The sequence below is a fragment of the Sinomicrobium oceani genome (assembly GCF_900119185.1).
GTDB classification, from domain to species: domain Bacteria; phylum Bacteroidota; class Bacteroidia; order Flavobacteriales; family Flavobacteriaceae; genus Sinomicrobium; species Sinomicrobium oceani.
The window spans coordinates 230,687-288,357 of the sequence record NZ_FPJE01000003.1; the positions used below are offsets into that span (position 1 = coordinate 230,687).

The 57,671-nt window shown below is 44.7% G+C and carries 49 protein-coding genes (2 of these 49 running past the window's edge); 26 read left to right on the plus strand and 23 right to left on the minus strand.

Annotation, left to right across the window (positions count from 1 at the left end; translation table 11 throughout):
* Positions 1–195, plus strand: partial view of a sugar porter family MFS transporter gene (locus BT112_RS04015; RefSeq protein WP_072316071.1) — the 3' portion only. Its footprint begins 1,134 nt before the window's first position; the window shows 195 of its 1,329 coding nt (coding positions 1,135–1,329); its start codon lies beyond the left edge, outside the window; it ends in the stop codon at positions 193–195.
* Between the two features lie 207 nt (positions 196–402).
* Here the strand turns inward: BT112_RS04015 and BT112_RS04020 are convergent, their stop codons facing one another.
* From BT112_RS04020 to BT112_RS04035, 4 genes are all read right to left on the minus strand, one after another.
* Complete coding sequence (locus BT112_RS04020) at positions 403–1,125, minus strand: head GIN domain-containing protein (protein ID WP_072316072.1); 723 nt, start codon at positions 1,123–1,125, stop codon at positions 403–405.
* A 69-nt stretch (positions 1,126–1,194) separates the two neighbouring features.
* Positions 1,195–2,292: a DUF4097 family beta strand repeat-containing protein gene (locus BT112_RS04025; protein WP_072316073.1), complete on the minus strand. Its 1,098-nt coding sequence runs from the start codon at positions 2,290–2,292 to the stop codon at positions 1,195–1,197.
* The gene (locus tag BT112_RS04030) at positions 2,273–2,854 is read right to left on the minus strand and encodes a hypothetical protein (protein WP_072316074.1); all 582 of its coding nucleotides are present in this window, start codon (positions 2,852–2,854) and stop codon (positions 2,273–2,275) included. Before BT112_RS04030 ends, BT112_RS04025 begins: the two co-directional genes overlap by 20 nt.
* A gap of 36 nt (positions 2,855–2,890) precedes the next feature.
* Positions 2,891–3,451 (minus strand): RNA polymerase sigma factor, encoded by a 561-nt coding sequence (locus BT112_RS04035; RefSeq protein ID WP_072316075.1) that lies wholly within the window; start codon positions 3,449–3,451, stop codon positions 2,891–2,893.
* A 248-nt stretch (positions 3,452–3,699) separates the two neighbouring features.
* Between BT112_RS04035 and BT112_RS04040 the strand changes: the two genes are divergently transcribed.
* The 4 genes from BT112_RS04040 (at position 3,700) to BT112_RS04055 (ending at position 6,826) form a co-directional block, all read left to right on the plus strand.
* Positions 3,700–4,026: a hypothetical protein gene (locus BT112_RS04040; RefSeq protein WP_072316076.1), complete on the plus strand. Its 327-nt coding sequence runs from the start codon at positions 3,700–3,702 to the stop codon at positions 4,024–4,026.
* A gap of 4 nt (positions 4,027–4,030) precedes the next feature.
* A complete protein-coding gene (locus tag BT112_RS04045) occupies positions 4,031–4,327 on the plus strand; it encodes a hypothetical protein (protein ID WP_072316077.1) in 297 nt (98 codons plus the stop codon).
* A gap of 23 nt (positions 4,328–4,350) precedes the next feature.
* Positions 4,351–5,976 carry a PepSY-associated TM helix domain-containing protein gene (locus BT112_RS04050; RefSeq protein WP_072316078.1) on the plus strand — a complete coding sequence of 542 codons (1,626 nt, stop codon included), beginning with the start codon at positions 4,351–4,353 and terminating at the stop codon, positions 5,974–5,976.
* Positions 5,977–6,106: 130 nt separating this feature from the next.
* On the plus strand, positions 6,107–6,826 hold the full coding sequence (locus BT112_RS04055) for a DUF4198 domain-containing protein (RefSeq protein ID WP_072316079.1): 720 nt from the start codon (positions 6,107–6,109) through the stop codon (positions 6,824–6,826).
* Between the two features lie 81 nt (positions 6,827–6,907).
* Here BT112_RS04055 and BT112_RS04060 read toward each other — a convergent pair whose 3' ends face one another.
* From BT112_RS04060 to BT112_RS04090, 7 genes are all read right to left on the minus strand, one after another.
* Positions 6,908–7,363: a hypothetical protein gene (locus BT112_RS04060; RefSeq protein WP_072316161.1), complete on the minus strand. Its 456-nt coding sequence runs from the start codon at positions 7,361–7,363 to the stop codon at positions 6,908–6,910.
* A 38-nt stretch (positions 7,364–7,401) separates the two neighbouring features.
* Positions 7,402–7,935 carry a hypothetical protein gene (locus BT112_RS04065; protein WP_072316080.1) on the minus strand — a complete coding sequence of 178 codons (534 nt, stop codon included), beginning with the start codon at positions 7,933–7,935 and terminating at the stop codon, positions 7,402–7,404.
* Positions 7,936–7,965: 30 nt separating this feature from the next.
* The gene (locus BT112_RS04070) at positions 7,966–8,508 is read right to left on the minus strand and encodes an RNA polymerase sigma factor (protein WP_072316162.1); all 543 of its coding nucleotides are present in this window, start codon (positions 8,506–8,508) and stop codon (positions 7,966–7,968) included.
* Between the two features lie 294 nt (positions 8,509–8,802).
* Positions 8,803–10,629 carry an ABC transporter ATP-binding protein gene (locus tag BT112_RS04075; RefSeq protein WP_072316081.1) on the minus strand — a complete coding sequence of 609 codons (1,827 nt, stop codon included), beginning with the start codon at positions 10,627–10,629 and terminating at the stop codon, positions 8,803–8,805.
* Positions 10,630–10,707: 78 nt separating this feature from the next.
* Positions 10,708–12,432, minus strand: a complete 1,725-nt coding sequence (locus BT112_RS04080; protein WP_072316082.1) for a phospho-sugar mutase — start codon at positions 12,430–12,432, stop codon at positions 10,708–10,710.
* 38 nt (positions 12,433–12,470) lie between these two features.
* On the minus strand, positions 12,471–13,487 hold the full coding sequence (locus BT112_RS04085; protein WP_083564786.1) for a glycosyltransferase family 2 protein: 1,017 nt from the start codon (positions 13,485–13,487) through the stop codon (positions 12,471–12,473).
* A gap of 91 nt (positions 13,488–13,578) precedes the next feature.
* Complete coding sequence (locus BT112_RS04090) at positions 13,579–14,103, minus strand: DUF4199 domain-containing protein (protein ID WP_072316083.1); 525 nt, start codon at positions 14,101–14,103, stop codon at positions 13,579–13,581.
* A 177-nt stretch (positions 14,104–14,280) separates the two neighbouring features.
* On the opposite strand from BT112_RS04090, the gene BT112_RS04095 reads away from it, so the two are divergent.
* Positions 14,281–14,532 carry a type B 50S ribosomal protein L31 gene (locus tag BT112_RS04095; protein ID WP_072316084.1) on the plus strand — a complete coding sequence of 84 codons (252 nt, stop codon included), beginning with the start codon at positions 14,281–14,283 and terminating at the stop codon, positions 14,530–14,532.
* Positions 14,533–14,617: 85 nt separating this feature from the next.
* Positions 14,618–15,793: a GlmU family protein gene (locus tag BT112_RS04100; protein WP_072316163.1), complete on the plus strand. Its 1,176-nt coding sequence runs from the start codon at positions 14,618–14,620 to the stop codon at positions 15,791–15,793.
* Between the two features lie 100 nt (positions 15,794–15,893).
* Here BT112_RS04100 and BT112_RS04105 read toward each other — a convergent pair whose 3' ends face one another.
* Positions 15,894–18,257: a S9 family peptidase gene (locus BT112_RS04105; protein WP_072316085.1), complete on the minus strand. Its 2,364-nt coding sequence runs from the start codon at positions 18,255–18,257 to the stop codon at positions 15,894–15,896.
* A gap of 153 nt (positions 18,258–18,410) precedes the next feature.
* Between BT112_RS04105 and mtaB the strand changes: the two genes are divergently transcribed.
* Together mtaB and bla are read left to right on the plus strand one after the other, a co-directional pair.
* Positions 18,411–19,748 (plus strand): tRNA (N(6)-L-threonylcarbamoyladenosine(37)-C(2))-methylthiotransferase MtaB, encoded by a 1,338-nt coding sequence (gene mtaB, locus BT112_RS04110; RefSeq protein WP_072316086.1) that lies wholly within the window; start codon positions 18,411–18,413, stop codon positions 19,746–19,748.
* 10 nt (positions 19,749–19,758) lie between these two features.
* On the plus strand, positions 19,759–20,511 hold the full coding sequence (gene bla, locus BT112_RS04115; RefSeq protein ID WP_072316164.1) for a subclass B1 metallo-beta-lactamase: 753 nt from the start codon (positions 19,759–19,761) through the stop codon (positions 20,509–20,511).
* 75 nt (positions 20,512–20,586) lie between these two features.
* On the opposite strand, the gene BT112_RS04120 is transcribed toward bla, so the two are convergent.
* Positions 20,587–20,877 (minus strand): GNAT family N-acetyltransferase, encoded by a 291-nt coding sequence (locus BT112_RS04120; protein WP_072316087.1) that lies wholly within the window; start codon positions 20,875–20,877, stop codon positions 20,587–20,589.
* Positions 20,878–21,247: 370 nt separating this feature from the next.
* Here BT112_RS04120 and BT112_RS04125 point away from each other — a divergent pair, with 370 nt between their 5' ends.
* Together BT112_RS04125 and BT112_RS04130 are read left to right on the plus strand one after the other, a co-directional pair.
* Positions 21,248–21,880 (plus strand): alpha/beta hydrolase, encoded by a 633-nt coding sequence (locus BT112_RS04125; protein WP_072316088.1) that lies wholly within the window; start codon positions 21,248–21,250, stop codon positions 21,878–21,880.
* 130 nt (positions 21,881–22,010) lie between these two features.
* Positions 22,011–22,973 carry a lytic transglycosylase domain-containing protein gene (locus BT112_RS04130; protein ID WP_072316165.1) on the plus strand — a complete coding sequence of 321 codons (963 nt, stop codon included), beginning with the start codon at positions 22,011–22,013 and terminating at the stop codon, positions 22,971–22,973.
* Positions 22,974–23,072: 99 nt separating this feature from the next.
* Here BT112_RS04130 and BT112_RS04135 read toward each other — a convergent pair whose 3' ends face one another.
* Positions 23,073–23,588 (minus strand): hypothetical protein, encoded by a 516-nt coding sequence (locus BT112_RS04135; RefSeq protein WP_072316089.1) that lies wholly within the window; start codon positions 23,586–23,588, stop codon positions 23,073–23,075.
* 325 nt (positions 23,589–23,913) lie between these two features.
* Between BT112_RS04135 and rpmH the strand changes: the two genes are divergently transcribed.
* Entirely contained in the window at positions 23,914–24,072 is a 159-nt protein-coding gene (gene rpmH, locus BT112_RS04145; RefSeq protein WP_072316091.1) for a 50S ribosomal protein L34, read from the plus strand.
* A gap of 104 nt (positions 24,073–24,176) precedes the next feature.
* A complete protein-coding gene (carB, locus tag BT112_RS04150; protein WP_072316092.1) occupies positions 24,177–27,029 on the plus strand; it encodes a carbamoyl-phosphate synthase large subunit in 2,853 nt (950 codons plus the stop codon).
* 91 nt (positions 27,030–27,120) lie between these two features.
* Here the strand turns inward: carB and BT112_RS04155 are convergent, their stop codons facing one another.
* Positions 27,121–27,885, minus strand: coding sequence for an MBL fold metallo-hydrolase (locus BT112_RS04155; protein WP_083564787.1), 765 nt, complete (start codon positions 27,883–27,885; stop codon positions 27,121–27,123).
* Between the two features lie 126 nt (positions 27,886–28,011).
* The gene (locus BT112_RS04160; protein WP_072316093.1) at positions 28,012–29,037 is read right to left on the minus strand and encodes a formimidoylglutamase; all 1,026 of its coding nucleotides are present in this window, start codon (positions 29,035–29,037) and stop codon (positions 28,012–28,014) included.
* A gap of 128 nt (positions 29,038–29,165) precedes the next feature.
* Here BT112_RS04160 and BT112_RS04165 point away from each other — a divergent pair, with 128 nt between their 5' ends.
* The gene (locus tag BT112_RS04165) at positions 29,166–30,173 is read left to right on the plus strand and encodes a hypothetical protein (protein WP_072316094.1); all 1,008 of its coding nucleotides are present in this window, start codon (positions 29,166–29,168) and stop codon (positions 30,171–30,173) included.
* A gap of 203 nt (positions 30,174–30,376) precedes the next feature.
* Here BT112_RS04165 and hutI read toward each other — a convergent pair whose 3' ends face one another.
* Together hutI and fumC are read right to left on the minus strand one after the other, a co-directional pair.
* Positions 30,377–31,618, minus strand: a complete 1,242-nt coding sequence (gene hutI / locus BT112_RS04170; protein WP_072316095.1) for an imidazolonepropionase — start codon at positions 31,616–31,618, stop codon at positions 30,377–30,379.
* A gap of 95 nt (positions 31,619–31,713) precedes the next feature.
* Positions 31,714–33,111, minus strand: coding sequence for a class II fumarate hydratase (gene fumC, locus BT112_RS04175; RefSeq protein WP_072316096.1), 1,398 nt, complete (start codon positions 33,109–33,111; stop codon positions 31,714–31,716).
* Between the two features lie 168 nt (positions 33,112–33,279).
* Between fumC and BT112_RS21760 the strand changes: the two genes are divergently transcribed.
* Positions 33,280–33,456: a hypothetical protein gene (locus BT112_RS21760; protein WP_175545744.1), complete on the plus strand. Its 177-nt coding sequence runs from the start codon at positions 33,280–33,282 to the stop codon at positions 33,454–33,456.
* Between the two features lie 354 nt (positions 33,457–33,810).
* Here the strand turns inward: BT112_RS21760 and BT112_RS04185 are convergent, their stop codons facing one another.
* Positions 33,811–36,291 carry a M14 family metallopeptidase gene (locus BT112_RS04185; protein ID WP_072316098.1) on the minus strand — a complete coding sequence of 827 codons (2,481 nt, stop codon included), beginning with the start codon at positions 36,289–36,291 and terminating at the stop codon, positions 33,811–33,813.
* Between the two features lie 454 nt (positions 36,292–36,745).
* Between BT112_RS04185 and BT112_RS04190 the strand changes: the two genes are divergently transcribed.
* Positions 36,746–37,957, plus strand: a complete 1,212-nt coding sequence (locus BT112_RS04190; RefSeq protein ID WP_072316099.1) for a multidrug effflux MFS transporter — start codon at positions 36,746–36,748, stop codon at positions 37,955–37,957.
* Between the two features lie 403 nt (positions 37,958–38,360).
* Here BT112_RS04190 and uvrA read toward each other — a convergent pair whose 3' ends face one another.
* A complete protein-coding gene (uvrA, locus tag BT112_RS04195; RefSeq protein ID WP_072316167.1) occupies positions 38,361–41,141 on the minus strand; it encodes an excinuclease ABC subunit UvrA in 2,781 nt (926 codons plus the stop codon).
* A gap of 318 nt (positions 41,142–41,459) precedes the next feature.
* Here uvrA and BT112_RS04200 point away from each other — a divergent pair, with 318 nt between their 5' ends.
* Together BT112_RS04200 and BT112_RS21765 are read left to right on the plus strand one after the other, a co-directional pair.
* The gene (locus BT112_RS04200) at positions 41,460–42,044 is read left to right on the plus strand and encodes an RNA polymerase sigma factor (protein ID WP_072316100.1); all 585 of its coding nucleotides are present in this window, start codon (positions 41,460–41,462) and stop codon (positions 42,042–42,044) included.
* A gap of 62 nt (positions 42,045–42,106) precedes the next feature.
* Positions 42,107–42,250, plus strand: a complete 144-nt coding sequence (locus BT112_RS21765; RefSeq protein WP_175545745.1) for a hypothetical protein — start codon at positions 42,107–42,109, stop codon at positions 42,248–42,250.
* Between the two features lie 97 nt (positions 42,251–42,347).
* Here BT112_RS21765 and BT112_RS04205 read toward each other — a convergent pair whose 3' ends face one another.
* Entirely contained in the window at positions 42,348–43,019 is a 672-nt protein-coding gene (locus BT112_RS04205; RefSeq protein ID WP_072316101.1) for an endonuclease III domain-containing protein, read from the minus strand.
* A gap of 351 nt (positions 43,020–43,370) precedes the next feature.
* Between BT112_RS04205 and bcp the strand changes: the two genes are divergently transcribed.
* The 6 genes from bcp to BT112_RS04230 all read left to right on the plus strand — a co-directional run bounded on the left by bcp (position 43,371) and on the right by BT112_RS04230 (position 48,319).
* Positions 43,371–43,826, plus strand: coding sequence for a thioredoxin-dependent thiol peroxidase (gene bcp / locus BT112_RS04210; protein ID WP_072316102.1), 456 nt, complete (start codon positions 43,371–43,373; stop codon positions 43,824–43,826).
* 84 nt (positions 43,827–43,910) lie between these two features.
* Positions 43,911–45,785: an ABC-F family ATP-binding cassette domain-containing protein gene (locus tag BT112_RS04215; RefSeq protein ID WP_072316103.1), complete on the plus strand. Its 1,875-nt coding sequence runs from the start codon at positions 43,911–43,913 to the stop codon at positions 45,783–45,785.
* 8 nt (positions 45,786–45,793) lie between these two features.
* Positions 45,794–46,288, plus strand: a complete 495-nt coding sequence (locus BT112_RS04220) for a hypothetical protein (RefSeq protein ID WP_072316104.1) — start codon at positions 45,794–45,796, stop codon at positions 46,286–46,288.
* A 29-nt stretch (positions 46,289–46,317) separates the two neighbouring features.
* A complete protein-coding gene (locus BT112_RS21770) occupies positions 46,318–46,467 on the plus strand; it encodes a hypothetical protein (RefSeq protein WP_175545746.1) in 150 nt (49 codons plus the stop codon).
* Positions 46,468–46,510: 43 nt separating this feature from the next.
* Positions 46,511–46,975 (plus strand): protease complex subunit PrcB family protein, encoded by a 465-nt coding sequence (locus BT112_RS04225; protein ID WP_072316105.1) that lies wholly within the window; start codon positions 46,511–46,513, stop codon positions 46,973–46,975.
* A 225-nt stretch (positions 46,976–47,200) separates the two neighbouring features.
* A complete protein-coding gene (locus tag BT112_RS04230) occupies positions 47,201–48,319 on the plus strand; it encodes a Gfo/Idh/MocA family protein (protein ID WP_072316106.1) in 1,119 nt (372 codons plus the stop codon).
* A gap of 555 nt (positions 48,320–48,874) precedes the next feature.
* Here the strand turns inward: BT112_RS04230 and BT112_RS04235 are convergent.
* Positions 48,875–50,281, minus strand: a complete 1,407-nt coding sequence (locus BT112_RS04235) for a carbohydrate-binding protein (protein ID WP_072316107.1) — start codon at positions 50,279–50,281, stop codon at positions 48,875–48,877.
* A 185-nt stretch (positions 50,282–50,466) separates the two neighbouring features.
* Positions 50,467–50,601, minus strand: coding sequence for a hypothetical protein (locus tag BT112_RS22115; protein ID WP_262507632.1), 135 nt, complete (start codon positions 50,599–50,601; stop codon positions 50,467–50,469).
* 243 nt (positions 50,602–50,844) lie between these two features.
* Here BT112_RS22115 and BT112_RS04240 point away from each other — a divergent pair, with 243 nt between their 5' ends.
* Positions 50,845–54,993 carry a hybrid sensor histidine kinase/response regulator gene (locus BT112_RS04240; protein WP_072316108.1) on the plus strand — a complete coding sequence of 1,383 codons (4,149 nt, stop codon included), beginning with the start codon at positions 50,845–50,847 and terminating at the stop codon, positions 54,991–54,993.
* Positions 54,994–55,197: 204 nt separating this feature from the next.
* On the plus strand, positions 55,198–57,671 hold the 5' portion of the coding sequence (locus tag BT112_RS04245) for a SusC/RagA family TonB-linked outer membrane protein (RefSeq protein WP_072316109.1). 538 nt of this gene lie beyond the right edge of the window; the window shows 2,474 of its 3,012 coding nt (coding positions 1–2,474); its start codon is at positions 55,198–55,200; its stop codon lies off the right edge, out of view.

Sequence of the window (57,671 nt, forward strand, 5' to 3'; positions counted from 1 at the left end):
CATTGGGTATTCGCGGCCTTGATAACGTTGCTGGCCCCGGTATTTATAGATATGTTCCGGGATAACCCATGGCCTATTTTTGCCTTTTTCGCCTTTATGATGGTGTTGCAATTGCTGTTTACACTCTTCCTGATGCCGGAAACCAAAGGAGTTTCCCTGGAAGAACTGGAAAAGCGTATGGTAAAAGATAAATAGCCCGAAAAGATAAGACCGGGTCTGTGGCATGGCATAGCCGGTGGGATTTTAGTTTGTTGGTTGATGGGTTTGGAGTATGCTGATCGAATTTAAATTCTGCATACTGTTCCAGGTTTAAAACAGACAAACACAAGGCGATATGAAAAAACAAAGGCTGTCTGCGAAAGACGGCCTTTGTTTCATGATATGACGGATGTATTCTGGTGGTTAACTCGTTTTTCGTATTTTTCCGGAACCCGAAACTTTAGAGTCTTCTCTCGCATTACCTTTATAAGATATATTTCCGGAGCCCGATACTCTGGCTTTCAGCATATCGTTACAGTGCACCTGGATATCTCCCGACCCCGAAACGGCTGTATGTACTTGTTCTGCAATAAGGTCATAGGCATGGATATCTCCGGAACCGGAAACATTAGCTTCGTAAACCTTTGTTTTGCCTTTGAGTCTGATATCCCCGGAACCTGCGATATTGCTTTCTACCTTACCGGCTTCAACAGCCAGGTCTATATCGCCGGAACCTGCCAGGCTTGTTTTGAAATCATTGGCCTTGATGAGGTCCTGGCCTGTGATGCTGCCCGAACCGGCAAGAGATACTGCCGATATATCCCGGAAAGGAACGGTAATACGTATTTTTTTCCGGGGTCTCAGGTTGATCCCACGGGTGGTTTTGATATTTAAGGTATTGCTTTTGACTTCCGTTTCTATGTATTCCATCAGATTTTCTTCGGCCTCTATGGTAATATTTCCTTCCGTACCACTGACCAGGACTACATCATACATTCCCGCTACGCCGATATGGTCATAGTCCCCGGTTTTTCTATCGGTTTTTACAACGTGACCGTTTCCGGTCACTTTTTTGTTGCCGAACCATTGTGCATGGATAGTCGATGCGAACAGCAGTCCGATGCATAGTGCAATGATCTTTTTCATGAGTTATAAGATTTTAAATTATTGATTAATGGATTCCGGGGTGTCCGATGTTCCCGGAGTACGTTCGTATTAGTTTTTATAGAGGGTAACTCCCCCGTATTCTGATGAAATATATACTTTTCTGGAAGGTGAATTACCATAAGTACCCTTGTAGTATTTGGAGGATCCCTCTTGCCGTTTGATGTCGTAATCGAAATCATCCTCCCCCTTAAATCCGGCATATTCGAGTTTGGCCTCGAAACTAAAGTGATAATCGGGATGGAAACCTATTTTCAGGCCGGTGTATTCCGTCCGGATATTTACATTCCCGGCATCGGCAGCGAGTTGTTCTATTTTTACCGAGCCGTAATCTGCGGTAATATCGAGATTTCCATGTATGGTTCCCAGTTTGGTGGAGAGATAATCTCCGTTTCCACGGATATCACCTGCATTACCTACGTTGATACTTCCGTAGTCACAGGTGTATTCCAGATGCGATACATTATTGATCTCGGAAGATGTATAGTCGGCATTGAGATTTAGATTTCCGGCTTTTTCCAGTACAAAACCGGAATAATCTGCATTGATGTTCCCGTTTTTCATGTACCCTATCGAGGATTTCGTGGTATAATCGAAGGAGAGCTGATTATCGTTACCATTCAGTTCCCCGATATCGAGTTTGCCATAATCGCAACTTATTCTGGAGTTGCCGTTGATCTTGTCGATCTGTATTCCGCCGTAGTCATTGCTAAGATCTACACTGTTATTTTTGGGAAGCTTGATGGTGTAGTTTATTTCCATACTGGTACTGTTATTCCTGGAACTGAACCCCCATTTTTTCTTTCCGAAAGTGGTTTTTGCGGAAACCATGCTCTTCCCGGCTTCGAACTCCACATCGATCTCATCCAGTTTTTGTTTAACCTTTTCTTCGCTGTTCCCATTGGTTTTAATCATCACTTCGATCTCCACACGGTTCTGATCCCAGGAAGAGATGACGATATTGCCGTAAGAATTGTTTACTTTCAGCAGGGCATTGGTATTGACTTCAAAAGACTTTTTTATCTTTTTTTCCTTGCTGTACCGTCCTGTCCATTTCGGATCGGGTTTTGTAGCATTGTCCGCTACCCCGAGAAATGGGATAAGGAGGGCAAGTAGTGTGTATGCGATTTTATATCCTGTTTTCTTCATGACGTTCTGTTTTTAATTTCTTGGTGTCTTCTATTTGCTCCATTACATGCTGTAACAGCGTTATCCTGGTCTGGAAATTGGTGATCATGGCATTGAGCAACTGTTTGCTGTACCCGTTTTTTTGGAGTTCTTCTTCCAGCTTTTCATAATCCGATTCAATCTGTTCCAGTTGTATGATGGCATCGTTAACAATAATCCTGGTATCTTCGGTATTTGCTTCTTCTTTGATCTTCTTCAATTCATTTTCGATAAGTGAAGAGAAATAGTGCTGGGTTCTGGCGAGTTCGGGATATGTGGTTTCTTCCCGGGTTTCCGTATCTGTGGCCCCGGGAGATGAAGGGGTATCCAGAAGTACCCATCCCAATCCCAGTAGCAGTACTACCGATGCGGCTATAGCCATTACGTTCCGCAGCTTATAGACCGGTGTACGATGTACGGTGGTTTTACTTTTTTGCTGTGCCAGTTTGTTCAGGAAACGGGCTTCATGCCCCGCCGGCGGGGTCTCCGTATCGAAACCGCCCTCTAAATGCCCGAATAATTGGTCGATATCATCTTTCTCCATAAGAATCGGTGTTCAAAAATTACGTCTTTCTTCTTCTTAATTCAAAGCTGCTTGTTGCAGTTTTCTACGCAGGCTGTCTTTGGCCCGGCTGATCGTAGTTCTGCAATTGGCATAACTGATCTGCATTATTTCACTTATTTCTTCATAATCGTACCCTTCTATTAAATGTAAGGTCAAAGAAATTCTGTAATTGTCCTTCAGGGTTTTCATGGTTTCCAAAACTTTTTGAGCCTGAGTATTTGTAAACGCATGATCGGAGGAAATCCCATCATTATCTTCGACCTTATGTAATGTTTCATCGATCGAAATTTCACGGTTTTTCTGTTGTTTCCGGAAACTATAGATACTGTCGTTTACAACAATTCTCTTCAACCACGCCCCGAAGGCCACATCACCGCGAAACGTGTCGAGCCTGGTAAATGCTTTGAGAAATGACTCCTGCATAATGTCTTCGGCTTCAAACTCGTCTTTTACGATGCGGAAGGCTGTGTTGTACATTGCCTTGTAATAACGGTTGTAAACCTCTAACTGTGCTTTGGCATTCCCCGCTTTGCATTGCACAAGCAGTTGCTCTGTATATGTATCCGGTTGGCTCAAAAAGTAATTGTTTTTCAGTATAAAGATGAACAGGAATACGGATTGTTACACTTTAGCCTGATTTTTTTTAAAATTAGGATAAAGAAACGGAAAAGCGACATATGTCAGATGCAAAAAGGCAAAAGGTAATAACGGAGAAAAGAGAGGGAATCAAGTGATTTAAAATTAATCTAAATAAAGTTGTGCGATCAGGACGCTGTTATTATATTTGCGATTGTTTAGATTTAGTCAAAATAAAGGGTATAGCTATGACTACATTGATTATTGCCATCTCATTTCTGGGTTTTTACGCGCTCTATAATACATCGCGCAGGGCTGTGCTCAGCAAGTCGCTCGGTATAGAACGCTGGATGCAGGCACATCGTGCACAAAGCAAAACAGCGGGATTGCTGCTATTGGTTCTTGGCATGGTATTATCGGTGATATATTACGGCCTGGGAGCAGGTATATTTGCATTTGTGGTTATACTGATGACCATCGGTAGTCTTATCGTATTGATCGCGCCCTTACGTTTTGTGCGTTACCAGGTACTCTTCTTGGTACTGGTACTCTCTGTCACTTTTGAATTCCTTTAGCATCATGCCGGCGAACAAGAAATATTTGACAGCTTCCGCAAGCCAGCGTTTTGCGAAAATAACCGCCGGATTTCTCGGAGGATATATGGTAACGGTGACCTTACATATTGCCCTGGCGTACTGGGTAGATCATGTCAATGTACTCATGACACTCCGGTTTATGGGGTTTTTATTGTGGTGTATATTATTCCTGCTTGCATTTCTGGTGAAAAACGGATGGAAGATATGGGGTGTTTACCTGTTGTTGACATTGGTGTTCTCTGCCGGAATATACCTGGGGAAAATCTACGGAACCGCATAGATATCTAAAATATCAGAAGAGCTATGAACAACAGAATCTATAACGTTCTTTTTAATACACATACCATCAGCGGTATCATCATCAGTGCGGCATTGTACGTGATATTTTTTGCCGGCTCCTTTTCTTTTTTCAGGGATGAAATTATCAGTTGGGAGCGTAACGAGCCTGTGATGGAAAGAGGAATGAACGAAGTAAACTTCGACCTTTTACTCGATTCGATCAATAGCAGGCAAGCTGCTTACGGAAGAGATATTACGTTCAACCAGTATTACGAAGAGCGAAGGGTAGGGGTAAGTCTGGGGCCTTCCAAAGATACGCTTGCCCCGAAAGAAACGGCGGCAGGTTCCTTCTTTTACTTGGATAAGGAAACGATGAAGAGTTATGATTACTTCAGTTCCTATTCTATAGGGGAGTTCCTCTATCGCCTGCATTTTTTTGCTCAGCTTAATCTCTTTGGCCGTTCGGGGTATTTCCTGGCCGGATTGGTTGCTTTTTTCTTTTTGTTTGCTGTTATCACCGGGGTTTTGGTACATTGGAATAAAATTGTCTCCAATTTCTACATTTTTCGGCCGGGGGCAAAATGGAAGACAATATGGACAGATGCCCATACGGCCCTGGGAATTCTTGGGTTGCCGTACCAGTTTATTTTTGCATTGACGGGAACGTATCTCATTATAAGTACCCTGGTCATGGCTCCGCCTGTAGTAGCGTTATTTTATGACAATGATGCGACAAAAATGTATGCAGATTTCGGGGTGGGCGGAGAAAATTATCCCATGCTTATGGAGCGTGAGCAGCCTCCGGTTCATATCAATGACCTGGTTAACCGGACCCGGGAGACATGGAAAGATTTTGATATCCGTACGGTTACAGTATATAATTACGGAGATGCCAATATGCATGTTGCCGTTGAGGGACTTCCGCTTAATACCCGGAGCTTTCTCGGAAAGGGAAAGATGGTTTTTAAAGCCGCAACCGGAGAAGTCGTTGACGTCAAAGATCCTTATCACGGAGCGTCGTATCTGGATGGCGCTACCAATGTGCTTACAAAACTTCATTTCGGCGATTTCGGAGGAACAGGATTGCGGGTGATTTATTTCATTCTCGGACTGGTTTCCTGTTTTGTGATTATATCGGGAGTGATGATATGGCTTGTAGCGAGAGATAAAAAGACCGTGTCCGAACGAAAAAGACGTTTTAATGCCTGGCTGGTGTGGATATACCTTGCTGTTTGTCTCAGTATGTTCCCTGCCACCGCTATAACCTTTGTCGGGGTAAAAGTGTTTGTCACTGCTTTTGACCCTTCGAGAATGCATACCATCTTCCGGATTTTCTTTTACAGCTGGTTGGTCCTTTCCGTGGTCTTTACCCTGAAAAGAGATAATTATTTTACCAACAAATATACCCTTATCAGTGGTGGATTTATCGGGCTTATGATACCTATAGTCAACGGCCTGGTTTCCGGCAACTGGATGTGGGTGTCTCTGCATGCAGGGTATTATGATATTTTCTTTGTCGATGTATTCTGGCTTCTACTTTCGTTAACGGCGCTGATCATAGCATTCAGGCTCCGGAAAAACAAGACGGCAATTGCGGTTAGACCTCCTAAGAAAATTAAACCCAAAGAAAATCTCATACCTGTAGACTAAAATACCAAGTGAATTCGTATGACACCTATGATCCCCTGGATTTAGTTATACCGGCAATACATAAGGGTAGGAGGAAAAGAATTACTTTTTAATATAATTAATATTCGATAAACCTTGTAAAATACAAAACATGAAAAAAATAGTTTTAGCATTGATCGCCGTTTTCGGCTTACAGCAGGCAAACGCTCATTTTCTGTGGCTGGAAACCAAAGCTTCCGGGAAGCTGAACAAATCGCATGAGGTTAAAGTTTTCTTCGGAGAGTACAGTTATGGGGAACGTGAGAAAACAGACGGTCATTTTACCTATGCACAAGATTTCACCCTTCACCTCGTAGGGCCCGACGGCAGGAAAACAACGCTGGACAAAAAAGCGGCAGCAGATCATTACAGCGCATCCTTTACGCCGGAAAAACCTGGAGTGTACCGGGTGATACTTACCAATGACAATGTCGATGTGGTAGACTATACACAATACGACCTGGGGATTTTCAAGACAGAATATGCCGCTGTAGCGACAGTACATGTAGGAAAGGGAACTCTTGATGATGCGAAGGCTACAGAACTTTCCAAGCTTGAGGTCCTGCCCGTATCGGAAGGGGCAGAGGTAACACTTCAACTGTGGTATGAAGGTAAGCCGCTGGCGGAAAACGAACTCAAGGTATTCCTGCCCGGAGGATGGGAAAAGACACTGAAAACCGACGAGCAGGGAAAAGTATCTTTTGCTATGCCGTGGAACGAGCGCTATGTTGTGGAAACGTCTTATAAAGAACAGGTTACCGGAACATTTAAGGATAAGGATTATGAGTATATCTGGCACTTTACCACATATAGCTTCGACAAGCAACAGTAGTAAAAACAGAAAGACTTTACCGCTATACAAAAGTCCTTCCGGAATTCCGTGAAGGGCTTTTTTTATGGGGGCTATCTGCTTTTATTTTTTATCGTCTTTTCGTTTGAGCCTGTGCAGTAATTCGCGGCTGAAATCCCGCTCCGCTCTTTTGAGAAGTAAGATCTTTTTGGCCGGTAAAACGCCCTTCAGGTTGCGGGTCAGCTGCATACTCTCTTCGTATATTTTACGCTCTATTTCCTCTTGTTCATTCAGCAAACGACCAGCCTGGGCATCCGACATAGTATCAATGTCCCCGTTGCGTATGGGATTTTTGATGTTTTTGTACTCCTGGTGCCATAATTCGGAGACTTTGTCATAATACGTATTATATACCGGCCAGAATTTCTGGGCTTCTGCGGTGGTCAGGGATAGTTTTTCGGTGATATAGGCTACTTTAAGAGCTTTTATACGCTCTTTTTTGCTTTTTTCCTGTGCATGCCCCGAAAAAGAAAAGAGCATGAAAAGCAAGGAGAAACATAGTATTTTGAATGTTTTCATGAGTGTAGTGTTTATACGGATATCGGGTTGTGAGCTTATCATGGGGTAAAGTGTATTTGGGGATAATCGATCATGTTTTCTTCCAGGTAATCGATAAGCTCATCTTCGTCGATGGAAGAAAAACTTACGGAATTGAGATCGGAGGAGTCAAAGACGGCGGTGATATCTTCCGTGTACACCGGGAAGATATGGTTATCTATATAAAACTCGACATCTTCGGGCTTCAGGTTTGCCATAGCGTAATCATTGTCCGGAGAAACGGAGGAGCGTATACCCGGAAATGCATACAACAGGATCAGCAGGGCCGCTGCTGTTGCCGATACGGAATAGAGGACACTTTTCAGGCGAAATACCCGTGGTCGGGTAGTTGACGGTTTTTCATCCTGTACCTTTACGGCCTTGAGGATACGCTCTTCGAGCTTTTCCATGTAATCGTAAGGAACCTCAAAACTTTCCTCTTCCGGGATGTTCCGGTGTACGGAGACCGATTGCAATATCCGTTTTTCCAGGGTATCGAAATAACCTTCCGGAATTCGGAATCCGTCTTTGTTATCTTTTTTATTCAGGTTCATAACTATTTGACTGTTTTAGGTATAGAAGGTTTAATCGCCTGTTAAAAAGTGTTCTATTTTTTTTACAGCATGGTGATAGGAAGCTTTAAGAGCTCCTACCGAAGTATCGAGAATACCGGACATTTCCTCATAGGTAATCCCTTCGAAATACTTCATGTTAAATACCAGTTTCTGCTTTTCGGGCAGGGTCGCTATGGCCTGTTGCAGTTTTAGCTGTACGTCATCACCGCTGAAATAGGTGTCGGCGTGGAGGTTGGCCACCAGGGATTCCTGCAGTTCGCCGTTATCCAGTCCCTTACGTTTTGCCTTGGCATTCAGGAAAGTGATAGATTCGTTGATCGCTATGCGGTACATCCAGGAAAACAAGCTGCTTTCTTCTTTGAATTTGTCGATATTCCGATAGATCTTAATAAAGGTATTCTGCAGCACATCATCGGTGTCTTCATGATCTATAACCGTTCTCCTGATATGCCAGTACAACCGTTCCTTGTATTGGGACACGAGTTCACGGAAGGCCTGTTCGCGGGTCGCCGGAGCCTTTAATCTGCGCACTAATATTTCATCTGATACCATAATCATTATGGATTAGACTATAAAAACAGGAAAAGGTTTAAAAAAATTAAATTAACAAAAAATATGAGGGTAGTGATGTTTAACTCTCTTTTTTTAAGATGATTGGTGACAGAAAATAAAAAATATACTTATATTCGGATCAACTTTTTAACCAACCAATTCTTTTTTTGCTTTATATAGGGTGAAAAAAGCCCAGGTCTTACTGTGAAAGTAGCACCCGCCCGTAAAGGCGGGTGTTCTTTTATTGTTTTATCCGGTGCTCCGCACGATAACCGCTGTTTTTTCAGGCAGGAGCTATTCGAAAGACTGCATGTCTACCAGTTTCCTGTAATTGCTGTTCTTTTCCATCAGTTCGTTATGCGTACCTTGTTCCACGATCTCTCCCCGCTGCATAACGACGATCAGGTCGGAGTTCTGAATGGTGGACAAACGATGTGCAATGACTACCGAGGTTCTGTTTTTCATCATGTTCTCCAGGGCTTTCTGCACCAGTTTTTCACTTTCCGTATCCAGGGCCGAAGTGGCTTCGTCCAGGATCATGATCGGTGGGTTTTTCAGTACGGCACGGGCAATGCTCAGCCTCTGTTTTTGTCCGCCTGACAATTTGTTTCCGCTGTCACCGATATTGGTATGAATGCCCTGTGGAAGCTGGGAAACGAATTCGTAGGCATTGGCTACTTTAAGTGCTTCTTCCACTTCCTGGTCGGTGGCATTCTCTTTCCCGAGAGAAACGTTGGCTTTTACCGTGTCGTTAAACAGGATGGAATCTTGTGTGACCAGTCCCATTAACCCACGAAGCGACTGTAATTCCATATCGCGGATATTTATACCGTCTATGGAAATACTGCCTTCCTGTACATCATAGAACCGTGTGAGCAGATTCGCAATCGTACTCTTACCACTACCGGACTGCCCGACGAGGGCTACGGTCTTTCCTTTGGGAATATGGAGCGAAAAATTCCGGAGTACTTTCTCTTCCTCATACTGGAAATTAATACGGTCTATACGTATTTCACTATCGAAATGATCTTTGGTACGTGAAGCCGGTGTGTCGGCGATGGTATTTTTTTCTTCAAGGACCTGTAATACCCGCTCGGCAGCCGCATTTCCCTTTTTAACACCATAAGATGCTTTGGAAATGGCTTTAGCCGGGGTCAGTATATTATAGGCAAGCCCCATGTAGGTGATAAATACGGGACCGTTAAGGCTTCCTTCTATGAGTACCATATGTCCGCCATACCACAATAATATGGCAATGACGATAATTCCGAGGAACTCACTTGCCGGAGAAGCGAGATTCTGACGATTGAGTATTTTGTTGGATAACTGATAAAATCGTTTGGTGGAATCGCGGAATCTCTTGTTGAAGTACTTTTCGGAGTTGAACCCTTTTATCACCTTGAGTCCGCCCAGGGTTTCTTCGATGATGGAGAGGAAATACCCCTGTTCCAGCTGGGCCTGATCGGACTGTTTTTTTAGCCTTTTCCCGATCATGGATATGATAAAACCGGATACGGGAATAAAAATAAAGACGAACAGGGTGAGTTTGGCACTGAGGGCAAACATGGCCACTATAGTAAAAACAATAGTAAGTGGTTCTCTTACGATCAGCTCCAGTATGGAGAGGAAGGAGTGTTGTATTTCGAGGACATCAGACGATATACGGGCGATGACATCTCCCTTCCTTTTTTCCGAAAAATAGGCTATAGGTAATTCCACGACCTTTTTGTACATAGCATTCCGGATATCTTTTAAAACTCCGTTACGCAGAAAGGTTATAAAAAACATGGCCAGGTAATTGAACAGGTTTTTCAGGAGGAACAGGGAAATAATAATAACAACCATGGCTCCCAGGGTATATTCTGCTCCGTGATTTTCATTGGTAGTGGTAATATAGTAATTGAGGTAATCTTCCAGGTACGATTTGAGGTGCCCGAGGCCCTCGTATGCCGGGCGGGTAGTAACATTTTCCGCTTCTCCGAACAGTACGGTAAGCATGGGTATCAGGGATACCATGGACAAGGTAGCAAACAGGGCATACAAAATGTTACAGATAACATTGAGTACGGCATATTTACGGTATGGCCGGGCAAAGCGAAAAATTTTCTTGAAATAATCCATTCCGATGTGTGGTTTTAAAACATGTTTTCCCGGGGGGAGCCCGCCGGGAAACACAAAAATATAAAATGTATACGTAAGCTAAGCCCCTATACCCATATCGAGGACTATATTATTTATCCTTTGGGTCAGAGCCTCTTCGGTAGCCTCAAAACGTTCTATAATATCCAGGTCGGTACAGACACTGACATAAAATTTTATTTTCGGTTCCGTTCCGCTGGGTCTCGCGGCAATTTTACTGCCGTCTTCGGTATAATAAATAAGGACATTCGACTTGGGGATGTCCAATGCCTTTTCTTCGCCGGTAATCATATTCCGCGATACGGAACTCTGATAGTCTTCGATAAAGGTAACTCTGGAGCCGTTGATCTGTTGAAGCGGTTTGTTTCTCAGGTCGATCATGATCTGGCTGATTTCCGCAGCGCCTTCCATTCCTTTTTTAACAAGAGATATAAGGTGTTCTTTATAAAAGCTGAAATCGACATACATGTGCAGGAGCTTTTCGTATAGTGAACTTCCTTCCGCTTTTGCCTCGGCGGCGATCTCACAAGCAAGTAGGGAAGAGGTTACCGCGTCTTTATCTCTCACGAAATCGCCTACCATAAACCCGAAACTTTCTTCTCCGCCACCTATAAAAGGCTGCTCCGGATGGTCTTTTATCATTTTGGCAATCCATTTGAACCCGGTAAGACCTGTTTTGCATTCCACACCATAGGCCTCGGCCAGCCTGTTCATCAACGGTGTGGATACTATGGTAGAGCCTATGAACTCATTTCCGGTAATCCGGCCTTGCTTTTTCCACTGATTGAGCAAAAAATTGGTCATCAGTACCATGGTCTGGTTCCCGTTGAGCAGTATGAGCTTGCCTTTCGTGTCTCTTACGGCTATTCCGAGCCTGTCACTGTCCGGATCGGTTCCTATGACCATATCCGCACCGACTTCTTCAGCTTTTTGTAAGGCCATGGTCAGGGCTTCCGGTTCTTCCGGGTTAGGCGATTTTACCGTAGGAAAATCACCGTCCGGCGTAGCCTGTTCGTCTACGATATATACGTTTTTATATCCCGCCCTTTTAAGGACCTCAGGGAGAATGGTTATCGAGGTTCCGTGCAGAGAGGTAAATACGATCTTGAAATCGTCTTTGCCACGGGCATTAAAACTTCCGTTCTTTACCGAAGCATTGATGAAAGCTTCGTCTACTTCCTTATCGATATAAGATATGAGTTCTTCGTTGGGAGTAAACCGGATGTCCTCGAAGGAGAGATCGTCGATCTCACCAATGATCTCGCCGTCCTGGGGAGGTACGATCTGTCCCCCGTCCGTCCAGTATACCTTATATCCGTTATATTCCGGCGGATTGTGCGATGCCGTAAGTACGATACCACAGTGACACCCGAGGTGTTTTACCGAAAAAGAGAGTTCGGGTGTAGGACGAAGTGCCGAAAACAGATAGACCTTGATCCCGTTGGCCGAAAAAACTTCGGCAACTACCTTGGCCAGCGTGTCGCTGTTATGCCGGCAGTCGTATGCGATAGCCACTTTGAGTTCTTCATCCGGGTATGTTTTTTTGAGGTAATTGCTGAGTCCCTGAGTGTTTTTACCGAGGGTATATTTGTTGATACGGTTACTGCCTACTCCCATAACCCCACGCATACCACCCGTACCGAATTCCAGATCTTTATAGAAACTTTCGGTAAGTTCTTTCGGAGCATTCTCTATTAAATCTTTTATTTTTTCTTTGGTAGCCTCGTCAAATGCCGGGCTCAGCCACTCGTTAACCTTTTGAAGAATTTTTTCGTCTGCTTGCATTTTTTCCATTTGTTATAAGTTCATAAGCGGAGCACTCCTTATCCGGTAATACGTTTTCCTGCCTGTTGTTGTTTTGCCTGTTTTTGATCCGTAAGCATATCAACGTTCAAAACATCCGATATCTTATACCGGTCATTATTTGTTTTGTTCCGGAGAATGATTTCGCCGAGAAATCCCGCCAGGAACAATTGCGATCCTATGATCATGGTTGCCAAAGCTATAAAAAACCACGGATTTTGTGTGACGAGTATGGTGGGTTGCTGGTGATAGAGCTTATATAGCTTGTCGGCACCGATAAAACCGGCCGAAAGGAAACCGATGAGAAACATCAGTACACCGAGCGCACCGAAAAGGTGCATGGGACGTTTACCGAAACGGGAAAGGAACCAGATGGTAATGAGGTCCAGAAACCCGTGGATAAAGCGCTCCATACCAAATTTTGTTTTGCCGTATTTCCGCGACTGATGTTGCACGACCTTTTCCTCGATTTTTGCAAAACCGGCGTTCTTAGCCAGAACAGGGATATAGCGGTGCATTTCTCCGTACACCTCAATATTCTTAATGACCTCTTTCCGGTAAGCTTTGAGTCCGCAGTTGAAATCGTGAAGTTTTAACCCCGAAGTTTTCCGGGCGGCCCAGTTAAAGAGTTTCGAGGGGATGTTCTTGGTGAGTACATCGTCATACCTTTTCTTCTTCCAGCCCGAGATAAGATCGAATTTCTGATTGACAATAAGATCGTAGAGTTCCGGGATCTCTTCCGGGTTGTCCTGTAAATCGGCATCCATAGTAATAACTACTTCGCCACGAGCCATACGGAAACCTGCGTGCAAAGCCTGTGACTTTCCGTAATTACGGAAAAAACGGATACCTTTCACCGCATCGTTTTCAGCAGCGAGCGCCTCGATCGTTTCCCACGAACGGTCGGTGCTGCCATCGTCGATAAAAAGTATTTCATAAGAAAAGCGATTGGACAGCATTACCCGTGCAATCCAATCGTGTAATTCGCGTAAAGACTCCTGTTCGTTCAGTAGTGGTATAACTACAGATATGTTCATGGGCAATAATTAAATACTCCCCAAATTTACGCAAAATTGTTTCATGGGAAATTTTATCCCGGGGTATTGCCCGGGTATTTTCCGTCTTATATTAATATTCCGGAGCTTTCTTCTTTAAAATAACACCGGTGATCAACGAAATCACAAAGCCTATAAACATATTGAAAACGAGAATGACCGGATATGTTATCCAGAAAAACTTGGATTGCATGGCTATGGCATTATCGATCTGCTCCGTTGTTAAAGCAGGATTTTGTTCCCGCATTCCGTTACGGGTAACTTCGGCGAGTTTCTCATGAAAATCGGGTTCTATGGCATTGATGTATACCAACAGGTAAAGGATAGTGACGATCGCAGCAACAGCAGAGGCCCCTATACCTATTTTCAAGGCTTCGCTAAGCGAAATAAAACTTAGATTTGCCCTTTTGAACTGGTATATTGCCAAGATGATAAAAGCAATGAGAATAAGTGTGGAAATAATCTGTTTGCTCGCACTTTGATCGTATTGCATATCCATAAAATGCAGCATCAGACTGAATGCAATTCCTGCCGCACCGGTGAGCAATCCGTAAATCAGTGCATATTTCCCTGTGGTCGGTCGTTGTGTTTCTTCCATAACTGAAATATTTTGGTTAAAAATAGTTAATTAGTAGCTATACCTCCGGGTTTTGTTACACATTTGCATACAATATTTTTCTCAGAGACATTTTTTTTGAAATAAGTGTTGTTTATTGTATAAATATACTTAAATTTGCACCTCGAATTTTAGGAGAAAGAAATAAATATAACGGCGATGAAAAAAGGCATACATCCGGAAAATTATAGATTGGTAGCGTTCAAAGACATGTCAAATGACGAAGTTTTTCTTACCAAATCCACTGCAAACACAAAAGAAACTTTAGAGGTAGAAGGTGTGGAATACCCGTTGGTAAAACTGGAAATTTCCAGAACATCACATCCTTACTACACCGGAAAATCCAAATTGGTGGATACTGCCGGACGTATCGATAAGTTCAAAAACAAATACGCGAAATTCAAAAAGTAATTCTTGCGAACTAAAGTATATGAAAACCTCTGAGAAATCAGGGGTTTTTTTATTTTTACAGAAAACTCACACACATACGTACAGGATGAATTATATTTTATTTGACGGTCCCGCCCGCAATGCGCTTCTGCCGTTTACCTATACCAGGCCGGTGGCAGAGATACGGATAGGGATACTCACTATAAAGGAAAAGTGGAGCAGGTTGCTGAGTGGTAAGGTATCTGTTCGTACGGAAGAATATCTGTCGGCTAAATTTCCGGAGGTCAGCACGGATGAGAACATATATATAGACGCTTCTTTCCTGCCCGATCAGGACCTGGCGGCCCTTGTAGAACAACTGAAAGCCGGCGAGGCGATAACTTCCGATGGACATATAGTAGCCTACAATGCCGCCCGGGAAGAAACTTCCGGTTTTTCTGCGTACCGGAAAAAAGAATTTGCAGGGCAACTCATACGTATAGAAAATACCTGGGATATTTTTTCTAAAAACAAGGAAGCCCTTCATCGCGATTTTGACCTGGTTACAGCCGGAAGAAAAAGTGAACCTATCCCTGAAGGGGTACAGGTTATAGCCCCGGAAAATATTTTTATAGAAAAAGGGGCACAGCTGTATTTTACTACGTTGAACGCTTCGGACGGGCCTATATACATAGGTAAAGATACCCTGGTTATGGAGGGGTGTCATATCCGTGGCGGTTTTGCACTTTGCGAGCGCAGTATCGTAAAGATGGGAGCGAAGATTTACGGGGCGACTACCGTAGGGCCGTATTGTAAGGTAGGAGGAGAAATCAATAACTCGGTACTTTTTTCTTATTCGAACAAGGGACACGAAGGATTTCTGGGGAATTCTGTTTTGGGAGAATGGTGTAACCTGGGGGCAGATACCAATAATTCCAATATGAAAAACAACTATGATGAGGTAAAGCTCTGGAGCTATGCTAAAGCATCAGCTGTGAAAACGGGGTTACAATTTTGCGGACTAATGATGGGAGATTACAGTAAGTGCGGGATTAATACCATGTTTAATACGGGAACCGTTGTCGGGGTAAATACGAATATTTACGGCAGCGGGTTACCGGCAAATTTTGTACCGGATTTTTCCTGGGGCGGGGCAGGTGGTTTTACGGAATACCTCTTGCCTAAAGCCATTGCTGCTGCACAAAGAGCGGCTTTAAGACGGGAAGCTGTCTTTACCGAAGCAGACGGGCATATCCTGGAACGTGTGTTTGAGGATACTCAAAAATGGCGGGATAACTCCTGAAAATCTGCTGTAGTATAGGTATAACGAAGCCGGGAATGTACATTCCCGGCTTCACTTATTACAGGCTTTATTGTCTTGTCCTGCCGAAACAGGGGGCGGTTTATTTATGGTCTTCCAGCAATGTGGAATTGAATAGTTTTAGTATGCGCTTGTACTCGTCTGTCCAGCTGCTGGGTTCTACAAATCCGTGATCTTCGGCCGGGTACACGGCCATTTCCCAATTGTCTTTTCCGAGTTCGATGAGACGTTGCGAGAGGCGGACCACATCCTGAAAATGTACATTGACATCCACCATACCGTGGGCAATCAGTAAGTGACCTTTCAGTCCTTCTGCAAAATAGATGGGGGAGGATTTCCGGTATGCTTCCGGGTCGTTGTACGGCTCGTTAAGGATATTGGAAGTGTAACCGTGATTGTAATGGGCCCAGTCCGTTACTGATCTTAAAGCGGCACCGGATGTAAAGGTGTCCCCTTCATTAAACATGGCCATAAGCGTGATGAACCCCCCGTAGCTACCCCCATAGATCCCGATTTTCTGCGGATTGATATCCTGCTCGGCAATGAGAAACCGGGCTCCGTCTACCTGGTCCGACAAATCTTTGCCTCCCATGTGGCGGTATATCGCGGTTCTCCAGTCGCGTCCGTAACCTGCGCTGCCGCGGTAGTCGATATCGAGTACGGTATAGCCCAGATCGGCGAGCAGATTGTGAAACATATATTCCCGGAAATAGAGCGACCACCATTTATGGACATTCTGAAGATATCCTGCACCATGCACAAAAATTATCGCGGCATTGTTTTTTACATCTGCTGTAGGGACGTACAGTCTGGCGGGTACCTGCTGTCCGTCGGAAGCTGTAAAGTGTATGAGTTGCGGATCGCGCCAGGGGTATGCGGCAAAGGCTTCCGATCTGCCGGAAGTCAGTTGGGTCTCTTTGGCATTGGTCGTATTCTTTTTCAGGTATAGTTCCCAGGGTTTATTGCTGTAGGAGTACCGGATAGCCATATATTTTTCGTCGGGGGAGAGTGTAACTTCGTTATTACCGGTCATGGAGGTCAGTTTTTTCATGGTTCCTCCGTAGACAGGCATAGTATAGAAATGCCGTTCTCCGGGGCCTGCTTCGGAAGTGGTCAGATACCAGGACTTGCCATCAGCGGCTAAAAACGGATCGAATACTTCGAATTTTCCGGAGGTGAGCGCTTTTTTCTTTCCGGTGGTAATGTCGAGGATATACAGGTGGGAGTATCCGGTCTCTTCCGATTGGAAATAGATATGTTTGTTATCGGGCAACCATCCCAGGACACCGCCTCCCATGCTCCAGCCTATTCCGGGGCCTGCAATCCAGGCCTCATCACGCTGCCGGTCGAGATTTTTCAGGCTGCCGTCTCTGGTATTCAACAGGGCGATCCACCGGTCTTTATTGTTTTTGGAGCGGACGTTGACCACTATGTTTTTCCCGTCCGGGGAGAAGGAAGCCCCGGAGATCATCACGGTTCTTTCTTCCGGTTCCCAGTCTTTGTCCGGATAATCTTTGGTGTAGTCCGGAAGATCGTTTAGTCCGGGTAAGGCATCGGCTCCTACCAGGTAGACTGTGTCCTTTACCAGGTTGTAAACGGCCATATCCATGGTAGTGGTTTCTTCCCCTACCTTTGTCCGGGTATGGAGATCGGTGGTGTAGCCGGAGGTATCGATATAATCGGGTACAACGGTTTTTTGGGAATCTCCCGTAGTCCTGAGGTTAAAAACCGCAAATTGTTCGTTGGGAGATAACTCCAGGTTGATTACCTGCGCCTTCCCGGAATAGAAGGCATAAGGTTTTTTTGCGGCAGTCATTTCGGTATATTCCCTCGATTTTTCTTTTTTTTCTTCCCGTTCGCTGACCACCCGTAGCAGTTCCAGGTTTTCTTCCCGGAGCCATTGCGCTTTCGGCGATCTTTTTGGGTCTTCTTTGTCCGGAGTCTCTCCCGTACTGATGTGGGTAAGTTGTCTCAAATGTCCGTCGGGGAGGGAATAGGTAAACAGATTAGTTCCGGAATGGAAAGCTATTTTGTTTTCATCGGCGAGAAATTTCGGATTTCCGATATATCCGTCCATTTGTATGAGCTCTGTTTTTTTTCTTTTACGAATATCGTAGAGAAACAGGCTTTTGCCTTCCGTGTAGAGTTTTTTAGTCCGGTTTTTATTGTAGCTGTCCGTTGCAGGGATCAGGGTCCTGGCTTCGCGGGCAGGGACTTTTTCCAGGGTTCCGGGCGATTTTATCCGGATGCGGTAGAGGGAGTCCGAAGGATCGTTGTCCCTGTTGTATTTGAAGTACAAGGTTTCCCCGTGATCATCCCAGCGTATATCCGAAGGGAAGGTTCCCATCCATTTGGGGTCCTGCATGATCTTTTCCACGCTCAGTTGTTCCTGGGCATGGAGAACGATACCGGTAAGAAAGAGTAAAAAGGTGATTTTTTTGAACATGAGAAAAGGATTTAAAAACACAGCTCACGAATCTACAGATTTTTTTTAACTTGTTTCTAAATACTTTGAGTAACTTTGCACTCCCGAAATCATGTCAAGATGTTAATAATGAGCCTCTTCGAGGGGGAGGGGAAATTGTAATCAGTAAGGAATATGGATCAGAGAAAAAGGGTAGCTTTTTACACGTTGGGATGCAAACTGAATTTTTCGGAAACCTCGACCATAGCCCGGGATTTTAAAGATAAGGGGTTTGACCGCGTCGATTTTGAAGAAACCGCAGATATTTATGTGATCAATACCTGCTCGGTCACGGAGAATGCGGACCGTCAGTTCAGGCAGGTGGTCAAAAAGGCGTTAAAACACAATGACCGTGCATTTGTAGCGGCCGTGGGATGTTATGCCCAGTTAAAACCCGAAGAGCTGGCTGCAGTAGATGGCGTAGACCTGGTATTAGGAGCCACGGAGAAATTCAAGATTACCGATTATATCAATGACCTTTCCAAAAATGATTTCGGCGAAGTACATTCGTGTGAGATCGAGGATGCGGACTTTTACGTGGGAAGTTATTCCATAGGGGACCGCACCCGTGCTTTTCTGAAAGTGCAGGATGGTTGCGACTATAAGTGTACCTACTGTACCATTCCCCTGGCCCGGGGAATATCCCGTAGCGATACCCTGGAAAATGTCTTGCACAATGCCCGGGAGATATCCCGGAAAAACATCCGTGAGATCGTACTTACGGGTGTGAATATAGGAGATTACGGAAAAGGGGAGTTCGGGAACAAAAAACACGAACATACTTTTCTCGACCTGGTCAAGGCGCTGGATGAGGTAGAAGGAATAGAAAGATTGCGTATATCTTCGATAGAGCCCAATCTTTTGAAAAACGAGACCATAACATTTGTATCGGAAAGCAGGACGTTTGTGCCGCATTTTCATATCCCGCTACAGTCCGGAAGTAATGATATTCTTAAAAAGATGCGACGGAGGTATCTCCGGGAATTGTATGTGGACAGGGTGACAAAGATCAGGGAAGTCATGCCACATGCCTGTATCGGGGTGGATGTTATCGTCGGGTTTCCCGGCGAAACCGATGAACATTTCCTGGAGACATACCATTTTCTGAATGAACTCGATATTTCTTACCTTCATGTATTTACATATTCCGAGAGGGATAATACCGTTGCTGCCGAAATGGAAGGGGTTGTACCCGGAAAAGTAAGAGCCAAGCGAAGTAAAATGCTTCGCGGGTTATCAGTGAAAAAGCGCAGGGCCTTTTACGAGAGCCAGCTGGGGACTACCCGGACGGTATTATTCGAAGGAGAAAACAAGTCCGGTTATATTCATGGTTTTACCGAAAACTATGTGAAGGTTAAGGCTCCGTGGAATCCGGAGCTGGTCAATACCCTTCATACCATAACATTAACGGATATCGATGAAGATGGGTTGGTTCGTTTTGTATTTACCAAAGAGGAAGTATATGCGTCCTGACCGTAATCAAATGTATCCTGTAAAAAGATATAGCAGTGTTTTAGTAGTGTATCTGCTGCTTTTTTTCGTTGTCGCCTGTGATAACCGGAATAATACTCCTGGTGATTACAGTTCCGATACCTTAAAGGTTTATCGTGTTTCCGATCATGTCTATGTGCATCTTTCCTACCTGGAGACAGAGAGTTTCGGAAAGGTGGAGTGTAACGGTGCCATATTTTTTGATAATGGCGAGGCTGTTATACTCGATACGCCGGCGGGGCGAGAGGACTCGGGAGAATTGATCCGCTGGGTGACGGATTCATTGGGGTGTACCATAAAAGCCGTTGTTCCTACACATTTTCACAAGGATTGCCTGGGTGGACTGCAGGAATTTCACAGGAAAGACATACCTTCTTATGCGGAGAATGCAACGATTACACTGGCTGCATCTCATGGATTTCCGGTGCCGCAACACGGTTTTGACCAATCGCAAACCTTGTGGGCAGGAACTTTGGAAATAGAACTTTCCTGCCGTGGGGCGGGACATACCACAGATAATATTACGGCATATCTCTCCGGTGATCACGTACTTTTCGGAGGATGCCTGATCAAGGCTTCCGGTGCTTCAAAGGGAAACCTTGAAGATGCCGATGTTGCCGCATGGCCCGAAACGGTGGAGCGTATTAAATCTGCGTATCCCGAAGTTAAAATCGTCATTCCCGGACATGGAGACACCGGGGGCAAAGAACTGCTGGATTATACCGAAATACTTTTCCGGTCCTGAGAGCGGTTTGGTTTCTCATGCAGAATGACTGCCTGAAAAAAAATAATGGTAAAACACCGGTAACGAATGGTCCGGTCAGATGCGTATACCTACCGGAAGGAGATCCTTGAATTGTTTGTGCTTTCGCAAAAAACGGGCAATCTCCGGACTTGTTGGAACTACACGAAGATTTCTTTCTTCCACGATATGCAATACCGATTCTATAAATTCATCCTTTTGGTAGTCCTCGAAATTTTCGGGAAGGACCAGTTTGGTCAGGAAAATCTTCTTATCCTGTGATGAATACTCGATTTTAGCCAGTTTTCCGTTGATACGGGTTTCGAACTGGCGCAGGAAATCATTGTCTTTGACGGTTACTTCACTCATTTTATTATAGTTTTATTTACAGACAGATGTTGTATGTGTACCTCTCGGATAGCGAACAAAGAAAATCGCCGGACCTGCAGGGTACCGCTGTAGGGATGTGTACAACTCATTTTTCATTTTTAACTCTTCCTGTGCAAGAATAGTAGGAGAAATGCTTTTTTTTCTTCCGCAAATCCTAAATTTGTAAAGAAATACAACAAAGTTCAGGATTTAAGCGTGTAATGATGTTCCGTAAAATGTCGTTTCTGAAAAACGTGCGGAAATCATGGCCTTTACGATTTGTGTATGCAAAGATACGAAAAAATACTAAAAGTCTATTATACAATCATCTAACAAATTGTCGGAGGAACCTAAAATACCAGTCTATTTTATGCCGGGTATGGCGGCAAGTCCGCTGATATTCGAAAATATTCGTTTACCCGAAGACCAGTTTGAAGTTCATTATCTCGAATGGATACTTCCCGAGCGGCATGAGTCGTTGCAAAACTATGCAAAGCGTATGTCAGATCTTGTCTTACATGACAATCCCGTGCTTATCGGAGTGTCTTTCGGTGGGATGCTGGTACAGGAGATGGCCCGGTGGATAACTGTGCGAAAAGTCATTATTATATCCAGTGTAAAAGACAAAGACGAATTACCTGCCAAAATGCTCTTTGCCCGGTATACAGGGATATACAAATTGCTTCCTACTGGCCTGGTGAATAATGTGGAACTACTTGCGAAATACGCATTTGGTGAGGCTGTGGTAAACCGCCTGGAATTGTACAGGAAATACCTGTCTGTCCGGGATAAGACTTATATCGATTGGGCTATTCATGCTATCGTTTGCTGGAACAGGACAACGGTGCTTCCTGGAATCGTACATATACACGGAGATAAAGATCCGGTTTTTCCTATTGCGGGTATTAAAGATTGTATCCGGATAAAAAACGGTACGCATATTATGATCATCAACCGTTTTAAGTGGTTCAACGAACATCTTCCTTCGCTTATTGCGCACTAAAATCCGGTTTTATTCGGCTTTTGTAGTATTTAATTTTTTTACCTTTACCAAACATTGTATTTTAAAACGTATATGATTGCGGAAAAATCCGCGTTACTGTTAACAAATGATAAAGGTAAAGATGAACGTTATGGAATGGTTGAAAAAAGCCCTTATGGGTATCGGTATTATTGCATTGGCAGGTTTTTTCCTCGGTTCGGTGCAGGGAGAGGGAAAAGATGGAGTGACAGGCGGACAAACTGCTTCTGTAGATGAGGAGCGGAATGATAAAGCGGTCCGGGACTATAATGTGTATGCTATAGATTTTCTGGAAAGCATGAATTTTGCAGGAGAACCGGTTCCGCTCGACGAACCCGATATACAGGAGCGAATGGACAGGGAGATTTTGGTGAATACCTACTGGCAATCCAATGGGTTGTTGCTCATAAAACGGGCGCACAAATACTTTCCTGTTATAGAACCTATCCTGGCTAAGCACGGTATTCCGGACGATTTTAAATACCTGGCTGTTATCGAGAGCGGGCTGCAAAATGTAGTGTCCCCTGCACGTGCCACAGGATTCTGGCAGATTATGAGCTCGACAGGAAAGGAATACGGCCTGGAAGTGAATGATAATGTCGATGAACGATACCATCTCGAGAAATCTACGGAGGCGGCTTGTGAATACCTCAAGAAAGCCAGGGCTCAAATGGGAAGCTGGACGCTGGCGGCTGCGGCATACAATGCCGGAAGGACCGGGATATCCAGGCAGCAGGACAGGCAGAAAGAAGCCGATTATTACGATATTCTGCTCGGGGAAGAAACCGGGAGATACCTGTTTCGCATCCTGGCTATCAAGGAAATTTTGTCTGATCCGCAGAAATATGGCTTCAATATAGAACAAAGGCACATGTACAGCCTTGTGCCGACCAGAAAAGTTGTGGTAGATTACGAAATTGCCGACCTGGCTGACTTTGCTAAAAAAGAAGGGATCAATTATAAAATCCTGAAAATACACAATCCGTGGCTTCGGGAAACCAAACTCAATAATAAGTCAGGTAAGAAATATATCATCGAGATTCCTGAAAAAGGATATTACCGTGTAAAAAGCTGATAAAAAAAGCCGGGGTTTTTTGATGCCCCGGCTTTTTTATGTTTTTAAGGATCGTGTTTGTTGTCGGTTAAATACGCATGAAGATACGTTTTACCGCCCTTAAATCCTTTTCATCTGCTGTTGCATCATTTTGATCTGATCGGCCAGCATATTTTGTTTATCGAGCTTTTTAGCCTCGTTGAGCAATACGGTAGCTTCCCGTTTTCTTCGTTTCTGCATGGCAATTCCGGCAAGACTGAGTTTGGCCATAGCCACATCGTAGTTCATGGAAAGCCCGAGCTTCAATGCTTTTTTAAAGTATTTTTCGGCTTGAGTCAGGTTATTCTGCGAAGCCATGATACCGCGGAGGTAATTGTAGTACCCCTGTTGCTTTCTGATCAGTGCCGATTCGGGATCCTTGATCTTGTTTAACCATTTGGCAGTTCCCTCGAAATCCTGTTTGCGCATGCGGAGAAAAGCCATGAGTATCATCTCGTTCCGGAAATAGAGAAAGATAAATACCAGGGAGAGTAATATGAGGAAAATTCCGTTACCTATATTACCTTCGATAAACTGATAAACCGCAAAGCCGATAATAAGCGCTGCAATAACTAATTTTAGATTTTTATTGAACATTTCATGGTTTTTTATAAACGTACTGTAGCGAATAAGGTTGCAAAGTTAAAAAAAAGTCATGGAGGAAGCAGTGTCCGTAGCAATTTTCCGTACGGAATATATGGTGATAATGTATTATCTTTGTCACGGATATCATCAAGATATAAGAGACTTACGGAATATCAGCAGATTGCCTGTAAAGTTTGAGCGGACCGGGAATGAAATATTTTTTTCAAATGGTTTTGGCAAAGTAAAAACTCTTTGTATATTTGCGCCGCACTTTTGTGAAGGAATCTCGTGCATAATGAATTAGGTATTTTTAAAGAAGATTTTAAGATATTAGACAATGAAAAGAACATTTCAACCCTCAAAGAGAAAAAGAAGGAACAAGCACGGTTTTAGAGAGAGAATGGCGTCTGCGGACGGTAGAAAAGTGCTTGCCCGAAGAAGGGCAAAAGGAAGAAAGAAATTAACGGTATCTTCCGAACCAAGGCATAAAAAATAATGCTATTGAAATGCTATTCATATAAAGGTGTTGCTTCTGGAAGTGACACCTTTTTTTATACCTGATCTACTCATAAATCATATAAATAACACAATACCAAAGAAATGCCAAAAAGAAAAGATCTAAAATGTATTCTGATTATCGGTTCGGGGCCTATTATCATAGGTCAGGCGTGCGAGTTTGACTATTCCGGTTCGCAATCTCTGCGTTCCCTTAGAGAAGATGGTATCGAAACTGTTCTGATCAACAGTAACCCGGCTACCATTATGACAGATCCGTCCATGGCAGATCATGTTTATCTGAAGCCGCTCACCACCAAATCTATTATCGAAATACTCAAAGCACATCCCAATATCGATGCGGTGTTACCTACTATGGGAGGACAAACGGCATTAAACCTTTGTATAGAGGCCGATGAAAAGGGGATATGGGATGATTTTGGCGTTGAAATTATAGGGGTTGATATCGATGCGATCAATATTACCGAAGACCGGGAGAAGTTTAGGGAACTCATGCTGAAAATCGGTATTCCCATGGCTCCCCAGGCTACGGCAACATCGTATCTCAAAGGAAAAGAAATAGCCCAGGAATTCGGTTTTCCACTCGTGATCAGGGCCTCTTTTACCCTCGGGGGAGCGGGAGCTTCTTTTGTACATCACAAAGACGATTTTGATGAAATGCTCACCAGAGGGCTTGAGATTTCCCCGATTCACGAAGTCATGATCGATAAGGCAATGCTCGGATGGAAAGAATACGAGCTGGAGTTGTTACGAGATAAAAACGACAATGTGGTTATTATCTGTACCATTGAGAATATGGATCCGATGGGGATACACACCGGAGACTCTATAACAGTAGCCCCTGCAATGACCCTTTCAGACAGAACCTTCCAGAGAATGCGGGATATGGCTATCCATATGATGCGGAGCATCGGGGATTTTGCAGGAGGATGTAACGTACAGTTTGCCGTAAGTCCGGATGAGAAAGAAGATATTATCGCTATCGAAATAAACCCGCGTGTATCCCGTTCATCCGCATTGGCATCGAAAGCGACGGGATATCCTATTGCAAAAATAGCTTCGAAACTGGCTATCGGATATACGCTGGATGAACTGGATAACCAGATCACCAAATCTACATCGGCATTATTTGAACCTACCCTTGACTATGTTATCGTAAAAATACCAAGATGGAACTTCGATAAATTCGAAGGTTCGGACCGGACTCTCGGGCTGCAGATGAAATCTGTGGGTGAGGTTATGGGAATAGGACGTTCTTTCCAGGAAGCTCTTCACAAAGCTACACAGTCGCTCGAGATCAAGAGAAACGGACTTGGTGCTGACGGAAAAGGTTATAAGGATTATGACCAGATCATAGAGAAGCTTACGTATGCAAGCTGGGACAGGGTGTTCGTGATTTACGATGCCATACAGATGGGAATACCACTGAGCAGGATTCACGAGATCACCAAGATCGATATGTGGTTCCTGAAGCAGTATGAAGAACTGTATTTTCTGGAGAAAGAAATATCTTCATACACTATAGAATCACTCCCTAAGGAGCTTCTGCTCGAAGCCAAACAAAAAGGATTTGCCGATCGTCAGATCGCACACATGCTCGATTGCTGGGAAAGCGAAGTGTACACCCGCAGGGAAGAACTCGGCGTGAAACGTATCTACAAGCTGGTAGACACCTGTGCTGCGGAGTTCAGGGCTCAGACCCCTTACTATTATTCTACTTTTGAAGATGAAATAGAAACGGCAGACGGAAAACGGTTTATCGACAATGAGAGCAAGATTACCGATAAGAAAAAGATCGTTGTGCTCGGTTCCGGTCCCAACCGTATAGGGCAGGGGATAGAGTTTGATTACTGTTGTGTTCACGGCGTCCTTGCTGCAGCAGAATGCGGGTATGAGACCATCATGATCAACTGTAACCCGGAAACCGTATCAACAGATTTTGATACTGCGGACAAACTGTACTTCGAACCTGTGTTCTGGGAACATATCTACGATATCATCCGTCACGAAAACCCCGAAGGCGTTATCGTACAGCTCGGAGGGCAAACCGCATTGAAACTTGCCGAAAAACTCGATAAGTACGGTATAAAAATCATCGGTACCAGTTTCGAGTCACTCGACCTGGCAGAAGACCGGGGGAGCTTCTCTACACTGCTTAAAGACAACGATATTCCCTACCCGGAATTCGGTGTGGCAGAAACAGCGGAAGAAGCCCTTAAATTGTCCGATCACCTGAACTTTCCGATCCTGGTAAGGCCTTCTTACGTACTTGGAGGACAGGGGATGAAGATCGTCATCAATAAACAGGAACTCGAAGAACATGTCGTAGATCTGTTGCGTAAGATACCCAACAACAAATTGTTGCTGGATCACTACCTCGACGGGGCTATCGAAGCGGAAGCCGATGCGATATGTGACGGAGAAAACGTGTACATCATTGGTATCATGGAGCATATAGAGCCTTGCGGTATTCACTCCGGAGATTCCAATGCAACACTGCCGCCGTTTAACCTCGGAGAGTTTGTTTTGCAGCAGATTAAGGATCATACGAACAAAATAGCGAAAGCGCTTAACACGGTAGGACTTATCAATATACAGTTTGCTATAAAAGACGACACGGTATATATCATCGAAGCCAACCCGAGAGCATCGAGAACCGTACCGTTTATCGCCAAGGCATACGGAGAGCCTTATGTGAATTTCGCAACCAAGGTCATGCTGGGGGAGAAAAAAGTTACTGATTTCAATTTCAATCCGCAGCTCAACGGTTATGCGATCAAGCAACCCGTATTTTCCTTCAATAAGTTCCCGAATGTCAATAAGAACCTCGGACCGGAAATGAAGAGTACGGGAGAAGGGATTCTCTTTATCGATAGTCTTAAGGATGATCAGTTCTACGAGCTTTATACGAGGAGAAAGATGTACCTGAGCAAATAATATTCAGAGATACCGGATAAAAAGATGTCCCGGGCTTTTCATAGAAAGGTCCGGGACATTTGTATTTACGGTCGTTTGCATGGCATGTTTTCTACGGATACCAGTTGCGGAGCCGGACTTCTGTGTTTTGATGACCCGCGTCTACCAGTTTTTTGAATTTTTCCGTATCGCTCATATCCGGATTACCGCGATAATGATACGGATACACAACAGCAGGTTTAAAATCCAGTACGGCGTCTGCAGCCTTTTCGACGGGCATGGTGTACGGCAGGTTCATGCATACAAAGGCCACATCGATATCCCGAAGGGCTCTCATCTCGGGAATGTCTCCCGTATCCCCGCTGATATAGATCTTTTTGTCATCCAGAGAAAGCAGGTAACCGTTTCCCCGTCCTTTTACATGTGGTGCATCTTTGCTTGCCGGGAGGTTATACATGGGTATAGCCCCGATAGTAATACCCGAGATTTCCTTGCTTTCACCATTTTTGAGAATCACCAGGTTCTTTTTATAGGCGTCCGGAAGTTGGTCTGCCACAGCCTGTGGGACAATAAAAGTGACTTCGGATGTCTCGAGGGCCTCAAGTGTCCTGGTATCGAGATGATCCCCGTGAATATCCGTAATCAGTACGATATCCGGGGGTTTTACTCCGGAAAATCTCTCGACACCCCCGTAGGGATCGATATAGACGGACACGTTATTCCATTCCAGGGCCAGTGTCCCGTGAAAGATGGGTTGTAAGATAATGTCACGCCCGTTTTCTGTGGCGAGGGTGTCCGGTTGTATTTGTGAAAATACGGGAGAGTAGCCCAGGGAGAGCAGTGCGCCAAGTGCCATGCCGATCGTATAACTTTTCATAATTTTTCCGGTTATCGTTAGATGACTAAAATTACAAAAAGATTTTGATCCTTTTTTTGAAACCTGTTATTTTTCACATGACCTGGCACGTCAGAAACCGACATGGAGGGCTGTAACCGGGCCTGTTTACTTCCGGATAAAATCCGTGATAAAGTACGAAAGAAGTTTGCCTGTCATCCGGAGTTCCCGGTCGTTTTCCGGATCCGGAGCAGCTTCGCAGATATGGAGATACTGGACGTTTTTGTTATTTTTCCAATAGTTGATAAGGCGTCGTACCTGTTCCGGGGAGAAACCGGTCGGAGTCATGGCGCTGCTGGGAACGTTGGCTATGGCATCGCAATCTACTTCTATTCCGTACGGACTTCTTTTGACAAACTGTAAAGCCTGTTCCGTGTGGTAGTCCAGGGTGGTGTCGGCAGACAGAAGGAGTTCATCAAGGGTGCTGAACCTGATACGGTCATTGTACTCCTCCAGCTTTTTGAAAATACTTTTTGAGGTATAGTTTTCATGCAGGCCAAAAACGTAATACCTGTCGAGCAGCCCTTCCCGGAATGCGTACGAAAAGCCGTTTCCGCTATGTCTGCCTTCGGTGGCCCTGAAATCGGTATGAGCATCGATATTGATACTGTTAACGGGTTTTCCCAGGGCAAGGGCACATCCTTTGATAATGCCGTAACCGTTGTTATGTCCGCCCCCGATGACAATTGGTTTTTTTCCTGCCGCAACTATTTTACGGACCAGGTCTGTGACTTCCGCATCTATACGGGCAGTCAGCTGGCGGGCTTTTTCGATATATACATCACCCGAAGAAATTAACGCATCCAGTTCTTCCATCTCTTTCGAAAAATCGAGATGTCCCAGAAGCAGGATTTTTTTTCCCTTGTTGTTGGGGTGATGCTGGGTGTTGAGGAGTTGCTGAAGCGCAGTATGCCACGCATGCCTGGCGCCTTTACGGCCATGATTGGCCACTATTCCTATATCTTCGGGAATTCCGAACAGTACGTATTTTGCTTTTGAAGCCTGTAGTTGTTCTTCCAGTTCCTGTCCTTCGTTGAGTAATCTGATCTTTTCCCCGAACCTGGTTTCTCCCTTTCTCCGGGAAATTATTTTCTCCAGGTCTCTCAGGGCGTATAAACTCAAGTGATTTCGCATGTATCCGGTTTAAATCTTAAAGCAAATATGAAAATAAAAAATCTATTTGCTAAATTTAATCGTATATATATTCGCTGGCTGTATAACAAAAGTTAAAATTAGGCGTTAACAGTTAAAAAGAAATCATTATGACTGAATCAAAGAGTAATAACGGTTTGAAAGTTATTGCTGCACTGCTTGGGGTAGCCCTTATAGGGACCTTGATTTATACTTCAAGTCTGTACAGCGATAAGAAAAAGACTACTGCAGATCTGACGAATCAGAAAAATCTGGTAGTAGAAGATCTGAATAATCTCAAAGCGGACTATGACCGTGCCATATCGGAAGGCGATTCCACAAACCAGGAATTGCTGAACGCCAGGGCCAGGATAGACCAGTATATAGATTCCGTGAAGAGCATGAAAGCAGACATATCTGCGCTGTATCGTTACAGAAGACAAGTGAATGTGCTCACTAAGGAACGTGAGTTCCTGCTGGCTCAGAACGACTCCCTGCGCCGGTCCAATGAACAACTGACGATGCAACGGGACAGTACCAGGATGACCCTGGAACGTCAGGCACAGTATGCCGACTCTATCCTTACGCAGAACGTGCAGCTTGCCAAGGTTGTAGATGCAGGTTCAGCTTTGAGCCTGGCCAAATTTTCCGTAGAAGCGGTACGGGAACGTAACAGCGGAAAGCTGGTTTCGGTAAACCGTCACCGAAGAGCGGACAAACTGAAGATCTGTTATACCGTAGCGGCCAACCGTATAGCGTCTGCCGGAGATACGCAGTTTTACGTTCAGGTTATAGGGCCGGACGGAGCTATTATGGGAGAAAATGCAGTAGCCAGCTTTACACCTCCCGTAGTGAGCGGTATGAGCCAGAAAGAAAGTGCAGGAGTTGATGAAACCGGATCGACAGATGAATATGAAATTGAAGATCGTGCTATAGATGAAATGGCGTCGACCCAAAAGCCGGATACCAAGAGTATTAACTATAGTAAGATATCTAATTTCTACTATGAGAATACGGCACTTGACGTATGTGATTATGTAGATAAAAAGGGAGATGGATTTGAAAAGGGAAATTACGAAGTAAAGATCTTCGATAGTAAACTCAGAGAACTGGGATCCTCTTCTTTTGAACTGAAATAGAAAACCGGACCTCCAATGTTAAAACCCGTTGTCTTCAGCTGAAGACAGCGGGTTTTTATTTATGATCTTATCCAAAGTCAGAGCTGTACAATTCTTCGGGATCTGTAGTTTGACCTTCTAAAAAAATAAGGAATCCATATTTTTACAATCCTATACCGGTAACCGGTCTGATTTTCTGCCGGTTTCCTTTTCGGGTAATGAAACTACGGAGTAACAACCTTTCCGCGGATCAACACGGTGTCGATATGGTTATTTCCGAAAGCGTAAGGCAAAAAAGCATACCCCGGTATGTCACGGGTAATGATGAGATTGGCTTCTTTTCCCCTGGTGATACTTCCGTGTGTGTCGGAGAGTCCCATGGCATAGGCCCCGTTTACAGTAGCTGCATTAATAGCTTCCTCCGGGGTAATCTTCATTTTGATACATGCCGTAGCTACCACAAAATTCATATTACCGCTCGGTGTGGAGCCCGGATTATAGTCCGTAGCCAGGGCCAATGGAAGACCGGCGTCGATCATTTTTCTTGCGGGTGTGTACGGGATGCTCAGAAAGTAGGAGCAGGAGGGGAGTGCAACGGGCATGGTCTTGCTCCCTTTCAGTGCTTCGATGTCTTCATCCCTCATCACTTCGAGGTGATCGACAGATAAAGCGTTGTGTTTGATCCCTGTCTGTATACCACCTATGGCGTGAAACTGGTTGACATGTATTTTAGGGACCAGGCCAAAAGCTTTGCCGGCTTCAAGAATACGTTCGGTCTCCTCTGTGGTAAAATATCCCTTTTCACAAAAAACATCCACATATTCGGCAAGCCCTTTTTCTGCGATAGCTGGTATCATCTCATTGATGAGGAGATCTATATAACCTTTCCGGTCGTTCCTGTAGTTCGCAGGAATGGCGTGTGCCCCGAGGAAAGTCGCTTTTATGGGAATATCATAGTTGGTCTGTAGTCTCCTGATGACACGGAGCATTTTCAACTCGGCATCCGTACTCAGTCCGTACCCGCTTTTGATTTCTATGGCCCCTGTGCCCATAGCTATCACTTCTTCCAGCCGTTTTGCAGATTGCCTGTAAAGGTCGTCTTCCGGGGTTTCTTCGAGTTTTTTGGCCGAATTCAGTATTCCCCCGCCGCGGTTGGCTATTTCTTCATAGGAAAGTCCGTTGATGCGATCCACAAATTCCTGCTCGCGGTTCCCGGCATATACGATATGGGTATGGCTGTCACACCATGCGGGCATGACCACTTTTCCCGCAGCGTTGATGATCTCGTTTGCTTTCGTTTCAGGGAGGTCTTCCATTTTTCCGTAGTCGGCTATCGTATTGTTTTCTATATATAGATAAGCATTTTCAATAACCGGTAGGTTTTTCATCTCCCTTCCGGATACTTTTTGTACCGGGGTGTCTCTGACCTGTAAAAGCTGTCTGATATTTTTAATGAGTATGTTCATAAAGCTGTTTTTTGTGTGTAGTGTAAATGAAAAACGTACGGCTTCTACCCGGTGAGGGTATGGCCGTACGTTCTTATGGTGCTGTTGTGCCCGGATTATTTCAGAGCGCCTACCATATCCTCGGGTTTTACCCACTCGTCGAATTCTTCGGCAGTAAGGTATCCGAGGTTGACGGCTTCTTCCTTGAGCGTCGTACCGTTTTGGTGTGCCGTATTGGCTATTTCCGCAGCTTTGTAATACCCTATTTTGGTATTCAGTGCGGTAACCAGCATGAGCGAATTGTTTACCAGTTCTTTAATACGATGGTGATTGGGCTCTATTCCGGAAGCGCAATGTTCTTCAAAACTCACGCAGGCGTCACCGATCAGTTGTGCGGATTGCAGCAGATTGGCGGCCATTACGGGTTTGAAAACATTGAGTTCGTAGTGCCCCTGAGTACCGCCTACGGATACGGCAACATCGTTACCGATAACCTGTGCACAAACCATGGTGAGTGCCTCACATTGTGTAGGGTTTACTTTTCCGGGCATAATGGAACTTCCCGGTTCGTTTGCAGGAATCAGAATTTCTCCGATACCGGAGCGGGGCCCGGAAGCCATCATCCGGATATCGTTGGCTATTTTATTGAGTGAAACGGCAAGCTGTTTCAGAGCACCATGGGTTTCGACCAGGGCATCGTGGGCAGCCAGTGCTTCGAATTTGTTTGTAGCGGATTTAAAAGGAAGTTCGGTAAACCTGGCGATGTACGCAGCGACGTTCTCCGCATATCCCGGGGGCGTATTGATCCCGGTTCCTACGGCAGTACCTCCCAGAGCGAGCTCCGAAAGGTGATCCAGCGTGTTGTTAAGAGCTTTTAACCCGTGATTGAGTTGAGAGACATAACCCGAAAATTCCTGACCGAGGGTGAGCGGGGTCGCATCCATAAGGTGAGTACGCCCTATTTTGACCACATCCTTGAAATCTTCGGATTTTTTCTTCAACGTATCACGTAACCGGGTTACGCCCGGAATAGTCACTTCGATGATCTTCTTATAGATAGCAATGTGCATTCCGGTAGGGAAGGTGTCATTGGACGATTGCGATTTGTTGACATCGTCATTGGGTTGCAGGGTCTTTTCGCCTTCGCCTATTTTTTTTCCGGCCAGTTGATGTGCCCGGTTGGCAACAACTTCATTAACATTCATGTTACTTTGGGTACCTGAACCAGTCTGCCAGATCACCAGCGGAAACTGGTCATCGTGTTTCCCTTCCAGGATTTCATCGCATGCTTTAGCTATAAGATCTCTTTTTTCTTCCGGAAGAACCCCGAGTTCACAGTTGGTATAAGCCGCTGCTTTTTTCAGGTAGGCAAACCCGTATATGATCTCCAAAGGCATTGAAGCCGAAGGCCCTATCTTAAAGTTGTTTCTGGAACGTTCGGTTTGGGCTCCCCACAACTTGTCTGCGGGAACTTTAACCTCACCCATCGTATCTTTTTCTATTCTGTATTCCATGATGTTTATTAAAGTTTTACACTGTATACAAAATTAGCATTTTACCGTATAATACCCGGGGATTTTTAGCTTTTTATAAGCGGAGTTTCGCGATTTAGTTGGAAAAAGGCTTCGGCATTTCAATTAAAAACGGTACTTTTGTTCCGAATTCGAAAATTTCCGGAAATTATGTTTGAATTTGACCAGTATTTAGGCTTTTTAGCATTCGCAGGGATAGCTCTTCTGGGCTTCTGGTTGATGGTTTTCCTTACTGCTTTTGCAATTCCCTACTGGATAAGCGGAGCGATCATGGAGATGATCAAAGAAAAACGCGAGGCTAAAAAAGCTAAAAAGATGCAGGCGTAAAAACGCACAAGAGACTGTTCGAAAGGCAGTCTCTTTTTTTATTCGTATTTGATATTTGTCGGAGCAGGAAGGACCTGGTTGTTGGGGTATTGAGTCAATAGGTTATTCCTGGATTTCACCTCTTGTTAATCCGATATCCATTAACTACGCCCCAGTACTTCGACAGACTCAGCAGCCTATGCCGGAACGCTCAGCCGCTTCGGTAACTCTTACTGCGAACTGTAATTGGTTATAGAGTTAGTCCTGCTTTTCATTTCTTATTAACCTGGTAACTCATCAACCGATTAACTATACCCTGGTATCCTTCCCTACAGGGCTACGAACTACCCAATCTCATTCACAGTATTACAGCAGTTATTCCACCATAAACAAGGCATTTGCAAAAATCAGTTTGCCGTTTTCCCAGAACCCCCGGAACAGCGGGTTGTCTACCATATATACAATATGTCCTTTTCCATAGTCATGTACACCGAATACAAGCGTGTTGGCAATGTTTTTCCGTGCTTCACTACCGGCAAACCCTGAAAGGGGACTTCCGTCCTTACCGATGTAGAATGCGTTTCCGCTTTCGAGCAGTTCAAAAGCGTTGCTACTTTGTTTAAGCGAATAGTAAGTGTCTTTATAACCGAAAGCGAGCGGATGGGTAGTGTCTGTCTCGGTAGCATATATAGCCCCGGTGATATTGTTCTTCACATAGTTCCGCTCCCAGGAATTGTAAGGGATGGGTTTAAACGGTGTTTTTTCATCTTCTTCCGGTTGTTTTTCTTGGAGTCCGAAATCTTTTTCTTCCTTCAGCGCATGTATAGACCCACCGATGGCAATGAGTTTCCCCCCGTTTTTTATCCATGTTTTTAAGGTGTTCATTCTGTTCTCATCCAGGTATTTTCCATAATTTCCTTCGGGGATGATGAGTACGTCATAAGAGGAAAGATCAACGTGATCCGCATAATCGGTATCCAGTACGGTTAACGGATATCCCAGCTGTTGTTCGAAAAAATGCCATACTTCTCCCGAAGAAAGGGTAGAAGCCGGTGAGCCGGTGAGTAGCGCCGCCCTGATCTTTTTAACAGGTTTTACCGATGAAGAACCGAAATCCTTTCCACGGGTTACAAAACCGGTTACGGCAGCGGTAAGGTCACGATTGAATTTCCGTGCGAGGGTTGCGAGTGTTTCCGTAAAATTTTTGCTCCCGGCATTATCTGTTTTGGTAATGATAAGACTTCCGCTCGCAAAATTTTTGTCCGAAACGGTAAAAGCTTCTTCACTGTAGCGTACCCGGATACCTTTTTCCAGCATAGCAGCAAGAAAACGCGCATCGTTCATGCTTTTCCATGTACACACATAAGCATAGGTATCTGCAACAGGAGAAAACGGTGTGGGATCTGATGGAGCGCTATTGGAATTACCACTTACCATACTGTGTTCTGTGGCTATGGCATGAAGACCATAGGCATAGGGTAGTGCCCAGGCTGTAATATCATAGGTAAGGGAGTCGTTCAGCCTGGTCTTAGGTTCGAATAAGACTTTGACCAGGGTACTTTTGGGTTGGTCGGACGGAATAATGAGGTCTCCCTTTTTTGTTTTCATGCTTCCTGTTTTTCCCGTAGCGTAATCGAGACCTTTGACCGTGGTTTCCCCCGGGAAGCTGTATCGGATATGATGTTTGTCGAGCAGGTCGGTAAGCAAACGTATATGATCCTTGTCGCCACTGAGGACATAATTCCGGTATTTGTAATTCCGGTTCGCATAGAATTTCCCGAATTCTTCATTGAGTTTTACGGCATTCCCGGAAGCGATCTCTACCGTAGAGATCCCTGTGGTATAATGGTGGTCCAGCCGGTCTCTGAGGGTCAGGGTATCTTTGCCGGATGTAATAACACCCAGGCCGGCCCTGCCGCTGCCGCCCTGTTCGTAGGTCATTCCGATACTGCCACTGTACATGGGGTAGGTATCTCCGTAGCTTGGGTACAGCAGGTCAAAGACTTCCTTGGTAAAGTACAGCCAGCCTTCCTTGTCGAAATACCGGGCATGATTTTTTCCGATCGCTACCTGGAAATCTTTTTGCCAGTCTGTTATTACTTCATGGACGGGTTCTGCCCCGGGAGCGAAGTAGTAGGGGGCATCCATGCCCTGTTCGTGAAAATCGGCATGGATATGGGGAAGCCACTGATTGAATAGTGCCACCCGCTGTATGCTTTCTTTTTGTGTAAGCCAGGCCCAGTCCCGGTTCAGGTCGAACATATAGTGGTTTGGCCGCCCGTTGAGCCAGGGTTCGTGGTGTTCCTTACTGTCGGGATTGACGTGGTTGGGATGATGGACAAACTGGTTGTACCAGTTGACATAACGGTCCCTGCCATCGGGATTGACACAGGGATCGATAATAACTACGGTATTGTCCAGCCATGCCTTGTGTTTCGATAGGAGGTCATAGGCAGTTTGCATCGATGCTTCCGTACTCACACTTTCGTTGCCGTGGACATTGTAACTCAGCCACACGATAGCTTTGTCATTAGTGGTCTTTTCTTCGAGTGACTTCATATGGGTTTCCCTGATCTGCTCCAGGGCACCGATATTGGCCGGGGAAGAGATATAGCAGAGGATGAGCTCGCGGTGTTCGTAAGTTTCCCCATAGGTTTGCAACCGAACCCTGTCTGGCACTGCCGCTGCAAGATGACGATAATATTCGACGACCCGGTACTGTCTTGTAAAGCGGGTCCCGAGCTCGTATCCCAGAAATTCGGAAGGTGATCGTAATTGTTGCGCCGTAACTGTCAGTGAAAACAGGACAAAAAGACATATCCATGCAGGATGAGAACGGTGGTGACAGCTATTCATAATGGGTTTGATGTTTTTCTTGTAGTCAACGTACTTGATATACTGACGAAAATAGCCTTTTTTTCAATCAATACGACGGATCATTCCTGTAAAATATGCTTTTTTGACGGGTCCTTAAAATAGAACAGATAAACTGTTTTTATTTTAATCTTAGGGAAAACATGTATGCGCTGAAAAACATATTGTTATTTAAGGCCAGATTTCAGACTACATCCTACAAACTAATAACTCCGAACACCCCACTGCTTTTTTTCTGAATCTCGTTTGCATGTTTCAAAGCGGTATGTGGTATAAATATTATCGGCCCTTGTTCTCATTTTTTCGCAGAAAGGAGCTTTGCTTTTTTTCGGAAATGAAATTATGGTGTTAAAGGATAAGGAGACCTGTGCAACCAGGTTTTTTATACCTACTTTTGCACATTCCTGTTACAAAATCCAGATACGATTTATTTGAAATGACTAAGAAACAACAGCATGTCCTGATTGTTATATTGGGCTTTATAGCCGCTTTAGGACCCTTTTCCATAGATATGTACCTCCCGGGATTTCCGGCGATAGCCAAAGATCTCAACACGGACGATGCGCACGTGTCCCTGACACTGACAACCTATTTTATAGGAATATCCGTGGGACAGCTTATCTACGGGCCATTACTCGATCGTTTCGGGCGCAAAAAACCTTTGCTTGCCGGGCTCGCTATCTATGCGCTGGCTGCATTGGGGTGTGCCTGGGCTCCGAATATTTGGTGGCTTATCGGGATGCGACTCATACTGGCCCTGGGCGGATGTGTGGGGATGGTAGCTTACAGTGCTATAATCCGCGATCGTTTTCCGGTAGATGAAGTAGCAAAAGTCTTCTCTTCTATATTACTGGTTATGGGGGTAGCCCCTATAATAGCCCCGACCCTGGGTGGATTTTTTACAGGGAACCTCGGCTGGCGTTCCATTTTTATTTTTCTCTTTATCATAGCCCTGGTACTCATGACGGTAATTCATTTCTTTTTGGAGGAAAGCAAGGGGCATGACAAAGAGGTGTCTCTCAAGCCCGGGAGCATTGCCGTAAATTATGCTGCCGTACTTCGGAACAGTGACTTTATGCTGTATGGCCTTTCCGGAAGTATTGCCATGGCTATTATGTTTGCCTATGTCTCTGGAATACCGTTTGTTCTCATGAAGCTTTACGGGGTATCCGAGACCACCTTCGGCTGGATGTTCGGGATTAATGCTTTCGGCTTTATTGCCGGAAGCCAGCTCAACCGTTACCTGCTCAATCGTTTTGACGTGGTCAGTCTTACCCTGAGGACATCTTTTATACAGCTCATCCTGACGGTGATTTTTATGATAGGGGTTTGGCAATACGAACTTCCGCTACCTGTTTTTGCTGTATTGCTCTTTTGTGTGCTTTTCCTGTTGGGATTTATCAACCCGAACTCTACAGCCTTATCACTTCGTTCCTTTTCCAGCAATATCGGATCGGCATCGGCGATGAACGGCAGTTTTAAAATGGGAGCAGGAGCTGCTATTTCTGCATTGATGGGGGTGCTGTACGACGGGACGAAACTTCCCATGGTATTGTTGATATTCCTGATGTCCCTGATTTCTTTTGTATTGCTCCTCATAGCCGGCAGAAAGGCCCGGCTGATAAAAAAGCAGGCAGCATACCGGTAACGATCGTTATACATGCTGCTTTGATGTAAGCGGAGAGCATAGTCCTGTTTTGTTACGTCAGGGCAATGGACAGTATTCCAAAAATAAAACCCCGCATCGAAAGACGCAGGGTTTCATCAACTAACCAACCAAAATTATGAAAAAAACTAACTAACCGTTTTAAGGTATGCTGCAAAGTTCAAATAGCATGCCAAACATCTCAGGCTTTTATAACTACCGTAGTTAAATGCTTGTTAAATGGCGATAGTGTATAACAGGTGAAGATGAGGTTTACTGTTTCCGGGGAGCAGGAACCTGGCAAGTATTCCGGCAAGGGAGTGTCGGGGCGCGACTGTCCGGAAATAATAAGGGGCCGGTCTGATATGGCCGGCCCTTGTGCATTGTTGCAATACGGCTGCTACGATCAGAGTTTTTCTTCGAGATACCGGGCTGTGAATGATTTTTTATTCTTAGCAACTTCTTCCGGAGTTCCCTCGGCAATAACGGTACCACCTTTTTCTCCGCCTTCCGGTCCGAGGTCTATAATGTAATCGGCACATTTTATAAGCTCCAGGTTGTGTTCTACCACAACAACAGAGTGGCCTTTCTCTATGAGCGCATTAAAAGAAGCAAGCAGTTTTTTGATATCGTGGAAATGCAGTCCCGTTGTCGGCTCGTCGAAAATAAACAAGGTCTTTTCGTCGGTATTCCCTTTAGACAGGAAGGAGGCAAGTTTGATCCGTTGTGCCTCTCCTCCGGAGAGGGTAGAGGAAGACTGTCCGAGCGTGACATATCCCAGTCCTACATCCTGTAATGGTTGGAGTTTGTTAATGATTTTTTTCTGCTTGTGCTTCCCGAAGAATTCAATAGCATCGTCTATGGTAAGAGTGAGTACATCATTGATGTTCTTGCCTTCGAAGGTTACTTCCAGGATCTCCTTTTTAAACCGTTTTCCTTTACAGGTTTCGCAAGGCAGGACCACATCGGCCATAAACTGCATTTCTATGGTGACCTCTCCTTCCCCCTTACAGGTTTCGCAACGACCGCCATCTACGTTAAATGAAAAGTGTTTGGGTTGGTATCCGCGGATTTTAGCCAGTTTCTGGGCCGTAAACAAAGCCCGTATATCGTCGTATGCCTTGATGTAGGTCACGGGATTGGAACGCGAAGACCGCCCTATGGGGTTCTGGTTGATAAATTCTACCGATTTGAGCGAACTGTATTCTCCGTCTACGGTGGTATATTTACCCGCCTTTTCTCCATATCCGCCGGTCTCCTTGAGGATTACAGGGTATAGTATTTTTTTAACCAGGGAACTCTTTCCGCTTCCGGATACACCGGTGACTACGGTAAGCATATTCAGGGGAAAGGTTACCTCAATATTTTTGAGATTATTTTCCCGTGCTCCTTTGATATGTACATGATTTTTGGACGTTCTTCGCTTTGGCGGTACTTCGATCTGTTTTCGTCCGCTGAGATAATCTCCGGTGAGGGAATGCGATTTCAGAATGTCTTTGTAATTACCGTAGGCTACGACTTCTCCGCCTAAAGTTCCGGCTTCCGGTCCGATATCGATAATGACATCTGCCGCTTTCATGATATCTTCATCGTGCTCTACCACAATGACTGTATTTCCCAGGTCCCGAAGCGACCGTAGAACGGTAATCAGTTTTTCGGTATCTTTCGGGTGTAATCCTATACTCGGTTCGTCGAGAATGTACATGGAGCCTACCAGGCTGCTCCCGAGAGAAGTGGCGAGATTTATGCGCTGTGATTCTCCCCCGGACAGCGAGTTCGATTTCCGGTTCAGGGTCAGGTATTCCAGGCCGACATCCGAGAGAAACATCAGTCGGTTGTTGATCTCTTTGAGTAACCTGCCCGCTACTTTCTGTTCGTAGCCGGAAAGTCTGATACTTTTGAAAAAGTCTGCAAGGTGATGCAGGGGCATTTCTACGAGTTCCGATATGGTATGATGATCTACTTTAACATAATCGGCCTCTTTTCGCAGTCTTCTGCCTTTACATTCCGGACACTTGGTTTTTCCGCGGTATCGCGACAACATGACACGGTTTTGTATTTTGTAATTTTTTTCTTCGAGTTCTGCAAAAAAGTCATTCAGCCCGGTAAAATAAGAGTTACCATCCCATACGAGTTGTTTCTGGGCTTCGGTAAGTTCAAACCAGGGTTTATGGATCGGAAAATCAAACTTATAAGCATTGTTGACCAGTTGGTCACGGTACCAGCTCATACTTTCTCCCCGCCATGGAAAAACGGCATTTTCGTAGACCGACAATCCGGAGTTCGGGATCACCAGGTCTTCGTCTATACCTATAATATCCCCGTAACCTTCGCACCTGGGACAGGCTCCGAACGGATTGTTAAAGCTGAACAGGTGTATATTCGGTTCGAGAAACTGTATACCGTCTTTTTCGAATTTATTACTGAAAGACGTTTGTTTCCCATTGCTCATATCCTCTATAATACATTCGCCTTTTCCTTCGAAAAAAGCGGTTTCCACCGCATCGGAGAGCCGGTTGATGAAATCTTCGTCATCCGGCCGCGCGATAATACGATCGACCACCAGGTAAAAGTCCCGGTCGATCTCCGTGTCGATGTCCTCGATACGGACCACCTGGTCTCCGTATTTGATACGGGCGTATCCCTGCTGAGCCAGGATCTTGATGCTTTCCAGTACTCCGCGATGATCCGGAATATGTACCGGGGCGAGAAGCAGTAACCTGGAACCCGGTTCATAGCCGTTGACAAAATCCACGACGTCGGTTACCGTATTTTTCTTTACTTCATCTCCGGAAACAGGAGAGAATGTTTTTCCGATACGGGCGTAAAGCAACTTCAGGTAATCATAGATTTCTGTAGTTGTGCCTACCGTCGAACGCGGATTGGTAGAGTTTACTTTTTGCTCTATGGCTATGGCCGGTGCGATCCCGCGGATATAATCGACCTTGGGTTTGTCAAGTCTGCCGAGAAACTGCCGGGCATATGAAGAAAGACTTTCCACATACCTGCGCTGACCTTCGGCATAAAGGGTGTCAAAAGCAAGACTGGATTTACCGGAACCGGAAAGTCCCGTAATCACTACAAGTTTATTCCGGGGAATGGCAACATCCAGATTTTTGAGGTTGTGAAGCCGTGCTCCTTTGATAAGTATATTTTGTTTCGGGTCTAATAACGATATATCGGTCATATGCTGAAAAAAGGAAAAATACAAAGATAACGCATAATAAAGCAATGGAAAAAACAGTTTCATTTTTTATGATCTATCTGTATCCGTTTTAGGGTTTTACCCGATCGGTAGCAGATTCCGGAAGGCTTACATTTTTAATATTTTTCGGAAAATCTGATTTAATATTTGCATTTATTTAAGGAATGTTATTATATTTGGCCAGCAAAACGTTAAAAAAAAGCACCGTATAGACCATAAAATTACTTTTTAGAAATAGAAAATAGGAGACTGTATTTGCCTTTGGCACATACTTAACTTTCGATTAAAAAGTAATATATTATGGAGCAACTTCTTCAGGATTCAGCTTTAGTAGAACAGTACTTGGCCGGTGATGAAATCGCGTTGGAAACGCTGATCAACCGACATTCACAAAGAGTTTATAGTTTTATTTTTTCTAAGGTATTCGACAAGGATATTGCAGAAGACATTTTTCAGGATACCTTTATCAAAGTTATCAAAACCCTGAAAAGAGGAGCGTACAATGAGGAAGGAAAATTTCTGCCATGGGTAATGCGTATCGCCCATAACCTGATCATCGATCATTTCCGGAAAAATACGAGAATGCCGAAATTCGAAGGTAACGACGATTTCAATATCTTTTCCGTAATCAGTGATAATGCACTGAATGTTGAAAAACAGATTATCAAGGATCAGGTGGAAGATGATGTAAGGAGACTTATCCTGGAGCTTCCTGCAGACCAGCAGGAAGTGCTTATGATGCGGATGTACAAAGATATGAGCTTTAAGGAGATCTCGGAGATCACCGGAGTAAGTATCAATACGGCCCTGGGCAGGATGCGTTATGCCATTATTAACCTCCGTAAGATCGTGGAGAAAAATAACATTGTTTTAACAAATCAATAATGCAATATAAAAAGATTTGCCGCGTTCTTAGTAGTAAGAACACCTAAAAGTTATAAACCAGCATGGCAAATCTTTACACTAAAAAATCATCAAATTACAAGAAACTCGGTCCAAAGCAGGAAACTATTGATTTTTTGCTCAATTATTCCAAAGCCCTTCGTGTGGTAGACTATCAGGAAATAAAATTCGAGACCGTATTAAACTGAATTAAATCACATTCAGGAAACCGTTTTTCAAAAGAACAGGTTTATTTCCAAGATACTGCCCTTTACCCCCAAAGTGCGATGTTTCCCCGGAATAAACTTATGATTTGGAAGACGGTTTCTTCTTTTTATAATACTCGTCCAGTACCGATTTCCTTCCGGCCTTTTTGGTAATCACATCTTTTTCCAGGTCCCATCCACGCGCAGGCGAATATTGCCGGGCATACCAAATGATCTGTAGGTGAAGCTTGTTCCATTTTTCTTTTGGAAATAGCCTTTTCGCATCTTTTTCGGTCTGGACAACGTTTTTACCGTTACTGAGACCCCAGCGATACATCATTCTGTGAATATGAGTGTCAACCGGAAAAGCGGGGATACCGAAAGCCTGAGACACTACAACACTTGCCGTTTTATGGCCCACAGCAGGAAGCGTCTCCAGCGCAGCCATATCAGCAGGGACCTCACCGCCATAGCTGTCGATAAGGATCTGCGATAATTCATAAATCCCCCTGGATTTCATCGGCGAAAGTCCGACCGGACGAATAATATCCTGTATTTCCTCCCGGGTAAGCCGGACCATGGCATACGGATTATCTGCTTTTGCAAACAAGAGGGGCGTAATCTGGTTTACCCGTACGTCGGTGCTTTGTGCGGAAAGAAGTACGGCAATAAGCAGGGTGTAAGGGTCTTTATGGTCAAGCGGGATCGGGATTTCGGGGTATATCTCTTCGAGCGTTTCCATAATGAACGCCACTTTTTGGGTTTTGGTCATTTTTACATACTTTTGGCCGACTAAAATACATTATTTATCACGATATTTAAAGGACAGTATTACCATAGGGTTTCGGGAGATTTTATGCCCCGGAGAAAACGGTACCGGGAATGTGCAGTACGTGTAAAAGAAGGGAATCATATTTTTATTTCCGGTGATTTTATCTTATATTTTGTACAAGGATATAAAGAGTCAGCATACCGTATTTTGTAAAAAGAGCGGGCGGAGTATATGGTCTTGTCGGTGCACAGACATGGCCGTAATGACATCAGAAAAGAAAACGAAGCCCGAAGTTTCCGGCAGACCGGTGGAGAAGGCTTAAAAATATCTCAAATCTAAAATTCTATACACATGAAAACACTAAAACCGGGAGATAAGATCCCCGAATTCACGGTTAACGATCAGGACGGAAGCCCTGTTTCTTCTTCGGATTACCTCGGAAAGAAATGGATTATTTTTTTCTATCCCAAGGCAAGTACGCCGGGATGTACGGCCGAAGCCTGTAACCTGAGAGATCATTACAAAGAACTGAAGGATAAAGGGTATGAGCTTCTCGGCGTAAGTGCCGATACCGAAAAGAAACAATCGAACTTCAGGGAGAAAAACGAATTTCCCTTTCCTTTGCTGGCCGATGTGGACAAAAAAGTCATAGAAGGTTTTGGGGTATGGGGCCCCAAGAAATTTATGGGGAAGACCTATGATGGTATTCACCGTACGACTTTTATTATCGATGAAAAAGGAAAGGTAGAGCGGGTTATAGATAAGGTCAAGACCAAGGACCACGCTGCCCAGATACTCGAAGGATAGCAGCAAGGACGTCGGCACCGTTGTTCTACGGATGTATTGCGGCCGCCCTGTTGTATTCCCTTAAATTAAGATAGCATAAAGAACATGAATTACCTGTCGGTAGAAAATATATCCAAATCTTTCGGGGAACGCGTTTTGTTTACCGATATATCTTTCGGTATCAACAAAGACCAGAAGATCGCATTTATTGCAAAAAACGGCACCGGGAAGACCTCCCTGCTACAGATTATAACCGGCAAAGATATTCCCGATACGGGACAGATAGTATCCAGGAACGGTATATTTATCGGTTTTCTGCCACAGGAACCCGACCTGAACCCGAAGCTTACCGTCGAAGAGACGATATTTGCTTCGGACAATAAGGTGCTGAAGATCATCAGGGCGTATGAGGATGCCCTGGAAAACCCGGAAGATGAAACGGTTTATCAACGTGCATTCGAACAGATGGAACTGCACCAGGCCTGGGATTTTGAGACGAGATACAAGCAGATTCTTTCCAAGCTGAAACTCGACGATCTCTCCCAGAAAGTATCGTCATTGTCCGGGGGGCAGCAAAAAAGGCTCGCCCTGGCCACCGTACTGCTTAATAATCCGGACCTTCTGATCCTCGATGAGCCTACCAACCACCTCGATCTGGAAATGATAGAATGGCTGGAATCTTATTTCGCCAGGGAGAACATGACGCTTTTCATGGTGACGCACGACCGTTATTTTCTGGAACGGGTTTGTAATGAGATCGTAGAACTGGAAGACGGGAAACTCCATACCTATAAAGGAAACTATTCGTATTACCTGGAAAAAAAGGAAGCCCGTGTAGATGCCGAGAAAGCTTCGGTAGATAAGGCGAAAAACCTCTATGTGAAAGAGCTGGACTGGATGCGGCGTCAACCCAAAGCCAGGACTTCCAAGTCCAAATCGAGGATCGATGATTTCCATGTGATCAAGGAAAAAGCACACCAGCGGCGAAAGGACCACCGGGTGCAGCTTGAGATCAATATGGAGCGACTGGGAAGTAAGATTGTAGAATTTCACAATGTCTCCAAGACGTATGGTGAAAAACAGATACTGCAAAGATTTCAATATGTATTCCGAAAGGGAGAGCGGGTAGGGATTATCGGTAAAAACGGAACCGGAAAATCTACCTTTCTCAATATGCTCACGGGAATCACTACGCCCGATTCCGGTAAAATTGTGATCGGGGAGACGGTAAAGTTCGGGTATTATACCCAGGCAGGGATTGAAGTGAAACCGGAGCAAAAGGTCATTGATGTTATCCGCGAATTCGGAGATTTTATTCCTCTCGCCAAAGGAAAGCAGATCTCTGCCGCACAGCTTCTCGAACGTTTTCTTTTTGACCGTAAAAAGCAGTACGATTTTGTGGAGAAACTGAGTGGAGGAGAACTGAAGCGTCTTTACCTGTGTACGGTACTCATACAGAACCCTAACTTTCTTATTCTCGATGAGCCTACCAATGACCTGGATATCGTTACGCTCAATGTCCTCGAAGAATTCCTGCTCGATTTTCCGGGATGTCTTATCGTGGTTTCTCACGACCGGTATTTTATGGATAAGATCGTAGACCATCTGTTTGTGTTTAAAGGAGAAGCGGAGATAGAAGATTTTCCGGGGAATTATACTGATTTCAGAACCTATGAAGACAGCGCTCCTCCTGCGGAGAACGAGGTGAAGAGCACCGCACCTGCCGGTTCGGGTAAGGAAAAAAATACCTGGCGCCGGGATGCGAATAAGGGACTTTCGTACAATGAGCAAAAAGAGTACAACCGGCTGGAACGGGATATCCGAAAACTCGAAGAAGAAAAAAGCAGGATAGAAGGCCTTTTTGCCGATGAAACCCTCGAAGGCGAGCGTATCGATGAGCTTTCGGTAAAGCTCAGGAAAGTACTTTCCGAAATAGAAGATAAAACCGACCGATGGCTCGAACTATCGTATAAAGACTGAGTACGTCCATGCTGAGCTATCTTAAATTTTTGTGGCGATCCACCAATCAGCACGGGGTACATTCGCCTTTTGTCTATGCATACGTTACCCGGGGATTGTATAAAGCGTACCGTTTTAGAGGGCCCCGTGCCTGCAAAATCTTGTTCCGTACCCTGGCGTACTTTAAAGTTCCGGATATCACGATAACAGAAGAACATCCGGCACTGACCGGTTTGTTGAAGGGATATTTTCCGGGAATACCCATAGTTCCTTCCGGCGGAAAGCTGTATTATTTCAATGCGGAACTTCAGCCGGATGATGTGCCCGGGTTGCTGAACATAGCGAAAAGCGATCCGGACCGTATCCTGGTCATCGAAGGAATTCATCGAAGAAAGACTTCTGCGCGTGCCTGGAAAATGATCCGGACAAACCCGAGTATCACGGTTACGGTAGACCTGTTTTATGCAGGTGTGGTTTTCTTCCGGGAAGGACAGGCGAGGGAAAATTTTATAATTCGGCCGTAATAGTTTAATTTTATACGAAATAAATGGAAATGAAAGGTTTTGGATGGGCCATCATAGTAGTGCTCATATTCGTCCTGGTCATGTGGAATAACAGGAGGAATACTAAAAAATGGAAGAAACGAAAGAGTTTCAGGGATCATTATTATTCCAGGAAAAAAGAGAAAACAGGAGAAAAATAGGAGGAGTATCTTTCTTCGCTACACCGTATAAAAGCCCTTAATCATGAAAAAAAGTATACTACTTATCGGTATGGTTGTTCTGTTTGCAGCCTGTGGAGCAAAACAGGATAGCAAAACCAAAAATTCCGGCATGGCAAGCAAATCGATCGCTTACGAGGTCCTGGTACAGGACAGCTATGGTGGCGCAGATAGCCCCGAACACAGGGTGATCACCAATGCACAGGAACTCCGTAAAGTCTATGGTATAATCAATCGTACACGTAAACCGGGCATCGAAGTACCTGAAATAGACTTTTCTGCAAATACCGTGGTTGCTATATTTATGGGAGAACGTTCGTCCGGCGGTAACCATATCGAAATCGAGAAGGTGGAAGAACACGAAGACGGAATTGAGGTGAAAACAAGGAATATTAAACCCGGTACAGGAGAAATGACCACGATGGCCATTACCCATCCGTTTATTTTTGTAAAACTCCCGGTATCCGGCAAGGAGGTCACGGTGAAGTAAGGTTTCCCTGCAGTTTAAAACGGTATTTTCCACATGGTACGTGCCCGGAAGGGGAATAACACATTCAACCCGCTCGATGCGGATCTGCATTTTTTGCTTATGTATAGCCTCTCATTTTTACATCGGATATACTGAAAGTACTAAATTTATGCGGTGATATTTTTTGTTTTTTCTGAAATGCGTATAATTTTTTCTAAATTAGTGGGATAACCTTAAAATCTTGTTATGAACCCACGTCGCGATTTTATTCAGAAACTTGCCCTTTCCGCTGCTGCTTTACCTTTTGCACCATTATACGGTGCTCCCCATGAACTGGATGTGTTCGGCTTCTCCGGAGATCAGTCCGTATTAAGAGTAGCTATTATGGGATTGGGTAGCTACGGAACACGGGTAGCCGATGCCATGCAATCCTGTAAACGGGCAAAATTGGCAGGAGTGATCAGTGGCACACCTTCGAAAATAAAAAACTGGCAGAAGAAGTATAATATTCCGGAAAAGAACTGCTATAACTACGAAAATTACGACCGGATTAAAGATAACCCGGATATAGATGCGGTGTATGTCATTACCCCCAATGCATTGCATCACGAAGCTGTATTGCGGGTTGCGGCAGCAGGAAAGCACGTGATCTGTGAGAAACCTATGGCCCTTAATGCAAAAGAAGGCGAGGAGATGGTGGCTGCCTGCAAAAAGGCCGATGTGAAATTGCTGGTCGGATACAGGATGCACTTTGAGCCGAATACGCTGGAGCTTATTCGGATGCGAAACGAAGGGGATTTCGGAAAGATCATGTTTTTTCAGGGACTAAGCGGGTTCCGTATCGGGGATCCCAACCAGTGGCGCCTGGATAAGGCACTTGCGGGTGGTGGTTCGCTGATGGATATAGGTATTTATGCCATTAATGGCGCACGCTATATGGTGGGCGAAGAGCCTGTATGGGTTACTGCACAGGAGACCAAAACCAATCCCGTAAAATTTAAAGAAGGGGTAGATGAGACCATTCAGTTTCAACTCGGCTTTCCCGGCGGTGCCGTGGCATCATGCCTGTCTACGTATAACATGAACTATCTCGACCGGTTTTTTCTGAATGGTGAGAAGGGCTTCGGCGAACTGCAACCCGCTACGGGTTACGGTCCGATAAAGGGCCGAACACACCAGGGACCGCTTACAGAGCCTCATGTGGTACATCAGACCGTTCAGATGGACGAGATGGCAGGAATTATTCTCGATGGGAAAAAAGCTGTAGTGCCTGTAGACGGGCAAGAAGCCGTGAAAGACCTGAAGATTATAGATGCCATTTACAACGTGTGCAGGACCGGGGAAAAGCAAAAGCTCGAACTGTAAGACGGCAGGCCTTTATTTTACCGTGCATTACGGTATCCCGATATACATTTCATCAGATCATAACAGCGGTATTGGAGAAAGCAGAATATTAAAAATGATTTAAATTCATATTTAACATATAGGATATATATGTTAAATGAAAATAATGTTTATATTTGTAGCTGTTAAGATCAGATTTTTTAGTGTCAATTTTTTTCAGCATTATGGTCGATGTTGTTGCATCATCCGGGCACCGGGAAGCGTATAAGGCTATTCAGAACATCCCGGGATCTCTTGGGGGTCAGCCCGGATGAGCAACAATTATGATGACGTTCCGCGGGTCTATCCGTAAAAAGTCAGTCCGGGAAAGTAAACTGGTCATGCAATGCTCCTGCTCAGATACTGTCATCTCCGTAACACTATAGTGCTATTTCATGTATCCGTACCCGGAGGCAGTCGGTTTTGCCTTTCCGGTCCGGCGAGCTTACATCCGGATAACCATAAAAGTATAATCGCATCATTCTGTATGCAGAACGATGCGATTGTATAGAAGTTTTTACTATCCGGAATGTTTTCTTATTCCTTTGTCAGGTAGATATCGTCTACATACCAGTCAAAATCCCTTGCGGTATCGTCCGGCGAAGTATTCCCGAAATCGGCATCATCGCTTCGGAGCACCAGTATTTCGGATATAGACGACAGGTCCGGCGCATTGAAATCTGCCAATGGTATTTTTACTTCATGCCATTTACCATCTCTTGCCATTCCGTAAGTTTCATCGGTAGTACCATGATGGAGCGTTACCCAGTAATTGGTACCCCCGGCTTTGATCCGTATCCGGATATTGGATGTCGATGATGTTTTCAGGCTGATGTGATAATGGGTGTAAGAAGAAGCATTGACATTAGCCCTGGGGAATAAAGTGGCCATGGCCCCCCATGTTTGCGGGCTGGAAGAATTGGCCGGATCGAATTTATAATATAAAGCACGATTGCCATGAGCGGCGTCTTCCACTTCGCTAATTACAAAATTGGCATTATTAATCGGTGGGATTATGGCTGCATTGGTTTCTGAGATCTCCCGTTCGGTATAAATACCCAATCCGTCTATAGGTGGTGTTGCTCCCCGGAGCGTAACGTTTACCTTATCGAGGTTGGTTCCTCCTCCGGTAAAATAGAATCTTAAGGTATGTAGGCCCTGGGAGAGGGTTATTCCCGGTACGGAGATTCCGGTGTATACAGACCATCCGCCGGTATTTTCAAAATCACCGGTTTCGCCCAGATCGGAGATAGCCCCGGTATTGGGATCTACCCGCTGAAGTTTTACGGAGTGTCCACCCTCGTCATGTCCGGACGCCAGCATAAACTCAAAATCATAATCTCCGGTTTCCAGTACATTAACGGTATAGTTTACCCATTCTCCTTCGTTCGTATAGCCAATATTGGTTACGTTTTCTCCGACTTCAACATCAACTCCCCGGTCATCCCGGTATACGGAACTTCCGTTGGTCACCGCGAGATTCTCTTCTTCGGTATCGTGATATGCGATCCCCTCTCCACCGAGGTCAAAATTTTCTGCTTCTATAATCCCTTCTAAATCTAAAGGAGTACCTCCATAAGGCAGAGGTTCCGGTATACCTTTGACGGTTATGGAAAACGTCCGGGTATCTATAGTATTGTCAACGTATTTTACGATCAGTTGCGCTTCGAAGGTCCCAGGTGCAGTATAGGTGACCGTAACGTCGGAGTTTATGGATGTGGAAGGAGAACCTCCCTGAAAGGTCCAGTCCGTGGTCAGGGCTTTGGTCGAGGTACTTGTAAAGCGAACAGTATTCCCGAAATCGATCTCCGAAGCCGATGCTTCCGCAACAGTTTCCCCTTTGTCGAACAGGGCGACTTCCTGGATGTCATCCTCGCAGGAAAGCGATAATACAAGACAGAGCAAAAACAAATACGAGCCTTTAAGAGGTATATATTTTTTCATTATTAAAATTAGTTATGGTTAGTTTTTTACATATCAATACTCCGGAGTTTATCGTTCCGGAGATCTGGTAAGGCAAATGTTGGGAATTTATACCAGAGTAAGGAGCCTTGTCGTTTTTCTTTAGGGGTAGAAATGTGCTTTTTCCTGTTCCGGGCTATAAATCCGGGAAAATAGGATATCTGCAATCATATATTCCCGGGGCATTTCGTCGTTTTCTGTCGCTCCTCTTCGGGATATGGGAAGCTGTAATGTTTTTCCCCGGGTTTTTTAGCATTACCGATATCAATACCATTTCGGGTATGGCTTTTTAATTTCGCCATGGAGAAGTACATTTTTACCCCTTAAAAAAGAAATCTGTACCAGATAACCGTGTTCCGGAAGCTTATTTTTGTAGGGTGTCAGAGTATAAAACGGCTTCATTGTTAAGCCTGTCAGGGCGGAGTGTTTCCGGGCGTCATGTCCGTATGGCTTTCATGTGATTAAAAAAGTGTATTTTTAGCAACACCCCTTCCTGCCCTGCCCCATGATGTGCTGTCGAAATCCATTTAATACCCGGGAAGAATATGCTTCGTTGGATCAGAAATATCATTTGCCTGTTTTGTATGGCCGGAGGTTGGGGTTCGCTCCAGGCACAATCTCCCGGATTGTATTTTGAACATATCAGCTATGACGAGGATTTCTCTCCGAGTATGATCTCCTGTCTTGCCCAGAGTAGTAAAGGATTTGTCTGGATCGGTACCGAGAACGGATTGTTCCGGTACGACGGATACCGGTTTTACAGGTATGTAAGAGATAAAACACAGGGAAGTTTGAGTAATAACCACGTCAATACGATCTTCGAAGACAGTGAAGGGACATTGTGGGTGGGGACTAATCACGGGGTAAACCACTTCGATAAAAATGCGGATCATTTTTCTCCGGTGGATGTATCCATGACTAAAGGCGGACGCAATTATATCAGCTCTTTTACCGAGGATGATGCTCATAATGTGTGGGTCGGAACTTTTGGCGGTATAAAAAAGCTGAACAAAAAGGAGAAACTCCTGGAGAATATTACCAGCGATTCCAATTTTGAACTCAATAAGAGCAGGGTGCTATCTCTGTTTTATGACAAAGACTACGGAGTTTTTGCGGGGACGGCAAAGGGACTGAAGTGTTTTGACCCGGCCACCTCCGAACTCCGGGAACTTCCTGAAGTTTTGCGTAAGAACAAAAGTTTTTTAAAAGCTAAGATCTGGAAAATGGTCAGGGAACCCGATGGCAAGCTGTGGTTCGGAACAGAAACCATGGGCGCATTTTTGTATTCCCCGGAGAAGAATACACTGGCCCGGTTTGCGCATCAATACGATGATCCGGCCACCATTTCTTCCAATTGGGTGAATGATATCATCACTGTCGACGCCAGTACCACCTGGTTTGCTACCAAGGACGGACTCAGTGTATATGATAAGAATAGTGAGACTTTTAGACGATACAGGCACCATCCCCTGAATAATTCGAGTCTGACAGATAATGATATTCAGTGTTTCCTGAAAGACCGGTACGGGTGTATCTGGGCGGGTACGATGGCCGGTGGTATCAATTTTTACAATAAGGCCAACTCCAACTTTATCCATATAGGGGAAACCACAGGACAGGGATTCGGACTGAATAACTCCATTGTCCGTGCCCTGACCCGGGAAAACGATCATGCGCTTTGGGCAGGTACTTATGGCGGAGGGTTAACCTATCTCGATCTTGAAGCGCAAAGTTCGGTATCGTACATGATTGAGGATAAGATTGATAAAAAAACCAAAAATGCGATTACTGCCCTGGCCAGAAAAGATAAAGATCACTTGGTGTGCGGGACCCTGAACGGGTTATATGAATTCGACCAGCGTCTTAAAAAATTTACGCCGGTCCCGCTTTCGGCGAATGGAGGTGTGGAAGACGAACGTCCGATTACCTCGCTGTTGGCAGACGGGGAAGAAATCTGGGTGGGAACTGATGGTAACGGTCTTAAACGGGTGCTGAAAAACGGTAGTGTAGAGCATTATCTTCACGACCGGTCGTCGCATTCCCTTTCCGATAATTTTATCATGGATCTCGAAAACAGTGAAGAAGGGATCTGGATATCTACCCAGAACGGGTTAAATTATTTTGATAAATCCCTTAAAAAAGTAACCCGTATATACAGAACCGGAGGCGGGCCGTCCTCTATTGGGAACAATAGCCTTACCGTTTTGTTTACCGATTCGAAAGGACGTTTGTGGATCGGGGGCGATTATGACGGACTGTTTTGTTATGACCACACTTCCGATACGTTTTCAAGGCTCAATAAAGAGAAGGGCTTTACCAATGCTGCGATAAAAAGTATTACCGAAGACGCCCGGGGACATATCTGGGTAAGCTCAGAAGATTTCCTTTTTCAGATCAGCATCAAGGGAACGTCTGCTACACTCGGACCCGACGACTATGCGATTACAAGATACGCTGCCAAAGACGGGGTTTCCGTAAAGCAGTTTTCCTTTAAAACGGGGAATGTACTCAATGAAAGACAACTGGTTTTCGGTTCTACAAGGGGACTCATTGTTTTCGAACCCGACGAATTGTTTAAAACCCCCAATGATAGTGAAATAGTACTGACAAAACTCATCATCAATAATGAGACCGTTGTTCCCGGTCCGGGTAATGGGATACTGAAAAAGACCATATCGGAGACTTCAGAAATCATAATTAACCATGATCAGGGCTATATAGGACTGGAATTCAGTAGCCTTGATTTTATCAATCCAGGAAAAAGCAGGTATGCCTACAAGCTTGATGATGGCCTGAGAGCGGACGAATGGCATGATACCGGCACCCAGAACCGGATAAACCTGTCGAATCTGAACCCCGGAGATTACATACTTTCCATAAAGTCTACCAACGAAGATAATGGCTGGAATCCCCGGGTTAAAACATTGCAGATCCGGGTGCTTCCGCCCTGGTGGAAAACCTGGTGGGCTTATCTTATATACGGATTGGTACTGATACTGTTTGGTCTGGGCATTTTCGTTTTTATAAATAACCGGGTGAAATTAAAAAGAAGAATGTTTCTGGAGCATGTAGAAAGCGAACGCAAACAGGAAATGCTCGATATGCAGCTCAATTTCTTTACGAATATATCTCACGAGATAAGGACTCCGTTGACGTTGATCAAAGGGCCTGTCGAAGAACTGCTGTCTGCTTCCGGTAAGGACCCCAAAACAAAAAAGAAGTTAAAAACTATTCAGCAGAACTCCGACCGGCTGCTAAAACTGGTCAATGAACTGCTCGATTTCAGAAAGTCGGAAAAAGGGCTGATGCGTATCTATTGCAAAAGACAGGATATCGTTTCTTTTTGTTTTGAGATATATGAATCTTTCAGAGAGCTGGCCGCCAAAAAAAATATTGAATATAAATTTGTGCTGAATTCCAATTCTATACAGGTATATTTCGATAGGGATCAACTGGAAAAAGTGATATTCAACCTGCTTTCCAATGCTTTTAAATTTACAGGTAAAAACGGAAAAATAGTATTTGCCGTAGAACAACAAGGCCCCGATAAAGTACTTATTAAGATTAAAGATAATGGTATAGGTATTCCCGAACATAGTAAGGATACCATTTTCAATCGTTTTTTTCAGGTCGATAACAGGGGGATCCACAATATGGGAAGCGGGGTCGGGCTTGCACTTTCCAAAACTATCGTAGAACTTCATCAGGGGGAGATTACGGTTCCGGATGAAAAGGAAAGCTGGGCCAATACGGTCTTTCAGATCACGTTGTTACTCGGAAAAGATCACCTGAACCCGGAACAGATCAGCGAAGGCAGATCGGGAGCGTACGACATGGTCATCGATTCGGAAAGCGTTCCTTCGAAGTCGCAGGAGGTTGTCAAAGATGACCAGGATGAAGATGTGGTGTTTAAAGCATTCGATCCGGGAAGAAAGACAATTTTCATCATAGAGGATAACGACCAGGTTAGAATATTTGTAAACAGTATACTGAGTGATACCTACAACGTCATGGATTTTTCAAATGCGGGAGATGCCATGTCTTATATGGAAAAGGAAATCCCGGATCTGATCATCAGTGACATTATGATGCCGGAGATGGACGGACTCGAATTCTGTACCTATTTGAAAACCAACGAAAGCACCAATCATATCCCGGTGATATTGCTCACTGCCAAGGCTTCGGTAGATCATAAGGTTGAGGGACTCTCTACCGGTGCAGATGCTTACATTTCAAAGCCTTTCAGTACCAGAGTACTGATGTTGAGTATCCAGAACCTGCTCAATTCCAAAGAGGTATTTCGCCGGAAGTACAGTGGCAATTTTATCGTCAATTCCGACCTGGATACGCTGACCACTCCGGAAGAGCTGTTTCTTAAAAAGCTTATGAAGATTATCGGGGAAAATATCGAGAATCCCGATTTTGATGTGAGCATGCTCATAGATAAAATAGGAATGAGCCGGACTGTGCTCTATAAAAAGGTGAATACACTTACCAATCATTCCGTAGCCAGCCTTATCAAACAGGTCCGTTTAAAAAAGGCAGCGGAGATTATCTCGAGAACGACCTATCCCATTTCGGAGGTGGCTTTTATGGTGGGGTTTAACGACCGAAAACATTTTAGCCGCGAATTCAAAAAAGTGTATAAGGTTTCCCCTACGGATTATAAAAATTCCGATTACAAGGCCGGATAAGACCACCAGCCGTTTCCCGGTACAGAACATCCCAGAGATGATTTTTTGATGATCTTCAGGGTGTTTTTTTTGTTTTTATGTATTTGTTATTCAGTTTTTTATCTTCTTTAATACGTTTTTACCCCTACAAACGAATATATTAATCCCCCCGTACAAAGCGAATAGACCATATTTGTTTTATCAATTAATCAACAATGCTAAATAATGAAAAACCAAAACCAGAAAAATGTTCTTTTACATTGTGTAGACTACCTCAGATGGGGATTACTCTTCGGTATCTGCTTTGTATTTTCGAATGTTCATGCACAAAATCAGGTGATCACCGGTACGGTGGTCGATGATACCGGTTTACCGCTTGGTGGTGTGAATATCCTGATCGAGGGGACTACCATCGGAACACAAACCGATTTTGACGGAAATTACACGATCAATGCCATACCCGGACAAAAACTCAGGTTTTCCTTTGTCGGAATGAAATCCGTTACCGTGGCCGTAGCTAACCAGGATACAATAGATCTGGCAATGGAAAGTGACAACCAGCTGGACAATGTTGTCGTTATCGGGTACGGGACCAAGAAGAAGAGCGATGTTATCAGTTCGGTGACCAGGGTAGAAACCGAAGACCTCGTCAAAGTAGCCACTTCCGATATCGGTGAGATGTTAAGGGGAAAAGCTGCAGGGGTACAGGTTACCCTGGCCAGCGGTGCCCCGGGAGGTTCGTCTACAATCCGGATACGTGGACAGCGTTCCATTACGGGAGGAAATGATCCCATTATTATTGCGGATGGGGTGCGTATAGGCAGTATTAACGATATCAATGCCAATGACATCGAGTCGCTGGAAGTGCTTAAAGATGCTGCGGCTCAGGCCATCTACGGGGCAAGGGCTTCGAACGGTGTTATCCTGATTACCACCAAAAGGGGAAAAGAGGGAAGGATGAGTGTATCCTATAACGGCTTTTCGGGACTCCAGACTATTAACAGAAATTTTGACATTTACAGTGGCGAGGAATTTGCCCGGTTAAAACGGGAGGCATTCCGCACCAATAACGGTGGGGTGTACCGCCCTGATGCCGAAATATTTTCTACTCTGGAATTGGAAAGTGTGGAAAATGGTAATTACATCAACTGGGAAGACTTGATTTTGCGGACCGGACAAACCCAGAACCACGCTTTGAGTATAGCTTCCGGGACGGAGAAATTCAGTATATTCAGTAGTGTCAATTATATCAATACCCGGGGCGTTATTCCCAATTCCGATTACAGCAAGGTAGGCTTACGGCTGAATGCAGATCAGAAAATCCGTGATTGGCTGAAAATAGGGCTCAATACATCCTTTCAGTTCTCCGGGACCAATAATCCCAATAATGGAGGTGTATTGCTCAACAGTATTACCACAGCCCCTCTGGGAAGGGTATATAATGATGATGGTTCTTTACGATGGTTGCCCGGCGGCTTCGAAGAAAACAAGAATCCGTTGATCGATCTCAAAGAAACGACAAACGAAATCCGGAACAGGAACGATATTCTCAACGTATTTGTGGATGTCATGCCTTTTGAAGGATTCAAATACAGGCTGAATGCGAGCCGGCGGTCGTGGAATTACAAGCGGTACTCGTACAATACATCGAGATCCCTTGCAGGGATAGCGCGTAACGGGCAGGGAAGCGGTTCGGTACAGTTTCAGGATAATGTGGAATGGCAGATAGAAAATATCCTGACGTATGACTTCAGTATAAAGGAGCGTAATCATTTTGCCGTAACGGCAGTACAGAGTGTATCCGAAACGGAATACAATAATTTTGTAAATGAGGCAGACCGTATTCCCAATGATATTCTGGGGATCAGGGGACTGGAAGGTGCTTTTTTGAATACGCCATCTATTTCCGGAAACAAGAGAGGTATTGTCTCTGCCGTAGGAAGAGTCGAATATGATTATGACAATACCTATTATGTGACCGTTTCCGGAAGAGCAGACGGCTCTACTGTATTCGGCAGAAATAATAAATGGGCCTTTTTCCCGGCGGCGAGTGTGGGCTGGAATGTACACCGGGAAAACTTTATGGAGGATCTCCGGGCGGTGAACACTATGAAATTACGGTTCAGTTACGGTAGTGTGGGGAATGAAGGGATCAGTCCCGGACAAAGCCAGAGTACGGCAAACCAGCGGGATTACGTCATTGACGGAAACCGGGTTTCGGGCTATGTCCCCGGAAGTACACTGCCCAATCCCGACCTGAAGTGGGAAACTTCGACCACATTCAACGCTGCCATAGATCTCGGGTTTTTCAACAACCGGGTCACGTCTACCGTGGAGTATTACAATACCCGGACCAAAGACCTGCTGGTGGCCGAAGCCCTGGACCCTTCGTCCGGTTATACGTCAAAACTGACCAACATCGGGGAAATAGAGAATGCGGGAATAGAAGTAACCCTGAATGCGGATATTATCAGGAAAGAAGACTTTAAAGTAAATCTCGGAGCTTCCTTTACCAAAAACAGGAATAAGATTATCAGTCTTTACGGAGAAGATGCCGATGGCGACGGCAGGGAGGATGACGATGTTCTCAACCGCAGGTTTATAGGATATCCTATAGGTGTTTTTTACCAGTACAAACCCGTGGGGATATTCCAGGAGGGCGAAAATATCGCAGGGTCCGCCCAGCCCCTTGCACTTCC

What these genes read in the sequence shown, in the direction of transcription:
- BT112_RS04020 (WP_072316072.1), bottom strand. Translation starts at nt 1,125, where the DNA reads ATGAAAAAGATCATTGCACTATGCATCGGACTGCTGTTCGCATCGACT.
- BT112_RS04025 (WP_072316073.1), bottom strand. Translation starts at nt 2,292, where the DNA reads ATGAAGAAAACAGGATATAAAATCGCATACACACTACTTGCCCTCCTT.
- BT112_RS04030 (WP_072316074.1), bottom strand. Translation starts at nt 2,854, where the DNA reads ATGGAGAAAGATGATATCGACCAATTATTCGGGCATTTAGAGGGCGGT.
- BT112_RS04040 (WP_072316076.1), top strand. Translation starts at nt 3,700, where the DNA reads ATGACTACATTGATTATTGCCATCTCATTTCTGGGTTTTTACGCGCTC.
- BT112_RS04045 (WP_072316077.1), top strand. Translation starts at nt 4,031, where the DNA reads ATGCCGGCGAACAAGAAATATTTGACAGCTTCCGCAAGCCAGCGTTTT.
- BT112_RS04050 (WP_072316078.1), top strand. Translation starts at nt 4,351, where the DNA reads ATGAACAACAGAATCTATAACGTTCTTTTTAATACACATACCATCAGC.
- BT112_RS04055 (WP_072316079.1), top strand. Translation starts at nt 6,107, where the DNA reads ATGAAAAAAATAGTTTTAGCATTGATCGCCGTTTTCGGCTTACAGCAG.
- BT112_RS04060 (WP_072316161.1), bottom strand. Translation starts at nt 7,363, where the DNA reads ATGAAAACATTCAAAATACTATGTTTCTCCTTGCTTTTCATGCTCTTT.
- BT112_RS04065 (WP_072316080.1), bottom strand. Translation starts at nt 7,935, where the DNA reads ATGAACCTGAATAAAAAAGATAACAAAGACGGATTCCGAATTCCGGAA.
- BT112_RS04070 (WP_072316162.1), bottom strand. Translation starts at nt 8,508, where the DNA reads ATGGTATCAGATGAAATATTAGTGCGCAGATTAAAGGCTCCGGCGACC.
- BT112_RS04075 (WP_072316081.1), bottom strand. Translation starts at nt 10,629, where the DNA reads ATGGATTATTTCAAGAAAATTTTTCGCTTTGCCCGGCCATACCGTAAA.
- BT112_RS04080 (WP_072316082.1), bottom strand. Translation starts at nt 12,432, where the DNA reads ATGCAAGCAGACGAAAAAATTCTTCAAAAGGTTAACGAGTGGCTGAGC.
- BT112_RS04085 (WP_083564786.1), bottom strand. Translation starts at nt 13,487, where the DNA reads ATGAACATATCTGTAGTTATACCACTACTGAACGAACAGGAGTCTTTA.
- BT112_RS04090 (WP_072316083.1), bottom strand. Translation starts at nt 14,103, where the DNA reads ATGGAAGAAACACAACGACCGACCACAGGGAAATATGCACTGATTTAC.
- BT112_RS04095 (WP_072316084.1), top strand. Translation starts at nt 14,281, where the DNA reads ATGAAAAAAGGCATACATCCGGAAAATTATAGATTGGTAGCGTTCAAA.
- BT112_RS04100 (WP_072316163.1), top strand. Translation starts at nt 14,618, where the DNA reads ATGAATTATATTTTATTTGACGGTCCCGCCCGCAATGCGCTTCTGCCG.
- BT112_RS04105 (WP_072316085.1), bottom strand. Translation starts at nt 18,257, where the DNA reads ATGTTCAAAAAAATCACCTTTTTACTCTTTCTTACCGGTATCGTTCTC.
- mtaB (WP_072316086.1), top strand. Translation starts at nt 18,411, where the DNA reads ATGGATCAGAGAAAAAGGGTAGCTTTTTACACGTTGGGATGCAAACTG.
- bla (WP_072316164.1), top strand. Translation starts at nt 19,759, where the DNA reads ATGTATCCTGTAAAAAGATATAGCAGTGTTTTAGTAGTGTATCTGCTG.
- BT112_RS04120 (WP_072316087.1), bottom strand. Translation starts at nt 20,877, where the DNA reads ATGAGTGAAGTAACCGTCAAAGACAATGATTTCCTGCGCCAGTTCGAA.
- BT112_RS04125 (WP_072316088.1), top strand. Translation starts at nt 21,248, where the DNA reads ATGCCGGGTATGGCGGCAAGTCCGCTGATATTCGAAAATATTCGTTTA.
- BT112_RS04130 (WP_072316165.1), top strand. Translation starts at nt 22,011, where the DNA reads ATGGAATGGTTGAAAAAAGCCCTTATGGGTATCGGTATTATTGCATTG.
- BT112_RS04135 (WP_072316089.1), bottom strand. Translation starts at nt 23,588, where the DNA reads ATGTTCAATAAAAATCTAAAATTAGTTATTGCAGCGCTTATTATCGGC.
- rpmH (WP_072316091.1), top strand. Translation starts at nt 23,914, where the DNA reads ATGAAAAGAACATTTCAACCCTCAAAGAGAAAAAGAAGGAACAAGCAC.
- carB (WP_072316092.1), top strand. Translation starts at nt 24,177, where the DNA reads ATGCCAAAAAGAAAAGATCTAAAATGTATTCTGATTATCGGTTCGGGG.
- BT112_RS04155 (WP_083564787.1), bottom strand. Translation starts at nt 27,885, where the DNA reads ATGAAAAGTTATACGATCGGCATGGCACTTGGCGCACTGCTCTCCCTG.
- BT112_RS04160 (WP_072316093.1), bottom strand. Translation starts at nt 29,037, where the DNA reads ATGCGAAATCACTTGAGTTTATACGCCCTGAGAGACCTGGAGAAAATA.
- BT112_RS04165 (WP_072316094.1), top strand. Translation starts at nt 29,166, where the DNA reads ATGACTGAATCAAAGAGTAATAACGGTTTGAAAGTTATTGCTGCACTG.
- hutI (WP_072316095.1), bottom strand. Translation starts at nt 31,618, where the DNA reads ATGAACATACTCATTAAAAATATCAGACAGCTTTTACAGGTCAGAGAC.
- fumC (WP_072316096.1), bottom strand. Translation starts at nt 33,111, where the DNA reads ATGGAATACAGAATAGAAAAAGATACGATGGGTGAGGTTAAAGTTCCC.
- BT112_RS21760 (WP_175545744.1), top strand. Translation starts at nt 33,280, where the DNA reads ATGTTTGAATTTGACCAGTATTTAGGCTTTTTAGCATTCGCAGGGATA.
- BT112_RS04185 (WP_072316098.1), bottom strand. Translation starts at nt 36,291, where the DNA reads ATGAATAGCTGTCACCACCGTTCTCATCCTGCATGGATATGTCTTTTT.
- BT112_RS04190 (WP_072316099.1), top strand. Translation starts at nt 36,746, where the DNA reads ATGACTAAGAAACAACAGCATGTCCTGATTGTTATATTGGGCTTTATA.
- uvrA (WP_072316167.1), bottom strand. Translation starts at nt 41,141, where the DNA reads ATGACCGATATATCGTTATTAGACCCGAAACAAAATATACTTATCAAA.
- BT112_RS04200 (WP_072316100.1), top strand. Translation starts at nt 41,460, where the DNA reads ATGGAGCAACTTCTTCAGGATTCAGCTTTAGTAGAACAGTACTTGGCC.
- BT112_RS21765 (WP_175545745.1), top strand. Translation starts at nt 42,107, where the DNA reads ATGGCAAATCTTTACACTAAAAAATCATCAAATTACAAGAAACTCGGT.
- BT112_RS04205 (WP_072316101.1), bottom strand. Translation starts at nt 43,019, where the DNA reads ATGACCAAAACCCAAAAAGTGGCGTTCATTATGGAAACGCTCGAAGAG.
- bcp (WP_072316102.1), top strand. Translation starts at nt 43,371, where the DNA reads ATGAAAACACTAAAACCGGGAGATAAGATCCCCGAATTCACGGTTAAC.
- BT112_RS04215 (WP_072316103.1), top strand. Translation starts at nt 43,911, where the DNA reads ATGAATTACCTGTCGGTAGAAAATATATCCAAATCTTTCGGGGAACGC.
- BT112_RS04220 (WP_072316104.1), top strand. Translation starts at nt 45,794, where the DNA reads ATGCTGAGCTATCTTAAATTTTTGTGGCGATCCACCAATCAGCACGGG.
- BT112_RS21770 (WP_175545746.1), top strand. Translation starts at nt 46,318, where the DNA reads ATGAAAGGTTTTGGATGGGCCATCATAGTAGTGCTCATATTCGTCCTG.
- BT112_RS04225 (WP_072316105.1), top strand. Translation starts at nt 46,511, where the DNA reads ATGAAAAAAAGTATACTACTTATCGGTATGGTTGTTCTGTTTGCAGCC.
- BT112_RS04230 (WP_072316106.1), top strand. Translation starts at nt 47,201, where the DNA reads ATGAACCCACGTCGCGATTTTATTCAGAAACTTGCCCTTTCCGCTGCT.
- BT112_RS04235 (WP_072316107.1), bottom strand. Translation starts at nt 50,281, where the DNA reads ATGAAAAAATATATACCTCTTAAAGGCTCGTATTTGTTTTTGCTCTGT.
- BT112_RS22115 (WP_262507632.1), bottom strand. Translation starts at nt 50,601, where the DNA reads ATGGCGAAATTAAAAAGCCATACCCGAAATGGTATTGATATCGGTAAT.
- BT112_RS04240 (WP_072316108.1), top strand. Translation starts at nt 50,845, where the DNA reads ATGCTTCGTTGGATCAGAAATATCATTTGCCTGTTTTGTATGGCCGGA.